The 56,593-nt window shown below is 65.7% G+C and carries 51 protein-coding genes and 3 tRNA genes (1 of these 54 cut by a window edge); 34 read left to right on the forward strand and 20 right to left on the reverse strand.

The features are described from left to right. On the forward strand, window positions 1-140 hold a 140-nt coding region (locus CKY51_RS00455; protein ID WP_211904839.1), incomplete at its 5' end, for a 2-C-methyl-D-erythritol 2,4-cyclodiphosphate synthase. Between the two features lie 101 nt (window positions 141-241). Then, window positions 242-1,336: a tRNA pseudouridine(13) synthase TruD gene (gene truD, locus CKY51_RS00460; RefSeq protein ID WP_022972955.1), complete on the forward strand. Its 1,095-nt coding sequence runs from the start codon at window positions 242-244 to the stop codon at window positions 1,334-1,336. Window positions 1,337-1,485: 149 nt separating this feature from the next. Here truD and CKY51_RS00465 read toward each other — a convergent pair whose 3' ends face one another. Then, window positions 1,486-2,025: a Smr/MutS family protein gene (locus tag CKY51_RS00465; protein WP_022972954.1), complete on the reverse strand. Its 540-nt coding sequence runs from the start codon at window positions 2,023-2,025 to the stop codon at window positions 1,486-1,488. Window positions 2,026-2,125: 100 nt separating this feature from the next. Here CKY51_RS00465 and surE point away from each other — a divergent pair, with 100 nt between their 5' ends. From surE to CKY51_RS00485, 4 genes are read left to right on the forward strand one after another with little or no spacing between them, the layout of a single operon-like run. Beyond that, entirely contained in the window at window positions 2,126-2,905 is a 780-nt protein-coding gene (gene surE / locus CKY51_RS00470) for a 5'/3'-nucleotidase SurE (protein ID WP_022972953.1), read from the forward strand. Next, window positions 2,902-3,579, forward strand: a complete 678-nt coding sequence (locus tag CKY51_RS00475) for a protein-L-isoaspartate(D-aspartate) O-methyltransferase (protein WP_022972952.1) — start codon at window positions 2,902-2,904, stop codon at window positions 3,577-3,579. Before surE ends, CKY51_RS00475 begins: the two co-directional genes overlap by 4 nt. Window positions 3,580-3,596: 17 nt before the next feature. After that, a complete protein-coding gene (locus tag CKY51_RS00480) occupies window positions 3,597-4,211 on the forward strand; it encodes a YqaA family protein (RefSeq protein ID WP_022972951.1) in 615 nt (204 codons plus the stop codon). Then, on the forward strand, window positions 4,208-4,981 hold the full coding sequence (locus CKY51_RS00485) for a peptidoglycan DD-metalloendopeptidase family protein (protein ID WP_031340079.1): 774 nt from the start codon (window positions 4,208-4,210) through the stop codon (window positions 4,979-4,981). The genes CKY51_RS00480 and CKY51_RS00485 overlap by 4 nt, the downstream gene beginning before the upstream one ends. 308 nt (window positions 4,982-5,289) lie before the next feature. Here CKY51_RS00485 and CKY51_RS00490 read toward each other — a convergent pair whose 3' ends face one another. Together CKY51_RS00490 and yhbY are read right to left on the reverse strand one after the other, a co-directional pair. After that, window positions 5,290-5,664, reverse strand: a complete 375-nt coding sequence (locus CKY51_RS00490) for an Mth938-like domain-containing protein (RefSeq protein ID WP_022972949.1) — start codon at window positions 5,662-5,664, stop codon at window positions 5,290-5,292. 19 nt (window positions 5,665-5,683) lie between these two features. Beyond that, the gene (yhbY, locus tag CKY51_RS00495) at window positions 5,684-5,989 is read right to left on the reverse strand and encodes a ribosome assembly RNA-binding protein YhbY (RefSeq protein ID WP_022972948.1); all 306 of its coding nucleotides are present in this window, start codon (window positions 5,987-5,989) and stop codon (window positions 5,684-5,686) included. A gap of 64 nt (window positions 5,990-6,053) precedes the next feature. Here yhbY and rlmE point away from each other — a divergent pair, with 64 nt between their 5' ends. The 16 genes from rlmE to CKY51_RS00575 all read left to right on the forward strand — a co-directional run bounded on the left by rlmE (window position 6,054) and on the right by CKY51_RS00575 (window position 24,400). Beyond that, window positions 6,054-6,686: a 23S rRNA (uridine(2552)-2'-O)-methyltransferase RlmE gene (rlmE, locus tag CKY51_RS00500; RefSeq protein WP_022972947.1), complete on the forward strand. Its 633-nt coding sequence runs from the start codon at window positions 6,054-6,056 to the stop codon at window positions 6,684-6,686. A gap of 58 nt (window positions 6,687-6,744) precedes the next feature. Then, window positions 6,745-8,685, forward strand: coding sequence for an ATP-dependent zinc metalloprotease FtsH (gene ftsH, locus CKY51_RS00505; RefSeq protein ID WP_170292280.1), 1,941 nt, complete (start codon window positions 6,745-6,747; stop codon window positions 8,683-8,685). 381 nt (window positions 8,686-9,066) lie between these two features. Next, window positions 9,067-9,969, forward strand: a complete 903-nt coding sequence (gene folP / locus CKY51_RS00510) for a dihydropteroate synthase (protein WP_022972945.1) — start codon at window positions 9,067-9,069, stop codon at window positions 9,967-9,969. Beyond that, window positions 9,969-10,952 (forward strand): tRNA (adenosine(37)-N6)-dimethylallyltransferase MiaA, encoded by a 984-nt coding sequence (miaA, locus tag CKY51_RS00515; protein ID WP_031340078.1) that lies wholly within the window; start codon window positions 9,969-9,971, stop codon window positions 10,950-10,952. Before folP ends, miaA begins: the two co-directional genes overlap by 1 nt. A gap of 84 nt (window positions 10,953-11,036) precedes the next feature. Next, window positions 11,037-11,315, forward strand: a complete 279-nt coding sequence (hfq, locus tag CKY51_RS00520) for an RNA chaperone Hfq (protein ID WP_022972943.1) — start codon at window positions 11,037-11,039, stop codon at window positions 11,313-11,315. 11 nt (window positions 11,316-11,326) lie between these two features. Beyond that, window positions 11,327-12,646 carry a ribosome rescue GTPase HflX gene (hflX, locus tag CKY51_RS00525; RefSeq protein WP_022972942.1) on the forward strand — a complete coding sequence of 440 codons (1,320 nt, stop codon included), beginning with the start codon at window positions 11,327-11,329 and terminating at the stop codon, window positions 12,644-12,646. Window positions 12,647-12,837: 191 nt separating this feature from the next. Continuing rightward, window positions 12,838-13,332 (forward strand): CinA family protein, encoded by a 495-nt coding sequence (locus tag CKY51_RS00530; RefSeq protein ID WP_022972941.1) that lies wholly within the window; start codon window positions 12,838-12,840, stop codon window positions 13,330-13,332. A 61-nt stretch (window positions 13,333-13,393) separates the two neighbouring features. Next, complete coding sequence (locus CKY51_RS00535) at window positions 13,394-13,828, forward strand: hypothetical protein (RefSeq protein WP_022972940.1); 435 nt, start codon at window positions 13,394-13,396, stop codon at window positions 13,826-13,828. Continuing rightward, on the forward strand, window positions 13,828-15,504 hold the full coding sequence (gene ubiB, locus CKY51_RS00540) for a 2-polyprenylphenol 6-hydroxylase (RefSeq protein ID WP_022972939.1): 1,677 nt from the start codon (window positions 13,828-13,830) through the stop codon (window positions 15,502-15,504). The genes CKY51_RS00535 and ubiB overlap by 1 nt, the downstream gene beginning before the upstream one ends. 60 nt (window positions 15,505-15,564) lie before the next feature. Then, window positions 15,565-16,206 (forward strand): transcriptional repressor LexA, encoded by a 642-nt coding sequence (gene lexA / locus CKY51_RS00545; RefSeq protein ID WP_022972938.1) that lies wholly within the window; start codon window positions 15,565-15,567, stop codon window positions 16,204-16,206. Between the two features lie 172 nt (window positions 16,207-16,378). After that, on the forward strand, window positions 16,379-17,410 hold the full coding sequence (recA, locus tag CKY51_RS00550) for a recombinase RecA (protein WP_152248729.1): 1,032 nt from the start codon (window positions 16,379-16,381) through the stop codon (window positions 17,408-17,410). 121 nt (window positions 17,411-17,531) lie between these two features. Continuing rightward, window positions 17,532-18,020: a recombination regulator RecX gene (gene recX, locus CKY51_RS00555; protein WP_022972936.1), complete on the forward strand. Its 489-nt coding sequence runs from the start codon at window positions 17,532-17,534 to the stop codon at window positions 18,018-18,020. A gap of 123 nt (window positions 18,021-18,143) precedes the next feature. Then, entirely contained in the window at window positions 18,144-20,795 is a 2,652-nt protein-coding gene (gene alaS / locus CKY51_RS00560; RefSeq protein ID WP_152248730.1) for an alanine--tRNA ligase, read from the forward strand. Between the two features lie 139 nt (window positions 20,796-20,934). Further along, window positions 20,935-21,147, forward strand: a complete 213-nt coding sequence (gene csrA / locus CKY51_RS00565) for a carbon storage regulator CsrA (protein WP_152248731.1) — start codon at window positions 20,935-20,937, stop codon at window positions 21,145-21,147. Window positions 21,148-21,231: 84 nt separating this feature from the next. Then, window positions 21,232-21,324, forward strand: a tRNA-Ser gene (locus tag CKY51_RS00570). 1,114 nt (window positions 21,325-22,438) lie between these two features. Next, window positions 22,439-24,400, forward strand: coding sequence for a methyl-accepting chemotaxis protein (locus CKY51_RS00575; RefSeq protein ID WP_211904841.1), 1,962 nt, complete (start codon window positions 22,439-22,441; stop codon window positions 24,398-24,400). Between the two features lie 201 nt (window positions 24,401-24,601). Here the strand turns inward: CKY51_RS00575 and CKY51_RS00580 are convergent, their stop codons facing one another. Beyond that, the gene (locus CKY51_RS00580) at window positions 24,602-25,303 is read right to left on the reverse strand and encodes a pirin family protein (protein WP_031340069.1); all 702 of its coding nucleotides are present in this window, start codon (window positions 25,301-25,303) and stop codon (window positions 24,602-24,604) included. A gap of 132 nt (window positions 25,304-25,435) precedes the next feature. On the opposite strand from CKY51_RS00580, the gene CKY51_RS00585 reads away from it, so the two are divergent. Beyond that, window positions 25,436-26,377: a LysR substrate-binding domain-containing protein gene (locus tag CKY51_RS00585; protein WP_022972932.1), complete on the forward strand. Its 942-nt coding sequence runs from the start codon at window positions 25,436-25,438 to the stop codon at window positions 26,375-26,377. Window positions 26,378-26,421: 44 nt separating this feature from the next. Continuing rightward, window positions 26,422-27,414: a DedA family protein/thiosulfate sulfurtransferase GlpE gene (locus CKY51_RS00590; protein WP_022972931.1), complete on the forward strand. Its 993-nt coding sequence runs from the start codon at window positions 26,422-26,424 to the stop codon at window positions 27,412-27,414. A 65-nt stretch (window positions 27,415-27,479) separates the two neighbouring features. Here CKY51_RS00590 and CKY51_RS00595 read toward each other — a convergent pair. From CKY51_RS00595 to CKY51_RS00640, 10 genes are all read right to left on the reverse strand, one after another. Beyond that, window positions 27,480-27,556 (reverse strand) — tRNA-Arg (locus tag CKY51_RS00595). Window positions 27,557-27,649: 93 nt separating this feature from the next. Beyond that, window positions 27,650-27,726, reverse strand: a tRNA-Arg gene (locus tag CKY51_RS00600). A gap of 40 nt (window positions 27,727-27,766) precedes the next feature. Then, window positions 27,767-28,645: an alpha/beta hydrolase family protein gene (locus tag CKY51_RS00605; RefSeq protein ID WP_022972930.1), complete on the reverse strand. Its 879-nt coding sequence runs from the start codon at window positions 28,643-28,645 to the stop codon at window positions 27,767-27,769. Next, the gene (gene thiD / locus CKY51_RS00610; protein WP_022972929.1) at window positions 28,642-29,451 is read right to left on the reverse strand and encodes a bifunctional hydroxymethylpyrimidine kinase/phosphomethylpyrimidine kinase; all 810 of its coding nucleotides are present in this window, start codon (window positions 29,449-29,451) and stop codon (window positions 28,642-28,644) included. Before thiD ends, CKY51_RS00605 begins: the two co-directional genes overlap by 4 nt. Window positions 29,452-29,487: 36 nt before the next feature. Continuing rightward, on the reverse strand, window positions 29,488-30,153 hold the full coding sequence (locus CKY51_RS00615; protein WP_425479890.1) for a YoaK family protein: 666 nt from the start codon (window positions 30,151-30,153) through the stop codon (window positions 29,488-29,490). A 153-nt stretch (window positions 30,154-30,306) separates the two neighbouring features. After that, window positions 30,307-30,789 (reverse strand): hypothetical protein, encoded by a 483-nt coding sequence (locus tag CKY51_RS00620; protein WP_022972927.1) that lies wholly within the window; start codon window positions 30,787-30,789, stop codon window positions 30,307-30,309. Next, window positions 30,789-32,186 (reverse strand): PhoH family protein, encoded by a 1,398-nt coding sequence (locus CKY51_RS00625; RefSeq protein WP_152248734.1) that lies wholly within the window; start codon window positions 32,184-32,186, stop codon window positions 30,789-30,791. The genes CKY51_RS00620 and CKY51_RS00625 overlap by 1 nt, the downstream gene beginning before the upstream one ends. A gap of 82 nt (window positions 32,187-32,268) precedes the next feature. After that, on the reverse strand, window positions 32,269-32,751 hold the full coding sequence (locus tag CKY51_RS00630; RefSeq protein WP_152248735.1) for a peroxiredoxin: 483 nt from the start codon (window positions 32,749-32,751) through the stop codon (window positions 32,269-32,271). 34 nt (window positions 32,752-32,785) lie between these two features. Further along, entirely contained in the window at window positions 32,786-33,136 is a 351-nt protein-coding gene (locus tag CKY51_RS00635) for a ribonuclease E inhibitor RraB (protein WP_031340068.1), read from the reverse strand. A 13-nt stretch (window positions 33,137-33,149) separates the two neighbouring features. Beyond that, on the reverse strand, window positions 33,150-33,776 hold the full coding sequence (locus CKY51_RS00640) for a glycine cleavage system transcriptional repressor (protein ID WP_152248737.1): 627 nt from the start codon (window positions 33,774-33,776) through the stop codon (window positions 33,150-33,152). 92 nt (window positions 33,777-33,868) lie between these two features. Here CKY51_RS00640 and dapA point away from each other — a divergent pair, with 92 nt between their 5' ends. Next, window positions 33,869-34,777 carry a 4-hydroxy-tetrahydrodipicolinate synthase gene (gene dapA, locus CKY51_RS00645; RefSeq protein ID WP_022972921.1) on the forward strand — a complete coding sequence of 303 codons (909 nt, stop codon included), beginning with the start codon at window positions 33,869-33,871 and terminating at the stop codon, window positions 34,775-34,777. A 16-nt stretch (window positions 34,778-34,793) separates the two neighbouring features. Then, window positions 34,794-35,309 (forward strand): hypothetical protein, encoded by a 516-nt coding sequence (locus CKY51_RS00650; RefSeq protein WP_031340065.1) that lies wholly within the window; start codon window positions 34,794-34,796, stop codon window positions 35,307-35,309. An 88-nt stretch (window positions 35,310-35,397) separates the two neighbouring features. On the opposite strand, the gene fdxA is transcribed toward CKY51_RS00650, so the two are convergent. The 5 genes from fdxA to CKY51_RS00675 all read right to left on the reverse strand — a co-directional run bounded on the left by fdxA (window position 35,398) and on the right by CKY51_RS00675 (window position 39,371). Beyond that, entirely contained in the window at window positions 35,398-35,721 is a 324-nt protein-coding gene (fdxA, locus tag CKY51_RS00655) for a ferredoxin FdxA (RefSeq protein ID WP_022972919.1), read from the reverse strand. Window positions 35,722-35,807: 86 nt separating this feature from the next. Continuing rightward, window positions 35,808-36,686, reverse strand: a complete 879-nt coding sequence (locus tag CKY51_RS00660; RefSeq protein WP_022972918.1) for a 2-dehydro-3-deoxygalactonokinase — start codon at window positions 36,684-36,686, stop codon at window positions 35,808-35,810. Continuing rightward, complete coding sequence (locus CKY51_RS00665; RefSeq protein ID WP_022972917.1) at window positions 36,683-37,594, reverse strand: SMP-30/gluconolactonase/LRE family protein; 912 nt, start codon at window positions 37,592-37,594, stop codon at window positions 36,683-36,685. Before CKY51_RS00665 ends, CKY51_RS00660 begins: the two co-directional genes overlap by 4 nt. Then, window positions 37,588-38,736, reverse strand: coding sequence for a galactonate dehydratase (dgoD, locus tag CKY51_RS00670; protein WP_152248738.1), 1,149 nt, complete (start codon window positions 38,734-38,736; stop codon window positions 37,588-37,590). The genes CKY51_RS00665 and dgoD overlap by 7 nt, the downstream gene beginning before the upstream one ends. Next, window positions 38,733-39,371, reverse strand: coding sequence for a 2-dehydro-3-deoxy-6-phosphogalactonate aldolase (locus tag CKY51_RS00675; RefSeq protein ID WP_022972914.1), 639 nt, complete (start codon window positions 39,369-39,371; stop codon window positions 38,733-38,735). The genes dgoD and CKY51_RS00675 overlap by 4 nt, the downstream gene beginning before the upstream one ends. A 333-nt stretch (window positions 39,372-39,704) precedes the next feature. On the opposite strand from CKY51_RS00675, the gene CKY51_RS00680 reads away from it, so the two are divergent. Next, window positions 39,705-40,676 carry a LysR family transcriptional regulator gene (locus CKY51_RS00680; protein ID WP_031340063.1) on the forward strand — a complete coding sequence of 324 codons (972 nt, stop codon included), beginning with the start codon at window positions 39,705-39,707 and terminating at the stop codon, window positions 40,674-40,676. A 271-nt stretch (window positions 40,677-40,947) separates the two neighbouring features. Next, window positions 40,948-43,893, forward strand: coding sequence for a TonB-dependent receptor (locus tag CKY51_RS00685; RefSeq protein ID WP_152248739.1), 2,946 nt, complete (start codon window positions 40,948-40,950; stop codon window positions 43,891-43,893). A gap of 99 nt (window positions 43,894-43,992) precedes the next feature. Here the strand turns inward: CKY51_RS00685 and CKY51_RS22555 are convergent, their stop codons facing one another. Continuing rightward, window positions 43,993-44,241: a hypothetical protein gene (locus CKY51_RS22555; protein WP_211904836.1), complete on the reverse strand. Its 249-nt coding sequence runs from the start codon at window positions 44,239-44,241 to the stop codon at window positions 43,993-43,995. Window positions 44,242-44,614: 373 nt separating this feature from the next. Between CKY51_RS22555 and CKY51_RS00690 the strand changes: the two genes are divergently transcribed. The 6 genes from CKY51_RS00690 to CKY51_RS00715 all read left to right on the forward strand — a co-directional run. After that, entirely contained in the window at window positions 44,615-47,353 is a 2,739-nt protein-coding gene (locus tag CKY51_RS00690; RefSeq protein ID WP_152248740.1) for a TonB-dependent receptor, read from the forward strand. Window positions 47,354-47,460: 107 nt separating this feature from the next. After that, a complete protein-coding gene (locus tag CKY51_RS00695; protein WP_022972911.1) occupies window positions 47,461-49,722 on the forward strand; it encodes a beta propeller repeat protein in 2,262 nt (753 codons plus the stop codon). A 106-nt stretch (window positions 49,723-49,828) separates the two neighbouring features. Continuing rightward, a complete protein-coding gene (locus tag CKY51_RS00700; protein WP_022972910.1) occupies window positions 49,829-51,745 on the forward strand; it encodes a sialate O-acetylesterase in 1,917 nt (638 codons plus the stop codon). Between the two features lie 17 nt (window positions 51,746-51,762). Further along, the gene (locus CKY51_RS00705; RefSeq protein ID WP_052172272.1) at window positions 51,763-53,502 is read left to right on the forward strand and encodes a DUF5597 domain-containing protein; all 1,740 of its coding nucleotides are present in this window, start codon (window positions 51,763-51,765) and stop codon (window positions 53,500-53,502) included. A gap of 58 nt (window positions 53,503-53,560) precedes the next feature. Beyond that, a complete protein-coding gene (locus CKY51_RS00710; RefSeq protein ID WP_152248741.1) occupies window positions 53,561-56,461 on the forward strand; it encodes a TIM-barrel domain-containing protein in 2,901 nt (966 codons plus the stop codon). A gap of 88 nt (window positions 56,462-56,549) precedes the next feature. Then, on the forward strand, window positions 56,550-56,593 hold the 5' portion of the coding sequence (locus CKY51_RS00715) for a glycoside hydrolase family 95 protein (protein WP_022972906.1). The gene runs 2,329 nt beyond the window's last position; the window shows 44 of its 2,373 coding nt (coding positions 1-44); its start codon is at window positions 56,550-56,552; its stop codon lies off the right edge, out of view.

A 56,593-nucleotide genomic window follows, 5' to 3' on the forward strand; every position in this document is an offset into this window, starting at 1 on the left:
CGCGCATCGCCGACGTGCTGGCGATCGAGCTCGATGCCGTCAGTGTCAAGGCGACCACCAGCGAACAACTCGGCTTCACCGGCCGCAGCGAGGGGATCGCCGCCCAGGCGGCCGTGCTGCTGGGCCGGATCGCGCCCTGAAATTTATCGCTGCGGGCCGCATGGCGCCGCAGCGTTCTGTGCCGACTGACCATGCCGGTCAGGCGTCAATGTCCGGATCGAAGGCCCAAGTGAGTTCCCGCATGCATGATGCTTCCTCCCTGCCGCGCGCGCACGGCGCTGCGGTGCTGACCGCGCACATGCGCAGCGTGCCGGATGATTTTCAGGTCGACGAACTGCCGGCCTTTGCGGCCTCCGGCGAGGGCGAGCACCTGCTGTTGAGCGTGCGCAAGCGCGGACAGAACACCGCCTATGTGGCCAAGCGGATCGCGCAATGGGCCGGCATTCCCGAGATGGGCGTCGGCTATGCCGGCCTGAAGGATCGCCATGCAGTGACCACCCAGCGCTTCAGTGTGCATCTGCCGCGCCGCGTCGCCCCCGATCTCGCCGCGCTCGACGATGCCAACGTGCAAGTGGTCGAACACCATTGGCATAACCGCAAGTTGCAACGCGGCGCCTTGCAGGGGAATCGCTTCGTGCTTACGTTGCGGCAGGTGCAGGGCGAGCGCGCGGCCATCGAGCAGCGGCTGCAGGCGATCGCTGCGCGCGGACTTCCCAACTGGTTTGGCGAGCAGCGCTTCGGTCGCGACGGCGGCAATGTGGCCACCGCCTTGGCGATGTTCGGGCATGTCGAACAGGCGGACGGCAGCCTGACGTCGGCGCCGAAGCGGCGTCTGCGCAACGACCAGCGCGCCTTGATGCTGTCGGCCGCGCGGTCGGCATTGTTCAACCGCGTGCTGTCCGCGCGCGTGGCGCAGGCGTGCTGGGATACGCCGCTGGAAGGCGAAGCGTGGATGTTGGATGGCTCGCGCAGCGTATTCGGCCCCGAGCCCTGGACCGATGTATTGGCCGAGCGACTGGCCCGTTTCGATATCCATCCCAGTGGGCCGTTGTGGGGCGCAGGCGCCTTGCGTTCCAGCGGTGAGGCGGCGGCACTGGAACAGCAGGCCTTGTCCGACGCGCAATCGCAGGCCTTGCGTGCGGGGTTGGAAGCCGCCGGCTTGAAGCAGGAGCGGCGCGCATTACGGTTGCGCCCGCTCGAGCTGCAGTTTCAATGGCGCGACGCGCAGACCCTGGAGGTGGCCTTTGCGCTGCCGCCGGGCTGCTACGCCACCGCGCTGTTGTGGGAGCTGGGCGATGTGAGCGACGTCAGCCAGGCCGATTCCGCGACGCACTGATCACGTATCGATCGCCGAGCGGCAACCCAGCCGCTCGCTTCGGCAGCGATGTGCGCTACCGCCGCACATCGGCGTTTGGCGACGCAAGCATGAGCCTGCCGTCGCAGTGAGTCACGGTCGGCCGTCTGTTGCCATCGCCGCGCCGCTGCTCAGCGCCGCGCCAGCAGCACCAGCAAGGCGCCGGTGCCGCCCTGTGTCGGGGGTGCCGAATGAAAGGCGAGTACGTCGTTGCGTTGGCGCAACAGGCGATCCACCAGATTCTTCAGTACCGGCGCGCCGTTGTCCGATTGCAGCCCCTTGCCATGGATGATGCGCACGCAGCCATGCTCGTGCGCATGCGCTTCGGCCAGGAACTGCCGCAGCAAGGCTTCCGCCTGTGCGGCCGTGGCGCCATGCAGGTCCAGCTCGTCCTGCACCGAGAACTGCCCGCGCTTGAGGCGCTGGAACAGTCGCGCCGGCAAGCTGTCGCGTCGATAGCTGGCGGTGTCGCCGGCCTCCAGCGGTGCGCTGCTGCGAAGCAATCGGGCGAATTCGCCTTGCGCCTCCGCCTCGTCGCGCTCGGCCATGCGCGCGCGCGGCTTGGGGCGCGGCGGCGTATTGGCCGGCGGCGCGACCGGGCGGAGCGGGGTGACCTCGCCGATCGCGGCGCGAAACAGCGCGGCATCGTCTTCGTCTTCGGGGTGCGACATGCTGCCAGCGTAGCGCGCCCGGTCGCAGGTGCAAGCGAAGATCGAGCGGGAAGGGGGCGGGCGCATCCGGTATCATGGTCCGGCTTTTCCGAGGAGTCCCATGCGCGTACTGGTTAGCAACGACGATGGCGTCGACGCCCCCGGCATCCAGATCCTGGCCGAGGCGCTGCGCCAGGCCGGTCATGAGGTGATGGTGGTCGCGCCCGATCGCGATCGCTCTGGCGCCAGCAATTCGCTGACGCTGGATGTGCCCATTCGTACCCGCCGGATCGATGCCCAGACCTGTGCGGTCGCCGGCACCCCGACCGACTGCGTGCATCTGGCCTTGACCGGCATGCTCGACTACGACCCCGATATCGTGGTGTCGGGCATCAACAACAGCGCCAATCTCGGCGATGACGTGATCTATTCCGGCACCGTGTCGGCGGCGATGGAAGGTCGCTTCCTCGGTCTGCCGGCGGTCGCAGTGTCGCTGGTCACGCACAACCACCAGGCACACAATTACGAGACCGCCGCGCGCGCAGCGGTGGAGATCGTGGCGCGGCTGAAGGCCGATCCGTTGCCGGCCGACACCATTCTCAACGTCAACGTGCCGGACCTGGCTTGGTCGGACATGCGCGGTTTCGAGGTCACCCGGCTCGGCAACCGCCATCGCTCCGAGCCCTGTGTCCCGCAGAGCGACCCGCGTGGGCGCACCGTGTACTGGATCGGCCCGGCCGGGCCGGAGCAGGACGCGGGGCCGGGCACCGATTTCCATGCGGTGCGGACCGGGTATATCTCGATCACGCCGATCCATGTCGATCTGACCCGTTACCAGGCGCTGGAGACGGTGGCCGGCTGGGTCGGCGGCCTCACCGCCGCGCTGGACGGCCCGGCATGACCCCACGGCTGCGCCTGCAACCGGAAGCGGTCGGCATCGGCATGACCTCGCAACGGGTACGCGACCGTCTGGTCGAACGGCTGCGCGAGGCGGGTATCCAGGACGAGGCCACGCTCAACGCCGTGCGCACCGTGCCGCGTCACTTGTTCATCGATGAGGCGCTGGCCTCGCGCGCCTACGAAGACACCGCGCTGCCGATCGGTCATGGGCAGACCATCTCCCAACCGTGGGTCGTGGCACGCATGACCGAAGCGGTGCTGCAGGTGATGCCGAGCAAGGTGCTGGAAGTGGGCACCGGCTCCGGTTACCAGGGCGCGATCCTGGCCGCGCTCGGTCTGGAGGTTTACACCGTCGAGCGCATCGGCGACCTCTTGCGACAGGCGCGCAAGCGCTTCCGCCAACTCGGTATGAATGTCCGCAGCAAGCACGACGATGGCCGTATCGGCTGGCCCGAACATGGGCCGTACGACGCCATCGTCGTCACTGCCGCTGCGCCGGCGCTGGTGGATGCGCTGATCGACCAGCTTGCCGTTGGCGGTCGCCTGGTGGCGCCGGTCGGTGGTGCGTCCGCGCAGTCGTTGGTGCAGCTGACGCGCGCGGACGACGGCAGCATCGCGCAACAGATTCTGGCCCCGGTCACGTTCGTCCCGCTGTTGTCGGGCATGCTGGATTAATCCATGAGAATTTCTCGATGAAACTATTCGGGCCGTTGTACGACGTGGCCATTCGTTGGTCTCGCCACCGCCGCGCGCCAGCGCTGTTGACCGGCCTCAGCTTCATCGAAGGCTTCATCTTCCCGGTACCGCCGGAAGTGATGCTGGCGCCGATGTCGCTGGCCGCGCCGAAGCGCGCGCTGTGGTTCGCGACCTTGAGTCTGTCGGGTTCGCTGGCCGGTGCGCTGGTCGGCTATCTGCTGGGCCACTTCGCGTTCGCCGCGATGCAGCCGTTGATCGACTGGCTGGGCTGGGGGCCGCGCATCGACGAGCAGGTGCAGCACCTGCGGCAAGTCGTCGCCGAATCGCCGTGGAAGGCATTCTGGCTGCTGGTGATCGTGGGCTTTACCCCGATCCCATTGAAGATCTTCACCTGGGCGTCGGGCGTGGTCGGCGTGCCGATCCTGCCGTTCGTCGCCAGCATGCTGGTCGGGCGGGGCAAGCGGGTGTTTCTGGTGGCCGGCGCGATCCGTCTGGGCGGAGCGCGCGCTGAGGCAGCGTTGCATCGCTGGATCGAGCCGCTCGGCTGGGTGGCGACCGCGGTACTGGTCGGTGGGGCCGGTTGGTTGGCGTGGAGGGCGATGAACGGATGAGTAGGACGCAGATGATGTCGGCACGGACAATGACGGTGATGCTGGCGCTGGCAACGGTGCTGACGGCGTGCAGCAGCGCGACGGTGGTACGTTCGCCGACGGGAGGTTCCAGCGCGGGCGCACGTCCGGCCACGGCGCGGCCATCGGTGCCGCGTCCCGGCGCCACGGTGACGGTGCAACGCGGCGACACGCTCTATGCGATCTCGCGGCGGACCAACATCAGCGCCGCCGACCTGGCGGCCTGGAACGGCCTGTCCTCGCCCAACACCATTTATCCCGGGCAGACCTTGAAACTGTATCCCGCTGGCGCAGGCAGCCGGCCCGCCAATAGCGCACCGGTGGCAGGTAGCCCGGTGCCGGCGCGGCCACCGGCACCGACCACGGCGCCTCCCAGCAGCGGCTTCACCTGGCGCTGGCCGGCCGATGGCGTGGTCGTGGGCACGTTCGTCAGCGGCGAGACCACCAAGCAGGGTGTGGATATCGCCGGCGCCAGTGGACAAGCGGTGCGCGCCGCTGCCGACGGCGTGGTGGTGTATTCCGGCGCAGGCCTGGTCGGCTACGGCGAACTGATCATCATCAAGCACAACGATCAATGGTTGTCGGCCTATGGCCACAACCGCAAACGCCTGGTCAACGAGGGCCAGAACGTGAAGGCGGGGCAGCAGATCGCCGAAATGGGCCGCAGCGGCGCCGCGCGCGACATGCTGCATTTCGAGATCCGCTACAACGGCAAGCCGGTGGATCCGTTGCTGTATTTGCCGAAGAAGTGAGGGGGACCCGGGACCCGGGACCCGGAACCCGCAAAAGCCAGCTTCGGTAGCCTTGTTGCGACGTGATGTATTCGATGTTCGAGGGTGCTTCGTCGAGGTGATCGAACGCTTGCCGCGCAGGCTGCGATCTCTGCGGGCGTGCGCGCCGAGCTGCCGCAAGCGTCATGAACGCCGGGCTGTGCGGCCGAACAGCCGCTGGTTACGCCGGTCGCATCTGCCTGTTCGCCTTACCTGGGTGGCAGTTGACACTTAAGAAGCCTGCGAGATGGATGCTTCGCGGGTCCCGGGTCCCGGGTCCCGATCCTTCTTCATCCCGCCAAAATCATCGCCAGCGCCACCCGCCGGCCTTCGCTGGCCAGCACGTTGTAGGTACGTGCGGCGGCGGCATTGCTCATCGCTTCCAGGCCGATGCCGCGGGTCAGGCAGGCCGCCAGCACCTCGGTCGGGGGAAATCCCTGCTGTTCGCCGGTCCCGAGCAGGACCACGGCCGGCTGCAGCTGCAGCACCGCGTCCATATGCGTGGGTTGCAACTGGTCCAGGCCGGCGACCGGCCACTGCTCGACCAGAGTGTCGGGCATCAGGATGAAGCTCTGTTGCAGGATTTGCTCGTTCACCTTGGCATGGCGGCCATCGGCGGCGCGTAGGGCATAGGCGTAGTCGGGGTGTTCCTGGCTCAGGGGCATGGCGGACTCGGTAGGACGGTCAGCTGCGCGGCAGCACGATCTGGCGCTTGTCTTTGCTGGGGCGATAGAGAATGGCGACATGGCCGATGCGCTGCACCAGCGCGCTGCCGGTGTGGGCAGTGATCTCGGCGATCAGGGCATCGCGGGTCTCGCGATCTTCTGCGGCCACCTTCACCTTGACCAGCTCATGCCGCTCCAGCACCTCCTCCAGTTCGGCCAAAAAGGCGGGAGTGACCCCCTTGCCGCCGGTCTGCAGCAGTGCCTTGAGGTCGTGGGCCTGGCCGCGCAGGAAACGGGTCTGAGCGGGGGTAAGAGCGATGGACATGCAGGATCGACAGGAAGCAAAGGGCGTTCAGGGTATCATGACGGCCCGTTTGGACCCTTCCGTCATGCCCTCCCGCAGCAAAAGCAGCCAGCGTTGGCTCAAGGAACATTTCGCCGATCCCTACGTCAAGAAAGCGCAGGCCGAGGGCATGCGGTCGCGTGCGGCCTACAAGCTGGAAGAGCTGCTGGAGCGCGACCGGCTGCTCAAACCGGACATGGTGGTGGTCGATCTGGGGGCCGCGCCCGGCGGCTGGTCGCAGCAGGTCCGCAAGTCGATGGGCGAGCGTGGCCGGGTGCTGGCGCTGGACATCCTGGACATGCCGCCGCTGGCGGGGGTGGAGTTCCTTCACGGCGACTTCAGGGAGCAAGACGTCCTATCGCAACTGGAGGCCATGCTGGGGGATGTGCCGGTAGACCTTGTCCTGTCGGATATGGCCCCCAATAAGAGTGGCATGGACGCGGTCGACCAACCGCGGATGATGCACCTGGCCGAGCTGGCCATGGAGTTCGCCGACAACCACCTGAAGCCGGGCGGGGCGTTCCTGATCAAGCTCTTCCAGGGCGTCGGATTCGACGATTACATTCGCGAGCTTCGCCGCCGCTATGACAAGGTGACGATCCGCAAGCCGGCGGCCTCGCGCAAGCGGTCGCCGGAAGTTTATGCGCTCGGTCAGGGCAAGCGTGCCCAGATCAAGTAAGCTGCCAACGACCACCGCATCACGCATCGAAGAGTAGAGGGCACCGGAGCCAATGAGGATGAACGACTTGACCAAGAATTTGCTGTTATGGGTAGTCGTCGCGGTGGTGCTGATGGTGGTCTTCCAGAGCTTCTCGCCGCGGATGGCCGGCGGCGCCGGCACCGATTCGATCACCTATACCCAGTTTCTGAAGGAAGTGGACGCCGGCCGCGTGAAGTCGGTGGACTACACCGATGAAACCGGTCTGTCGGTCAATGCGATCCGCTTCAAGCGTGCCGACGGCACCGAGGGCACGGTCTACGGCCCGCGTGACGACAAGCTGGTCGACGTGCTCTACAGCAAGAACATCGAAATGACGCGGCAGAAGCCGGCCACCGGCCCGGGTTTCTGGTCGCTGGTGCTGAATTTCCTGCCGGTCATCCTGATCATCGGCTTCTGGCTGTTCATCATGCGCCAGATGCAGGGTGGCGGTGGCGGTGCCAAGGGGGCGATGAGCTTCGGCAAGTCGCGCGCCAAGTTGCAGGGTGAGGACCAGGTCAAGGTCACGTTCGCCGACGTTGCTGGTTGCGACGAGGCCAAGGAAGAAGTCGGCGAGCTGGTCGACTTCCTGCGCGACCCCACCAAGTTCACCAAGCTCGGCGGCAAGATCCCGCGCGGCGTGTTGATGGTCGGCCCGCCGGGCACCGGCAAGACGCTGTTGGCCAAGGCCATTGCCGGCGAGGCCAAGGTGCCGTTCTTCTCGATCTCCGGTTCGGATTTCGTCGAGATGTTCGTCGGCGTCGGTGCCAGCCGCGTGCGCGACATGTTCGAGCAGGCCAAGAAGCATGCGCCGTGCATCATCTTCATCGACGAGATCGATGCGGTCGGCCGTCATCGCGGTGCTGGCTTGGGCGGCGGTCACGACGAGCGCGAGCAGACCTTGAACCAGCTGCTGGTCGAGATGGACGGCTTCGAAGGGGGCGAGGGCGTGATCGTCATCGCCGCGACCAACCGTCCGGACGTGCTGGATCCTGCGCTGCTGCGCCCGGGTCGCTTCGACCGTCAGGTGGTGGTGGGGCTGCCGGACGTGAAGGGTCGCGAGCAGATCCTGCGCGTGCACATGCGCAAGCTGCCGCTGGCCGACGATGTCGAGCCGCTGGTGATTGCGCGCGGCACCCCGGGGTTCTCCGGTGCCGACCTGGCCAACCTCTGCAATGAGGCGGCGCTATTCGCCGCGCGCGGCAACGAGAAGGAGGTCCGGATGGACCACTTCGATCGTGCCCGCGACAAGATCCTGATGGGTGCCGAGCGTCGCTCGATGGCCATGAGCGAGGACGAGAAGACCTTGACCGCCTATCACGAGGCCGGTCATGCCATCGTTGGTCGCCTGGTGCCCGAGCACGACCCGGTCTACAAGGTCACCATCATTCCGCGCGGCCGCGCGCTGGGTGTGACGATGTACCTGCCCGAGGGCGACAAGTACTCGATGAACCGAGTGGCGATCGAATCGCAGCTGTGCTCGCTGTACGGCGGGCGTGTAGCCGAGGAGCTGATCTTCGGCGGCGACAAGGTCACCACCGGTGCCTCCAACGACATCGAGCGGGCAACCAAGATGGCCCGCAACATGGTGACCAAGTGGGGCTTGTCCGACGAGTTGGGGCCGGTGGCCTATGGCGAGGAAGAGGACGAGGTGTTCCTCGGTCGTTCGGTGACCCAGCACAAGAACGTCTCCGACGAGACCGCGCGCAAGATCGACGAGGTCGTGCGCTCGATCCTCGACAAGGCCTACAGCAAGACCAAGACCATCCTGACCGACAATCTCGACAAGCTGCACACGATGTCGCAGCTGCTGTTGCAGTACGAGACCATCGATGCGCCGCAGATCGACGCCATCATGGAAGGCCGCGAGCCGCCGCCGCCGGCTGGTTGGGGCAAGTCGGGCAAGGATGGCGGCAACAACAATGACAAGGGCAGTCCACGTCCGCTGCCGCCGATCGCCGGTCCGGCCGAACAGCTGTAAGCGGCTGGCGCGTCCGATCGCTACCGAGGCCAGGGCGCAATCCCTGGCCTCGGTGCTTTTGGAAGGCGGCATCGCCGTAGATCGGTCTGCCCCTGGCGGTGCATGCGATCGGTGCGGTGCGCGCGCCACTTGTAGCGCTCTGAACGGCTGTCGCAGGTCCTCGGCGATAGCCTGCCGGAACTCAGGTCGAGACTTGCAATACGCAACTGCGCGCCGACCACTCGCTGGTTGCACGCGGGCGGGCTGCGTGACAATGACGGCCGAGATGGTCGCTGCCTTGGCGGTGGCCAGCGCTGTTGGCCAAGGCGGTGGTCGATGGTCCACCGCGCGTCGCACTGGCTTGCTGGCGTGTATCGCCCCACCACTACGAGGAGTTTCCCGATGTTCGACACCGCGCCCCGCCTGGACTGCGCCGGCCGCTGGCTACGCCTGGATGGCCCGCAGGTCATGGGCATTCTCAACGTGACCCCGGATTCGTTTTCCGACGGCGGTCATCACGCCAGCGTCGAGGCGGCGGTGGCCCATGGTCTGCGTCTGGTGGACGAAGGCGCCGCGGTGCTGGATGTCGGAGGCGAATCGACCCGCCCAGGCGCAGCGCCGGTGCCCGTGGACGAGGAACTGCGCCGGGTGGTGCCGGTGATCGAAGCGCTGGCGGCGCGCACACAGGTGCCGATCAGCGTGGACACCTTCAAACCGGAGGTCATGCGTGCCGCAGTCGCTGCCGGGGCCGGCATGATCAACGACGTGCACGCGCTGCGCGTCCCCGGTGCGCTGGCCGCCGCGGCCGAGCTGGGCGTGCCGGTGGTGCTGATGCACGGCGGTGGCAGCCCGCAGGCGACACAGGCCGAGCCGCAGTACGACGATGTGGTTGCCGAGGTGCACCGCTTCCTGGCCGAACGCATCTTCGCCGCCGAAATGGCCGGTATCGACAAGCGCCGCCTGCTGCTGGATCCGGGCTTCGGTTTCGACAAGAACACTGCGCACAACCTGACCTTGTTGGCGCACTTGCAACGACTGCAGGAGTTCGGGCTGCCGGTGCTGGCCGGGCTGTCACGCAAGCGTACGATCGGCGAGCTGACCGGGCATGCCGAACCGGTCGCGCGCGTGCATGGCTCGGTGGCCGCGCACCTGATCGCCGCCCAGCACGGCGCCCAACTGCTGCGGGTGCACGACGTGGCCGCGACCGTCGATGCCTTGAAGGTGTGGACCGCCGTGGCGGCGATTCCGGTCCCGCGCACGAGCACCGCGGCCGCGCCGGCGATTCGCTGGCCGGACGAGGACTGATGGCAGCCGACCGCCGGCCATTGGCGCTCGCCCTGATGGGCCCCACCGCCAGCGGCAAGACCGCGTTGGCGCTGGAGGTGGCGCAGCGGTGGAATGGCGAGATCGTCAGCGTCGATTCGGCGCTGGTCTACCGTGGGCTGAACATCGGCGCGGCCAAGCCGGACGCGGCCATGCGCGCCGCAGTGCCGCATCATCTGATCGATCTGCGCGATCCCTGGCAGGTGTATTCGGCCGCCGAGTTCGCCCATGACGCCCGCCAGGCCATCGCCCAGATCGTCGCCCGCGGCAAGCTGCCGATCCTGGCGGGCGGCACCGGCCTGTATTTCCGGGCGTTGCTGGATGGGCTTGCCCAGCTGCCAGAGGCAGACGTGGAGGTCCGTCGCCAGATCGCCGACGAGGCCGCCCAGCACGGTTGGACGGCCTTGCATGCGCAGCTGGCACAGATCGATCCGGTCGCCGCGGCGCGGATTCACGCGACCGATCCGCAGCGCATCCAGCGTGCGCTGGAGGTCTACCGGATCAGTGGCAAGCCCATCAGTCACTGGCAGGCCCAGCCCGGCGGTCCGCGACTGCCACTACGGGTCCTCAAGCTGGTGCTGGCTCCGCGCGAGCGATCGGTGCTGCATGCACGCATTGCTGCGCGGCTGGATGCCATGCTGACCGACGGGCTGCTGGAAGAAGTGCAGCGGCTAAGGGCGCTGCCGCAGATGCAGGCGGTGGCGGCGCCGTTGGACCTGCCGGCGGTGCGGGCGGTCGGTTACCGCCAGGCCTGGGAGTACCTGGACGGTGCCGCCAGCCTGGATGGCTTCCGCGACAAGGCCGTGCAGGCCACCCGGCAACTGGCCAAGCGGCAGCTGACCTGGTTGCGCGGCGAACTGGACGCCCGCTGGTTCGACCCGGAGCATGATCGGTATCAACTGGAACAGGCACTTGTCGCCTTCCTCGCTGATCGGCCCGCTGCACTGCCGCCATCAGGCGTGTAACATCGCTTATCCGGGGCCAGCTGCGGGGATGGCAGCGGTCAGCGGATCGATAAAAACAATAATGAGATCAGGAGGCGTATTTCGATGGCCAAGGGGCAATCTTTGCAGGACCCGTTCCTCAACGCGTTGCGGCGCGAGCGAGTGCCGGTGTCCGTCTATCTGGTGAACGGCATCAAGCTGCAGGGGACGATCGAATCCTTCGATCAGTTCGTGGTCTTGTTGCGCAACACGGTCAGCCAGATGGTCTACAAGCATGCGATCTCCACCGTGGTCCCGGCGCGCAACGTGCGGGTGGGTCCTGGCGGCGGTTACGTGCAATCCAACGAGAACAACCAGGCGGATGATGACGACGTCGAGCAGTAATGGAGTGATGCGTGTTTGACCGTTCGCGCAAGGGCGAACACGCGCTGTTGATCCAGACCCACGCCGGTGGGCCTGCGGAAGAGGATGTGCTGGAAGAGTTCGCCGACCTCGCCAAGTCGGCGGGCGCCACCATTGCCGCGACATTGACCGCGCGCATCGACAAGCCTAGCCCATCGACGCTGATCGGCAGCGGCAAGCTGGAAGAGGTCAAGGCCGCCGCCGATGCCACTGGCGCGGACCTGGTGCTGGTCAACCACACCTTGTCGCCTGGCCAGGAACGCAACTTGGAGCGCTACCTGGAGCGGCGAGTCATCGACCGCACCGGACTGATCCTGGATATCTTCGCGCAACGTGCGCGCAGCCACGAAGGCAAGCTGCAGGTCGAGTTGGCGCAGTTGCGCCACATGGCCACGCGCCTGGTGCGTGGCTGGACCCACCTTGAGCGTCAGCGCGGCGGTTCGATCGGCCTGCGGGGTCCTGGCGAAACCCAGTTGGAAACCGATCGTCGCTTGCTGCAGAAGCGGGTCGAGCAACTGCAGAAGCGATTGGAGAAGGTCGAGGTGCAGCGCAGCCAGATGCGGCGGGCTCGCATGCGCAGCGAATTGCCGCGCATCGCTCTGGTCGGCTACACCAATGCCGGCAAGTCGACGCTGTTCAATGCGCTCACCGGTGCGGAGGCCTATGCCGCCGACCAGTTGTTCGCCACCCTCGATCCGACCGTGCGACGCATTGCCCTGCCAGGCGGCAGCGCGGTGCTCGCCGATACGGTCGGCTTCGTACGCGATCTGCCGCACGAGCTGGTTGCGGCATTCCGTTCCACCTTGTCCGAAGCGCGCGATGCCGACCTGTTGCTGCATGTGGTCGATGCCGCCGATCCGCTGCGCGAGGAGCGCATCCAGCAGGTCGACGATGTGTTGCAGGCGGTCGGTGCCGGCGAGCTGCCGCAGTTGCTGGTGTTCAACAAGATCGACCGGATCGAGGGCGCCGAAGTGCGCCACGACGCGCAGGATGGCATTCCCGACCAGGCGCGGCGCGAGCGGGTGTGGATCTCCGCACGCGACGGCCGCGGCCTGGAAGAACTGCAGCGTGCGCTCGGCAAGCGACTGGATCTACGCCACATCACCGGCGCATTGCGATTGCCGCCATCGTCGGGGCGGTTACGCTCCAAGCTGCACCAGTTGGAAGTGGTCCGCCACGAGCAGTCCGACGAAGAGGGATGGCTGCTGGAGGTGGACTTGCCGTTGGTGGAAGCCGAGCGGCTGGCCGCCAGCGCAGATGGGGCGCCACTGCGTGCCTTGCTGCCGTCGCGTCTTGAGGAGTGGGAGTCCTAGTCCTGAGCGATCCGCAGGGCACGCCCTGTGCCTGCATCCTCGCTGCGCTCGGGACCATCGTCTGCGCGCGCCTCTCTTGCTTGTCCGGTCTGAACCGAGGCCATGCCGCCGATTGCGATTGGCGGCATGGCCGCAGACAGCGGCAATGAATTGGGCTACAACGCGGGTTGCTCCCGATCGCCCCACGCCCCATGTCCCTTGCCACCGATTCCGAACTCCAGCAGCTGGCCGAAACGCTGGGACAGCAATTGCTGGCCGCGCGCGAGCGCCTGGTCACCGCCGAGAGCTGCACCGGCGGTTGGATCGCCAAGGCGGTGACCGATGTCGCCGGTTCTTCGCACTGGTTCGATTGCGGCATGGCGGCGTATAGCTACGAGGCCAAGCAGGCGCTATTGGGCGTGCGCCCGCAAACTCTGGAGGTCCATGGTGCGGTCAGCCGCGAAACGGTGATCGAAATGGTGTCCGGTGCGTTGGTGCATTCCGGCGCCAGTATCGGCGTCGCGGTAACCGGTATCGCCGGGCCAGGCGGTGGGAGCGAAGGCAAGCCGGTCGGTACGGTGTGGATCGGCTGGAAGCGACGCGGTGGCTATGCGACGGCACAGGTGTTTCAGTTTGCTGGTGACCGTGACGCGGTGCGCCGTCAAACCGTGGCGGCCGCCTTGCGTGGTTTGAGCGCGCAGTTCTAGCGTCGCCTGGCGCGGCGATTGCTGCATCGGGCGGCAGGCGCAGCGGCATCGATGCAGACGCATGCGCCCTGCGATCGCGCGCAAGCTCCAGGGCAGGAAGAATGGCAAGCCATGGCGGGCGCTGCGATGCGCGCCGGCGCTGAAGATACATTTCAAGCAGGTGCCGATGGTGGCCTGGCGCGACAGCGGCGCGAGGATCGGCTACAAACAAATTCCCCGAGACGAGTCGTACGCGATGTTGCAGTTCATGCCGTTCCTTTCCAGGTGTTTCAGCGGTCGCTGCCGTACGCCCCGCCTGCTGGCGGCTACGCCCGCTGGCGCTGGAGGTCGGGTGCGTGGGCCACGGCTGGCGTCTGTCTCGATGGCATTGCGGTTGGATCGCGGGCAGCAGGCGAACCTGTTGGCGCTGGTCGGCGCCCATTGGCTACGGCCGCTGGCGCGGGCGTGCGCGGTCAGGTCACGCGGCAATCGCAGCCAGCGCGGGAGTGCGTGCTGATGTGGGAGGCGTTGGGTACGGTCCGCGATCTCGGTCGCCTGCAGGAAGTGGCGGCAGTGCTGATTCGCTATGGCTTTGGCGATCTGGTGCGCCGGATCGGCCTGGCCGATGTGCTGGAGCGGGCAGGGCGGCTGCTGCATTGGAATAACGCCGATGGGCGCTTGCGCCTGTCCGCTGCGATGCGCGTACGGCGCGCGTTGGAGGAACTCGGCCCCACCTTCGTCAAGCTGGGTCAGGTGCTGGCGACGCGGGTCGATCTGCTGCCGCCGGATTGGATCGAGGAACTGAGCGAGTTGCAGAACTCCGTGCCGGCCTTGCCGTTCGCGCAGATCCGTCCGCAACTGGTGGCCGCGCTGGGCATGGAGCCGGAACAGGTATTTGCCACGCTCGACGAGCAGCCATTGGCGGCCGCCTCGCTGGCGCAGACGCACCGTGCCTGGTTGGCCGATGGCCGGCCGGTGGTGTTGAAGATTCGCCGGCCCGGGATCGGCGACACCATCGATGCGGATCTGCGCCTGCTGGCGCGGCTGGCCGAGATCGTCGAAGCGCGTGCGCCGGATCTCAAACGCTACCGACCGGCCGAGGTGGTCCAACAGTTCACCCTCTCGCTGCGGCGCGAGCTCGATTTCGCCGCCGAATGCCGCAATGCCGAGCGGATCGCGGCCAACTTCGCCGGCGATCCGCGCGTCTTGGTGCCGGGTGTGCATTGGCAATGGACCTGCGAATCGCTCAACGTGCAGGACTTCGTCGACGGCATCCCTGGTCGTGATCTGGCTGCGGTCGATGCCGCCGGACTCGATCGCAAGCAGTTGGCGCGCACCGGTGCCGGTATCGTGTTGAAGATGATGCTGGAGGATGGTTGTTTCCATGCCGATCCGCATCCGGGCAATGTTTTCTATCTGCGCGACGGCCGCATCGCAGTGATCGACTTCGGCATGGTCGGGCGCATCGCCGAGCAGCGGAGGCTGCAGGTCGCGCAATTGCTGCATGGCATGGTCAGCTGCGATGCGGAAGCGGTGATCGACGTGCTGCTGGACTGGGCCGGCACGCGCCTGGATATCGACGAGCTACGCCTGCAGCAGGACATCGGCGCCTTCGTCGACGAATACCGCGGAGTGGCGCTGAAGGAGTTGCGCATCGGCGCGATGCTCGCCGATGTCACCGCCATCCTGCGCGACCATGGCCTCACCTTGCCATCGGATCTGGCCTTGATGATCAAGGCGTTCCTGACCCTGGAAGGCATGGGCCGCCAGCTCGATCCGGATTTCGACATGGCCAGCGAGGCGCGTCCTTATCTGGAGCGCGTGGTATTGCAGCGCTACGCGCCTGGCGCAGTACTGCGGCGCGGCCGACGGACGCTGACCAACGCCATCGATCTGCTCGGCGATCTGCCGCGTGATCTCAAGCGCCTGCTGCAGGCCGCACGCCGCGGCAGCTTGCAGTTGCACGTGGAGACGCGTGCCTTGCGCGAGTTCGGCGAGCAGGTCGATCGCGCCGCCAATCGCCTGACGATGGGGATCGTGACCGCAGCCTTGGTGATCGGCTCGTCGATCGTGATGAATAGCGTCGGCGGTATCTCCAGCCGCTGGCTGTTGGCGATGGGCGTCAGCGGCTTCATCGGCGCGGCCCTGTGCGGCTTCTGGATCCTGTTCTCGATCTGGCGCAGCAGGCGCTAGCTGGACCCGCGAAGCGGGGGAGGCTTGCATGGTCACGCGTTAGTAGTAATACTACTAACCATGGACCTGACCGACACCCAGCACGCCATTCTGGCCATGATCGCCGAGCGCATCGACGCCGACGGTGTGCCGCCTTCACAGACCGAGATCGCGCGCGCCTTTGGTTTCAAGGGCGTGCGTGCGGCGCAGTACCACCTGGAAGCGCTGGAGCAGGCCGGGGCGATCCGCCGCGTGCCGGGCCAGGCGCGCGGCATCCGGCTGGCCGGCCCGGTCGCTGGTGACAGGGCTGCCGAAGCGGCGCCGGCCATCGCCGACGACGTGCTGCGGCTGCCAATCCTGGGGCGCGTGGCCGCTGGCCTGCCGATCGGCGCGGACTTGGGGTCTGACGACTTCGTTGTGCTCGATCGAGTGTTCTTCTCGCCTTCGCCAGACTACCTGCTGAAGGTGCAGGGCGATTCGATGCGCGACGAGGGCATCTTCAATGGCGACCTGATCGGCGTGCATCGCACGCGCGATGCGCGCTCCGGGCAGATCGTGGTGGCACGGATCGACGAGGAGATCACCGTCAAGCTGCTGAAGATCGGCAAGGACCGGATCCGCTTGCTGCCACGCAATCCCGACTACGCGCCGATCGAGGTCCAGCCGGATCAGGATTTCGCCATCGAAGGCCTGTATTGCGGCCTGTTGCGGCCGAATCGGTGAGGCATGCGCCGATCGCCGGACGTGCCGTTTCCCGAGCCGTCCCCACGGAACATCCCGCTGCCGCCGTCCCTGCCGCCTGCTTATCGTGAGGGTGTCGCCGACAGTCTCAGCCTGTGCGATACACCGCCGCTACATTAGCCCCATACCGAATCACTGACGAGGACACCCCAAGATGGACGAGAACAAGAAGCGCGCGCTTTCCGCTGCCCTGAGCCAGATCGAGAAGCAATTCGGCAAGGGCTCGGTGATGCGCATGGGCGACCGGGTCATCGAGGCCGTGGAAGTCATTCCGACCGGCTCGCTGATGCTGGACATCGCCCTGGGCATCGGCGGCCTGCCGAAGGGACGTGTGGTCGAGATCTATGGGCCGGAGTCCTCGGGCAAGACCACCCTGACCTTGCAGGCCATTGCCGAATGCCAGAAGAAGGGCGGCACGGCGGCCTTCATCGACGCCGAGCACGCGCTGGATCCGATCTATGCCGCCAAGCTGGGCGTCAACGTCGACGACCTGCTGTTGTCGCAGCCGGATACCGGCGAGCAGGCGTTGGAAATCGCCGACATGCTGGTGCGCTCGGGGTCGGTGGACATCGTGGTGGTCGACTCGGTCGCCGCGCTGACGCCCAAGGCGGAAATCGAAGGCGAGATGGGCGATCAGTTGCCCGGTCTGCAGGCGCGTCTGATGAGCCAGGCGCTGCGCAAGCTGACCGGCAACATCAAGCGCTCCAACACGCTGGTAATCTTCATCAACCAGTTGCGTATGAAAATCGGTGTGATGATGCCGGGCCAGAGCCCGGAAACCACCACCGGCGGTAATGCGCTGAAGTTCTACGCTTCGGTGCGTCTGGATATCCGCCGGATCGGCGCGATCAAGAAGGGCGACGAAATCATCGGCAATCAGACCAAGGTCAAGGTGGTCAAGAACAAGCTTGCGCCTCCGTTCAAGCAGATTGTCACCGAGATCCTCTATGGCGAGGGCATCAGCCGCGAAGGCGAGCTGATCGACATGGGTGTGGAGGCCAAATTGGTGGACAAGGCTGGCGCCTGGTACAGCTACGGAGATGAGCGCATCGGCCAAGGCAAGGACAATGCCCGCGGTTACCTGCGCGACAACCCGCAGGTCGCGGCCAAGCTCGAGGCTGAGCTGCGCGAGAAGTTCCAGCCGGCCGAAGCTGCGCGCGAGGCGGACGACGGCGACGACGAGTGAGTTTTCCCTATCGCGGGGACGGCGGGGTCAGTGCCGTCGCTCCTCGCGGTAGTTCTATGCAGGCCAGGAGGGCAGGCGCCAAGGAGGGCGCATTGATCGACCCAAGTGGGGAGACGCCACGATGAACGAGCAGGATCCCGCTCCCAAGCGGGGGCGCCGGTTCAAGGAGCAGACTCCAGTCCAGCGGGCGCTGGGGCTGCTGGTGCGACGCGAGCACTCACGCAAGGAGTTGCGTCGCAAGCTGCAATCCCGCGGCATCGCGGCAGAGGCCGCCGACGAGGCGATTACGCGTCTGGCCGAGGCTGGCTGGCAGGACGACGCGCGCTTTGCCGCATCGGTCGTGCATGGGCGTGCGCAGTCCGGCTACGGGCCTTTGCATGTGCGCGCCGAATTGGCCATGCACGGATTGGATAACGAAGCCATTGGGGTCGCAATGGACGGCTACGAAGGCGACTGGACCGAGAATGCGCGGGCCTTGGTGCGCCGCCGCTTCGGTGATGATGGTCCGGTGGACCTGGCGCAGCGGCGCAAGGCCGCCGATCTGCTCGCTCGGCGCGGTTTTGACGGCGGCAGCATCCGGGCGGCGACGCGGCTGGATCTGGACGACTAGCGGCTGGGGGAGTGAGGACTGGGCGTGCAAGGCCTGCTACTCTTGGTTGTTTCAGGTTGTTCCGATCGTCAGCGCCCACATCTTCATGGGGTGACCGGGACTCCGCCCGCCCAATGCCAGCCCATGAACGCACCCGCCAAATTCACCACTTCCCAGATCCGTCGTGACTTCCTAGCCTTCTTCGAAGGCAAGGGACACACCATCGTGCCATCCGCGCCGCTGGTGCCCGGCAACGACCCGACCCTGCTGTTCACCAACTCCGGCATGGTCCAGTTCAAGGACGTGTTTCTGGGAGCGGAAAAGCGCAGCTACGTGCGCGCAGCAGATGTGCAGCGCTGCCTGCGCGCGGGCGGCAAGCACAACGATCTGGATTCGGTGGGCTATACCGCGCGCCACCACACCTTCTTCGAGATGCTCGGCAACTGGTCGTTCGGCGATTACTTCAAGAAGGACGCCATCGCCTGGGCTTGGGAATTGTTGACCCAGGTCTGGAAGCTGCCTGCCGAGCGTTTGCTGGTCACCGTCTATCACACCGATGACGAGGCCTATGCGTTGTGGCGCGACATGATCGGCGTGCCGGAGGCGCGCATCGTGCGCATCGGCGACAACAAGGGCGCGCCATATGCGTCTGACAACTTCTGGCAGATGGCCGATACCGGCCCCTGCGGACCTTGCACCGAGATCTTCTATGACCACGGCGCGCATATCGCCGGTGGTCCGCCAGGATCGCCCGACGAAGATGGCGACCGCTTCATCGAGATCTGGAATCTGGTCTTCATGCAGTTCGACCGTCAGGCCGACGGCAGCCTGATGCCATTGCCGGCTCCATGCGTCGACACCGGCATGGGGCTGGAGCGACTGGCTGCGATCCTGCAGCACGTCCACACCAATTACGAGATCGACCTGTTCCAGGCGCTGATCCGCAAGGCCTCCGAGTTGACCGGTGTTGCCGACCTGGAGAACAAGTCGCTGCGGGTGATCGCCGACCACATTCGTGCCTGCTCCTTCCTGATTGTCGATGGCGTGCTGCCGTCCAACGAGGGGCGTGGCTATGTCTTGCGTCGCATCATCCGCCGTGCGCTGCGTCATGGCTGGATGCTGGGCGTGCGCCAGCCCTTCTTCAGCAAGCTGCTGCCGACCCTGGTCGAGCAGATGGGCGAGGCGTATCCAGAGCTGAGCGTGGCTCGCGAGACGGTGGCGCGCGCGCTATTGGCCGAAGAAGAGCGTTTCGCCGAAACGCTCGATGCCGGCATGAAGATCTTCGAGGACGTGGCCGCCAAGGCCGACGCTGGCGTCATCGCCGGTGAGGACGCCTTCCGGCTCTACGACACTTACGGCTTTCCGCTCGACCTGACCCAGGACATCGCACGCGAGCGCAATCTGCGCGTTGACGAGCAGGGCTTCGACGTGGCGATGGAAGAGCAGCGTCGCCGCGCCCGTGAGGCGGGCAAGTTCGGCGGTGGCGTGGCGCTGCCGGCCGATCTGGTCGCCACCATGGCGCCGACCCAGTTCCTGGGCTACGAGGCACACGATGCCGATGCCCTGAAGGTCGTCGCCTTGCTCAAGAACGGGCGCCCGGTCGAGCGTGCCGAGGCAGGCGATGAGGTCATCGTCTTCACCGATCGCACGCCGTTCTACGCCGAATCCGGCGGACAAGTGGGCGACAGCGGGCAGCTATCGGCTGAGGGCGTGTTGATCGAGATCGGCGACACGCAGAAGTTCGCCGGTCAGTTCCATGGTCATGTCGGGCGAATCGTGCAGGGCGAGCTGAGCTTGGGTGTCGTGTTGTCGGGCGGCATCGACGTACAGCGTCGCGGCCGGACCATCCTGAATCATTCGGCGACGCACTTGCTGCATGCCGCGTTGCGCGAAGTCCTGGGAACGCATGTGCAACAGAAGGGCTCGTTGGTCGCGCCGGACCGGCTGCGCTTCGACTTCTCACACTTCCAGCCGATTTCGGCCGACGAACTGGCAGTGATCGAGCGCAAGGTCAACGCCGAAGTGCGTGCCAATCACGATGTCGAAATCCATCACATGGGCATGCAGGAAGCGCTGGATTTCGGCGCGATGGCGCTGTTCGGCGAGAAGTACGGCGAGCGCGTGCGCGTGTTGAAGATGGGTGGTTATTCCACTGAGCTCTGCGGCGGCACGCATGTGCGCCGCACAGGCGACATCGGTTTGTTCAAGATTACCGCAGAGGGCGGAGTGTCCTCTGGAGTGCGCCGGATCGAGGCAGTCACCGGACAAGGCGCCCTCGACTACGTCGCCGACGAAGAGCGTCGTTTGCATGAGGCCGCAGCGCTGTTGGGCGGAAACGCCGGCGAGGTGGTGGACAAGGTGCGTGCCCTGGGCGAGCGGCAAAAGCGGCTCGAGCGCGAGCTGGAGTCGCTCAAGGCCAAGTTGGCGTCCGGTGCGACCGCCGATCTGGGTGCCTCAGCCGTCGATGTGCAGGGAGTCAAGGTCGTGGCCGTGCGGCTGGAGGGCTTTGATGCCAAGGCCCTGCGCGATGCCATGGATCGCCTCAAGCAGCAGCTGGGCGATTCGGTGGTCGTGCTGGCCGGTGCCGCGGACGGCAAGGTTGCATTGGTCGCGGGCGTGAACGGCAGCCCAACTGGCAAGGTCAAGGCTGGGGAACTGCTGGGCCATGTTGCTGGTCAGATTGGAGGCAAGGGCGGCGGCCGTCCGGATCTCGCCCAGGGTGGTGGCGAGGACGGGCCCGCCCTTGCTACTGCGCTTGCCGGTGTCGTCTCCTGGGTCAAGCAACACTTGGGCTGAACACTTGTCCTGCCAAGCCTTGCTGGCTGGCAGGATGTACCGCTAACATTTCTCGTCTATTCCCTTACGTAGGGCGCGTCTCAGTCTAGGGGGCCGTCAATGCTGGTGGGGACTCCACCAGTTCCAGGAGATTTTGAAAATGTTGATCCTCACTCGCCGGGTAGGCGAAACCCTGATGATCGGCGACTTGGTCACCGTCACCGTGCTGGGCGTCAAGGGTAATCAGGTGCGTATCGGTATCACCGCACCGAAGGATGTCGCCGTCCATCGCGAAGAGATCTATCAGCGTATCCAGCGTGGCGATGAGCCGGTGGCTTCGGGTGCGCAGCACGGCGACAATTCTTCGAATTGATTCGCTTAAAGGGTTTACGTTAGCCCCTCTTACCCGGTATTCTTCGCGGCCTGCCACGAAACACCGCGGCAGGATGCAACAACTGGAGTGATGCCCGAGCGGCTGAAGGGGCTCCCCTGCTAAGGGAGTATAGGGTCAAAAGCTCTATCGAGGGTTCGAATCCCTCTCACTCCGCCAGATGTCAAAACGCCCGCAAATCCATGATTTGCGGGCGTTTTTTTGTCTAAGGACGATCCGGATGGACGGTGAGCCGAGGGCCAAGGTCACGCCGGCGCCTTGCACGCGTCTGTCCGATGCCAGGTCTGCGGTGCCAGGTCCAAGTTGGCTTCGCTGCCCAGCGCCCGCGCGCATCACCCTTGTCTCGCGGTGCGCAGGCAATGGCGTGTTGGAGCCGCCATGGCTGCTGGCGCCTCCTCTCTGCCTGCCAGTGCATTGCCGATGCCGGCGGCGAGAGTGCGAGTGCATGAGTGATCGGGGATCGCCAGAGCATGGGGGGTGCACCGGCGTCGAACCGTGTCCGAAGTCTAGACGTCGCTGCCAGTCAATGACCCAACGATTTCGCCAGTCATTGAGAGTGCGATCGCGCGGCGCTGGGTAGTCCCAAGATCGCGTCGATCGCCGACTAGGTCGCTTTCGCTTGACCTTCGTCATGCGCGGTGTGCTGCAGAGCCACTGAAAACTTTGCGCTAGCGCTCGCTTTTGCTCGCGGTCCCAGGCTCTGCTCGCTTGCCGCTGATGCGCAGAGAAGATGGCCAATGTCGTCGTGATCGTAGAGCCATCGTCGCTATAGCGGGCTCAAGCTAGTACTGCAACGTACGAGGTGTGGTTGTTGCACGATCGAGGCGTCGGCTTGCAGCCGTGTTCAGTTGGCGCGTGGCGTTGCTGGTCTTCGTGCAAGGCGATGTTGGCGGAATTGAGCTTGCAGGGCACCTGGTTGGTCCAGCTCCAATCGCGCGCTCGGACCCGAGATCGCTGGTGCGGGCTGGGGATGACTGCTGGCAGCGTCGACGCCTGGGCTGTGCCGCATGCCGAGGCGGTCTGGTTAACGCCGGTTGTACATGGCATCCGCTGCGTCTCACACACCGCGTACGCGTACGCGACGTCTGTGCGCGGGGTCGCTCGTGCCGTATGCGCTGCGGCGTGCTGAATGGATGTCTCCGAACGATCCCGGGCAGGTGGCGCAAGCGGGCGGCACCAGTGTGGCGGCCGTCAAGTTTGGCCACCGCTGGCCGCTAGAGGAGGCATCTTGTAATGGATTTTCACCATGCGTCGGCTACCGCTGTTCGGACGCCTGTTTTCTTCCCGGAAGCGCGGGCTGCAACATAAGGCCGACGCGGTGGATCGCGTGATGGCGGTGATCGAATTCGATCTGGATGGCCGCATCCTGGCGGTGAACCAGAATTTCCTGTCGTTGATGGGCTACCGGCTCGAGGAGGTGCTCGGTCAGCATCACCGCATGTTCGTTGCCACCAGTGACCGCGAGAGCGAAAGCTATCGCCAGTTTTGGGACGCGTTGCGGCGTGGCGACTTCAACGCCGGCCGTTTCTGTCGCGTGGCCAAGGGGGGGCGGGAAGTGTGGATCAATGCCTCTTACAACCCCTTGTTGGACCGTTCCGGTAATGCCTATCGGGTGGTCAAGTACGCAACCGACATCACCGAGCAGGTGCGTCAGACCGCGGATTTCGAAGGGCGGATCGACGCGATCGACAAGGTGATGGCGGTGATCGAGTTCACCCTGGACGGTACCGTGATGGAGGCCAACGCGAACTTCCTGCAGGCGATGGGCTACCAGCGCGATGAGATCGTCGGCCAGCACCATCGCATGTTCGTCGACGCGCAGACGCGCCAGTCCGAGGCGTACCGGCAGTTCTGGGACAAGCTCGGTCGCGGTGCCTTTGATTCCGGCCGCTACCGTCGCCTGGGCAAGGATGGGCGCGAAGTCTGGATCCAGGCCTCCTACAACCCGGTACTCGATGAGCTGGGGCGCCCCTACAAGGTGGTCAAGTACGCCACCGACGTGACCCGGCAGGTGCTTGCGTCGGCCGATGCCGACGGGCGCATCCAGGCCATCGACAAAGTGATGGGGGTGATCGAATTCGATCTCGATGGCCATGTGCTGTCGGCCAACGACAACTTCCTCGCCATCATGGGCTATCGCGCCGATGAGGCCATCGGCAAGCATCACCGCACCTTCGTCGATACCGCCTATGCGGCCTCGGAGGACTACCGGCGTTTTTGGGCGAAGCTGGCGCGTGGGCAGTTCGACGCCGGTCGCTATCGCCGTTTGCGCAAGGACGGCAGCGCGGTGTGGATCCAGGCGTCCTACAACCCGATCCTCGATGTCTCTGGGCGTCCCTACAAGGTGGTCAAGTACGCCACCGACGTCACCGAGCAGGTGCGCTCTGCCGAGCGCATGCGCGACCTGGTCCGCCAGACCATGGGCATCGCGCAGAACGTGCAGCGTGAGGCACGGCATATTTCCGCCAGCAATCAGGAGCTGGTCAGCCGGGCGTCCAATCAGTCCAGGGCGGTGCAGGCGACCTCGGCAACCATCGATCAGTTGGCAGAGACGGTGCGTGCCAATTCGGACAGCGCAGGTTCGGCGCAGCGGATGGCACAAACGTCGGCATCGGTCGCGCAAAAGGGCGCCGATGTGATTGCCGAGGTGGTCAAGACCACCGACGGGATTCGTTCGGCCACCGACCGGATCGGTCAGATCATCGAAGTGATCGATGGCATCGCATTCCAGACCAATATCCTGGCGCTCAACGCCGCTGTCGAAGCGGCGCGTGCCGGCGAGCAGGGGCGTGGCTTCGCAGTGGTGGCCACCGAGGTGCGCAGCCTGGCGCAGCGCTGCAGCGTTTCTGCGCGCGAGATCCGCGGATTGATCCTCAACGCAACCGATCAGGTGGGCGATGGTTCGCGTCTGGCCGAGCAGGCTGGCATGGTGATGCGCGACATGGTGGCGTCGGTGTTGCAGGTGACGGCCACGGTCGAGCAGATCGCGCTTGCCAGCCAGGCGCAAGCCAGTGACCTGTCCTCGGCCAACACCGCACTGCATTCGATCGGTGTGCAGGCGCAAGAACAGGCCGGCATGGTGGATGATCTGGCGCGTTCGGCGCAGGTGCTCGAGGCCGATGCCGATGCCTTGTTCGCCCTGGTCAATGGTGGTGGCTCGTCGGCGGCACCGGTGCAGGAGGAGGTCGGTGCTGCGACGCGTGCACGAGCAGCGACGGAGCCCGTGCGGGCCTAAGGTCGGGCGGCGCCACGTCGCTTGAGGGCAGTGCGATCGTGTGAGGGCAGTGAGGGCTCTTCACGGTCGCGGCAACGGCCCGTCGTACTGCCCAACAGGACGCGCACGTGCGCTCGGAAACCGATTGCAGCCCGCCACCCGCGCCTTCCTGGCACGGGCACGCAGACTGCGGGCGCTGCGTAGCAGCGCCTGGCTTGCGTCTTACTTCGGCAGGTCGAAAACCAGCACCTCGGCCTCGTTCGCATCGGCCAGCACGATCTCGGCCTCATCGACCAGTTGCACGGCGTCGCCGGCCGACACCCGCTGTCCATTGATGCTCAAGCTGCCGCGGGCGACGTGTACGTAGCCCAGGCGTCCGCTGGCCAGCGGGTGTTGCAAGCGAATCTGGCCATCGAGGATCGAGGCATAGACGCGCGCGTCCTGATGGATCTTCAGTGCGCCACCGGCACCCTCGGGCGCGGCGATTAGCCGCAGCTGATTGTGCTTGCTCGCCGCGTCGAAGTGCTGTTCCTCGTAGCTGGGCGTCACGCCGCTGCGGTCGGGCATGATCCAGATCTGCAGGAAATGCACCGGCTCGCTGGCGGAGTGGTTGAATTCGCTATGGGTGACGCCGCTGCCGGCGCTCATCCGCTGCACATCGCCGTAGTGCAGCACCGAGCCGGTGCCCATGCTGTCCTTGTGCTCCAGCGCGCCGCCGAGCACGTAGGAGATGATCTCCATGTCGCGGTGGCCGTGGGTGCCGAAGCCTTCGCCGGGCTGCACGATGTCTTCATTGATCACCCGCAGCGGCCCGATTCCCATATGGCGCGGATCCTGGTAGCCGGCAAAGGAGAAGGTGTGCCGGGAAGACAGCCAGCCGTGCTCGGCGCGGCCGCGGGTATCGCTCTTGCGAATGGTCAGCATGGTGTTCTCCAGTGAGGTTCGAATATTTCGTGGGGTGAAATCGCGCCACAGCGCTTGATTGGTAGTCTCCTCGCCTGCAATGGAGAAAAAAAGCGAGTAGATTTGCGCATTACCATCGAATAATTCGAATCAATGAAGCTGAGTCTGGATGCCCTGCAGATTCTCGACGCGATCGATCGTCGCGGCTCCTTCGCCAATGCCGCCAAGGTGCTGCACAAGGTGCCGTCGACGGTCTCTTACACGGTGGCGCGACTGGAGCAGGATCTGGGGGTGCAACTGTTCGAGCGCGCCGGACCGAAGGCGACGCCGACCGAGGCGGGGCGGGAGCTGCTGCGGGAAGGGCGGCATCTGCTGCGCGCCGCGCAGGAGCTGGAGCTGCGGGTACGCCGGGTGGCCTCCGGCTGGGAGGCGGACTTCGCCATCGGCTTGGACGCCGTGCTGCCGCCAGCGCTGCTGCAGCCGCAGTTGCTGGCGTTCTATGCGGTGGCCGACAGCACCCGGCTGCGGGTGGTGAGCGAATCGCTGTCCGGGAGCTGGGAGGCGCTGCTGGATCGGCGCGTGGACGTGGTGGTTGCGGCGGGCGAGGGCCCGAGTGGTGGCGGCTATGTCGCCGAACCGATCGGTACCCTGAGCTTCGTCTTTGCGGTGGCGCCCGAGCACCCACTGGCGCAACGTGGAGGACCTGCTGCCGAGCTGGTGGGGCATCGTGCGGTCGCCGTGGCCGATTCGGCGCGGCGTCTGTTGCCGCGCACGGTCGGCTTGCTAAGCGGGCGCGACGTCCTGACCGTGCCGGACATGTACAGCAAGCTGGTGCTGCAATTGGCGGGCGCCGGCTTCGGCTTTCTGCCCGAGCCGTACGCGCGCGGCGCTGTGGAGGCCGGTCGCTTGCAGGTGGTGCCAGTGGACAGCCCCAAGCCCGATGAGACGTTCTATCTGGCCTGGCGTCCGGGCGAGGAGGGCGAGGCATTGGCGTGGTGGCGACAGGCATTGCGCGCACCTGGCCTGTTCGATGCATGGTTGGCGCAGCTGGCCGCAACGTATCGTTCTGTCGGCGCCCGGCATCCAGACGCGTGAGCGACGGAGGATAATGCGCGCTCGTCGTCGCGTGGAGCGGTCGCATGCAGGCCTTGGTCGAACAGTACGGACTGGCATTGGTATTCGCCAACGTGCTGGCGCTGTCGTTGGGGCTGCCGGTGCCGGCACTGCCGACGCTGGTGTTGGTCGGTGCCGGCTATGCGTTGCACGGCGGAGCTGATGCCTGGTGGGCAGCGACAATCGCGCTGCTGGTGTCGTTGTTGGCCAGTGTGTGCGGCGACCTGGTGTGGTATCTGGCTGGTCGTCGCTATGGAACGCGCACCTTGCAGTCGCTGTGTCGACTGTCGTTGTCGCGCGATTCGTGCATGAAGCAGACCGAGCGTTTCTTCTCTCGCTGGGGCGTGCGTGTGTTGGCAGTGGCCAAGTTTGTGCCGGGGCTGTCGATGGTGTCGGTGCCGATGGCTGGCGCGATGCAGGTGCGGCCGCTGGCCTTCCTGCGTTACGACGTGCTGGGCGCAGCGCTATGGGCGGCGGTCGGGCTCGGCCTGGGGGCAATGTTCGCGGAGCAGGTGCAGGACGTGCTGGAGCTGCTGTCCGATCTCGGGGCCGGTGCCCTGCTGGTCGTGATCGCAGGCCTGGCCGCCTATGTCGGTTGGCGCTGGTGGCGGCGCTACAGCCTGTTGCGCACCCTCGAGCAGGCGCGCGTGGATGTCGACGAGCTGGTTCCGCTGCTGCAGGCCGAGCCGCGGTCGCGTCCGACGCTGCTGGACATTCGTGCGCCGGGCTATCGCCAGTTGCAGCCGTATGTGATTCCCGGTGCGGTGTTTGCCGACGAGCGCGATCTGTCGCAGATCCTGGCGACGGTGCCGCGCGATCGTCCAGTGGTGATCTATTGCGCCTGTCCGGGCGAGGTGTCGGCGGCGTGGTTGGCCTCACGCATGCGGCGTGCAGGCTATCGCGATGTGCGGCCGTTGCGCGGTGGCCTGGATGCTTGGCAACAGGCTGGACATCCGTTGCAGTCGTTGCAGCCGGTGGCGGTCGTGGTCCCGGTCGACGCGGCCAATCTGGCGCACTGAGCAGTTGCGACGTCACGACGTTGCGGCAAAAAAAAAACGACCAGCGAGCTGGTCGTTTTCGACAATGGTGCGCCCGGAGAGATTCGAACTCCCGACCGCCTGGTTCGTAGCCAGGTACTCTATCCAACTGAGCTACGGGCGCATGTCTGTTGTCGTACTGCCGATCCGTGCATGATGCAGTGGACCGATACCGCTGAAAAACTGCGCGTTCTGCAGCTTTTCGTTGTTCTGAAGATGGTGCGCCCGGAGAGATTCGAACTCCCGACCGCCTGGTTCGTAGCCAGGTACTCTATCCAACTGAGCTACGGGCGCCTCGTCAGGAGCGGAATTATGCGCACGGCCACTGCGGGCGTCAATCCTTTTGTGAAGATTGTCCCGCGGCCTGTGTCGGCGTCTTCGCATCGCATAAGGCCTCCGCTACCGCGTCCGGTCGTCGCATCCACGCGAAATGATCGCTTGGCACGCCCAATTGTTCGGCTTGCAGCGTCACGCTGCGGTAGCTGGCGCTCGGCATCTTGGCCGCCAGGGCCTGCATGGGCGGTACCGGCGCGTAGGGGTCCTGGGCAAGCAGCACTGCGTTGATCGGGGCCGTCAGTGTCGATAGCGCGGCCTCCAGATCCCATGTGCTGCCAGCGGCCCGATAGCGATTGCTGCGCCCGACCTGTGCCCAGTCGGCGACGAGGCCGCGCGCCTCGGTCCCGCCAAATCCCAGGCGACGGCCATGCAGCACGCCTTGTACGCGCGCCAACCATGGCAGCAGCCGATAGACCAGCGGTAGTGCCAGCCGCAGCGGCAGCGGAAAGTTGCGCCAATAGGGCGAGCCGCTGGCCACCAGCCAGAGGCCTGCGACGTCGCGCGGCTGCAGGGCCGCATGGCAACAGGCCAGTTGTCCACCCAGGCTGTGGCCGCCGAGCAGCAGCGGCAACTGCGGTGCGTGCGCACGCCGCAATGCGTCGCTGACCGGCAGGTCGGTGCCGAGCAGCGTCTGGTAGCCCCAATCCTGTTGCCGCGATGGCCGCAGCGTGCTGCTGCCATGACCGCGCCATTCGTGCAGGTAGACGGCGATGCCGCGGCTGGCCAGCGCCTCGGCCAGCGGCAGATAGTGGCGTGCAGCCACGCCCAGCGCCGGCAGCCACAAGAGATTGGCGTGTGCATGCGCTGGTCGGCGATACAGCAGTTCCCAACGATGGCCATCGGATGCAGCGGCCGGCAAGGCCTGGGTGGCACTCACGGTGCAGGCGCCGCGCCGACGTGATCCAGCAACACCACCTCGCTATGTGCGGGACGATGCCCCGGCTGCAGTGCGCGTGCGACGTAATCGATCGCGGCCTGGCAGGCATCGCGCAACGACAGGCCCTGGCAGAGCTGCGCGGCGATCGCGGCCGACAAGGTGCAGCCGGTGCCATGGGCATCGACCGGCAGGCGCGGATGCAGGAAGACATCCTGGGTGACGCCATCATCGAAGCGGTCGATCACGCGCGCGCCTTCCTGCAGATGGCCGCCCTTGAGCAGTACGGCGTTGGCACCCTGCGCGAGCAAGCGGGCCGTAGCATGCTCGGCGGTCTGCGCATCGATCACGGAGACGCCGGTCAGCAGCTCGGCTTCCGGAATATTCGGCGTGATCAGGGTCGCCAGCGGCAACAGACGCGTGCGCAAGGCATCCAGCGCGCTGTCTTCGAGCAGGCGCGCGCCGCTGGTGGCCACCATCACCGGATCGAGCACCACGAAGGGAGGGCGATGCCGCTCCAGCAGATCGGCCACGCAGTGGATGATCTCCGCATTGGCGAGCATGCCAAGTTTGACCGCCTGGATCTCGAAGTCGTCGAAGCACGCATCCACCTGCGCCTGCAGGAAGGCTACCGGCGGAATGTGCACGGCAGTGACCGCGCGGGTGTGCTGGGCGGTCAGCGCGGCGATTGCCGACAGGCCGTGCACGCGATGGGCGGCAAAGGTCTTGAGGTCGGCCTGGATGCCGGCGCCGCCGCCGGAGTCGGAGCCGGCGATGGTCAGGGCGGACAGCGTGCTAGGTGTGGTCATGCGCCGATTCTGCACCGGGACGTGGCCGCTGTGCGCTCAGCGCGCCTGCCTGCGGTGCCAGCGACGGCACAGCAGATAGCCGGCACCGCTCAGTCCGGTCACGCTGGCGGGCAGGTACAGGGTGTCGTACTGCCAGTACTGGAACAGCCAGGCGCCGGCGATGCTGCCGCCGAAAAAGCCGGAAACGATCAGGCCGCTGAGGAACAATCGACGGAACGGGAGCGGGTGGCCGCGCAGCCGCTGGCCCAGGCCGATGCCCAGGTCGGTGAACATGCCGCTCAAATGCGTGGTGCGCACCAGGGCGCCGCTATAGGTGGTGGTCATGGCGTTCTGCAGGCCGCAGGCGGCCGCCGCCATCAGGACGCCGCCGCTGGCGTGCTGCTTGAACAGCGCGATGGCTGCCAGCAACAGCAGCGTTTCGATCAATAGCGCGATGCCGTAGCGCGGTCCTAGCCGCAAGGCCTGCTCATGCAGGATCAGGCCGCTCAGGGTGGCGCCGGCGCAGAAGGCGATCAGCACGCCCCACAGGAACGCGATATCGGGCCAGCGCCATTGCGCCACTGCGGCGCCGAGCAGACTGGTCGTGCCGGTCAGGTGGCTGACCACCTGGTGTTCCGAGCCGAGATAGCCGACGACATTGACCATGCCGGCCACCGCCGACAGTGCCGGCGCACCGATCCAGGCCCAGCGTGGCAGCGGCATGCTCACCCTGGCTCAGGTCCGGCAGCGGTTGGCAGTGCGCGCGTGGCGCCCGCGTGCGCAGAGATCACGCCGCAGGACGGCGTTCGCTCCCATGGCGCCCCGCGTGCGCTCGCCGTCTGCAAGAGGCATGCGTAGACGCGGACGACGCGCGGGCTAGCGCGTGGCGTTGATGGCGATGTCCGAGAACGCACCGGTTTGTGGGTCGTACAGGGCGCCCCAGAATGCCGCGCCGCCATCGCAGACCTGCACCGCCTTGCGGGCCGGTTTGATCGGCGGATCGTTAGGCAGTTTGAAGGCATTGATATAGATCCTCGGCTCGCCGTGGATCAGCACGCCCACGTATTGCCGGTCGAAATCGCGTGGCTCGGCAATGGTCGGTGTGAGCGCATCCTGGCGGGACTCGAGCAGTTCGATCTGCGCCAGCGTCGGTGCCCAATAGCCGGTGACCTCGCCAGGATGAAGCGCGGGGCTGTCGCGCGAGCAGGTCTGCAACACCTGCTCGGCCACGCTCTGGCGGCTGATCACCCACGATTGCCCACTCTTGATGGCGGTCGGCACGCTGGCGGGTGGCCGGGTGGTGGCGCAGCCGGCCAATGCGAGCACGCCCAACACCACGGCTGCGCGCAGAGGCTGCATCACAGCACCTCCGAGGCGAAGTCGGCCAGGCGCGAGCGCTCGCCGCGACGCAGGGTGATGTGTGCGCTGTGCGGCCACGCCTTGAAGCGGTCGACCGCGTAGGTCAGGCCCGAGGTGGTTTCGGTCAGATAGGGCGTGTCGATCTGCTCGACGTTGCCCAGGCAGACGATCTTGGTGCCGGGGCCGGCACGGGTGATCAGCGTCTTCATCTGCTTGGGCGTGAGGTTCTGCGCCTCGTCCAGGATCAGGTAGCGCGACAGGAAGGTGCGGCCGCGCATGAAGTTCATCGAGCGGATCTTGATGCGGCTGGCCAGCAGGTCGTTGGTCGCCGCGCGGCCCCAGGCGCCGCCTTCCTGATTGTGCGTCAACACCTCCAGGTTGTCGGTGAGCGCGCCCATCCACGGCGTCATCTTCTCTTCCTCGGTGCCGGGCAGGAAGCCAATGTCTTCGCCGACGCTGACGGTGGCGCGGGTCATGATGATCTCGCGGTAGCGCTGCTGGTCCATCGTCTGTGCCAGCCCGGCGGCCAACGCGAGCAGGGTCTTGCCGGTCCCGGCAGTGCCGAGCAGGGTGACGAAATCGATCTCCGGATCCATCAGCGCGTTGAGCGCGAAGTTCTGCTCGCGGTTGCGTGCGGCGATGCCCCACACCGCGTGCTGGCCGCTGCGGAAGTCGTCGACCAGGCACAGCGTCGCCTTGCCGCCGCCGACCTTGGCCACGCGCAGTTCGACGTCGTCTTCGCCCGGCAGATACAGGTATTGGTTCGGGTACCAATCCTCGTCATCGGCCAGGACGATCTCGTAGTGCGTGCGCCCGCGCTCGTTCCAGCTGCGCAGATCCTGGTTGTGCTTCTGCCAGAAGTCTTCCGGCAGTTCGATCGCGCCAGTGAACAGCAGGCTGAAGTCGTCCAGCGCGCGGTCGTTCTGGTAGTCCTCGGCCGTCAGCCCGCTGATCGAGGCCTTGATGCGCAGGTTGATGTCCTTGGACACCAGGATGACCGGGACGTCCTGGTGTTCTTCGCGCAGCGCCAGCACCGCCGCCAGGATCTTGTTGTCCGGGAGGACGGCACCGAAGGTGCGGCCGGGATCGACCGGCTTCAGCTGGAAGTACAACCGGCCGATGCCGGCCTGGCCCTTGAGCTGGATGCCTTGCGGATGGCTGAGCAGGATGCCGGCCTGGATCTGCTCGGCGTTGGTGTTCTCCAGCAGTTCGTCCAGGAAGCGGCTGACCTGACGTGCGTTGCGACTGACTTCGGAGGTGCCCTTCTTGGCGTTGTCCAGCTCCTCGATCACCTGCATCGGCAGGAATACATCGTGCTCCTCGAACTTGAACAGCGCGGTGGGATCGTGCATCAGCACGTTGGTGTCCAGCACGTAGATGCGCTTGCCTCGGGTCATTGGGTCTTCCAGGTGATGGAGCAGGGGCGCGCCATCACGCCTGCGCCGCAGGGTGATGGAGAACGCTGGGATGCGCGGGGGATCACTGCTGGGCGTGCGCCTTCACAGCGGCCAGGACGGCGTCGGCGTGGCCGGCCACCTTGACCTTGCGCCAGGACTGCACGACCTGGCCCGCGGGCGACAGCAGGAAGGTGCTGCGCTCGATGCCGAGCACCTGCTTGCCGTACATGTTCTTTTCCTTGATCACGTCGAAGGCGTGGCACAGGGCTTCGTCGCCATCGCTGATCAGCGGGAACGCAAAGCCCTGCTTTGCGCAGAAGTTGTCGTGCGATTTCACCGAATCGCGCGAGACGCCCAGCACCTCGGCGCCGAGCGCGCGGAACTGCGGCAACAGCGCGTTGAAGTCCAGCCCTTCGGTGGTGCAGCCGGGCGTGCTGTCCTTGGGATAGAAGTACAGCACCAGCCACTTGCCAGCGAAGTCGCGCAGGCTGGCGGAGCGTCCGCCGGACAATGCCAGCGGCAGGTCGAGGGTGGTGGCGGGAAGATCCAGGGTCGCGTCGGTCATCGTTACTGGCTCCAGGGATGGTGGGGCGGCCGGCTCAGGCCGGTCCGACGTCCATTCCATCATAGGCGGCGACGTGGAAGCGCGCGGCCAGCGCATCGAGCTCCGCGTTGCGCTGCTGCAGCGACTCCAGCGTATGTCGCTCGACCTTGTCCACATGCAGGAAATAGGCGTTCTCGTCGTCGCCATCGTCCTCATCGCGTTCGCCGAGGAAGATGTCGATCACCCGATAGCCGTCGCTGCCCAGCTGTTCGGCCAGGCGCTGCAGCGGGGCTTGCGCCGGATCGGTGAAGAAGTATTCCCAGCGCAGCGGACCGTCGAGGTTCCAGTCGGACTCGGCGCGGATATGCGCGAACATTTCTTTCAATGCCGACATCGCGATGGCCATCGGGAACCCCGTTTCAGAACTTCATCGGATCCATGATCGCGTCGAGATTGAGGTGATCACAGAATTCCAGGAAATCGTCGCGCAAGGCGGCGATGTGCATGTTGGCCGGCACGCCGATGGTTACCTGCGCCGAGAACATCTCCGCCCCGGTCTGCATGGCGCGGTAGCGCGTGCTCTGCAGGTTCTCGATGGTGATGCCCTGGCGGTCGAAGAAGTCGGCCAGCTGGAACAGGATGCCCGGCTTGTCGGCGGCGATGACCTCGACGATGTACGGCAGCAGGTTGGATTGGGTCTGCTTGGGGCCGGTGCGATACCACACCAGCTTCAGTCCCTCCTCGCGCTCGAGCCGGGTCAGCATGGCTTCCAGCTTGGCGACCGAATCCCAGGAGCCGGTCGCCAGCGCGGTCACCGAGACGTCGCGTCCCACCGTGGCCAGCCGCGCATCCACGAGATTGCAGCCGCTATCGGCGATGCGGCGGGTGACAGGCAAGAGGGGAGACTCCGGATGCGTCGTGTAGGCGTTGATCAGGAGGTGGTTTTCGGTCGGCGAAGGCCGGGGTGTAGAGTCGGTCAAAGGGGCGTCCGGCATTGCATCTGGCTGAATGGCCGCCCGGGCAGGCGCCCCGGCGGTGACCAGCATACTTGCCCGTGCTTTCGCGCCGCAAGTAACATGCGAACGGCCACAACCCGCGCCTGCGCGGGCCTTTCCTGTCACGTAAGAGCAACAGAATCTTGTCCCTTTCCGGCATCATCACCGCGCTGGCGACCCCGTTCGATCCCGATGGCGCACTCGACCTGGATGCCTGGCAGCGGTTGCTGGAGCAGCAGTTGCAGGGCGGCGTCCAGGGCGTGGTGGTCGCCGGTTCCACCGGCGAAGCGGCGGCCTTGAGCGACGACGAGTACGACACGCTGCTGCGTGCGGCCGTCGCACAGGTCGGCGGGCGCGTGCCCGTGCTGGCTGGCACCGGCCTGTCGGGAACCGCCAAGACCATCGCCCAGACCCGCCGCGCCGCCGCGCTGGGAGCGCAGTACGCATTGGTGGTCACGCCGCCGTACGTGCGGCCGACCCAGGCCGGGCTGGTGGCGCACTTCCAGGCGGTGGCCGATCAAGGCGGCCTGCCGGTGGTGCTCTACAACGTGCCGGGGCGTACCGGGTGCGATCTGCTGCCGGAGACGGTGGCCGGATTGGTGGAGCATCCCAACATCGTCGGCATCAAGGAAGCCCGAAGCGAGCCGGAGCGCGTCGCGGCGCTGGTGGCGCTGCGTCGGCCCGATTTCGCCGTGCTCAGCGGCGACGACGGCAGTGCCGCCCAGGCCATGCTGTCCGGCGCCGACGGACTGATTTCGGTGGCGTCCAACGTGCTGCCCTCGGCCTATCGTCGGCTGTGCGATCTGGCCCGCGATGGTCAGCGCGATGCCGCGCTGGCCTGGGATGCGCGCCTGAGCGAGTACCACCGTTTTTGCGGCATCGAGTCCAATCCGATTCCAGTCAAGGCGCTGCTGCAGCGCGCCGGTATTGGCCATGGACTGCGGTTGCCGTTGCTGACTCTTTCCGCGGGCCATCAGCCCGCGGCCGACCGCCTTGCCGCCGACGCGATCGCGTTGGAAGCGCTTTCCAGCCGCGAAATGCTCGCGGCCTGACCCAGGAGATCTATCGATGCGTCATTCCGTTTCCTCCCGCCGCGTGCTGTCGCTCGCGTTGCTGGCGACCGCTGCTGTCGCCGCCACGAGCGGTTGCAGCTGGTTCAAGAAGGGCGCGCGCGGCGACTATGCGCTGTCGCCGGAGGCGCGTCCGCTGGAAGTGCCGCCGGATCTCAACCTGCCCGATACCTCCGGTGGGATGAAGGTGCCGACGCTGGCGTCCAGCGTCCAGTCGGGTGCCGCTGCGCCGTCGGCCAGCGCCAATAGCGGTTTCACCGTGCCGGGCGAGCGCGATGCGGTGTTCGCCAAGGTGGGCGCCGCGCTGGCCGATATTCCCGGCCTGACCATCGCCAGCAAGGCGCAGATGCTGGGCTCCTACGACGTCAGCTACGAGGGTGCCAGCTTCCTGGTGCGGGTGGTCAAGACCGACGCCGGCGTCTATGTGTCGGCGGTCGATCCGCGTGGCATGCCGGCCACCGCGGCGGCGCCAGTGGCGCTGATCAGCACGCTGAAGGGCAAGCTGGGCGGCTGAGCCGCGCTGCGGACGCGTCACTCGTCAGACGGCAAAACGGGCGCTCCAGGCGCCCGTTTTGCGTTGTGCCGCTGGCCGAAGCACCGGCTCAGCGCTGCAGCAGTGGCAGCTTGTCCGGCTTGCCATCCCAATCGGCGGCGTCGGCCATCGGCTCCTGACGCACCGTGAGGACCGGCCAGACCTTGGACAGCTCGGCGTTCAGAGCGACGAAGCCTTCCTGGCCGGCCGGCACGTCGTCCTCCGGATAGATCGCGTTGGCCGGGCATTCCGGCTCGCAAAGGGTGCAATCGATGCACTCGTCCGGATCGATGACCAGGAAGTTCGGTCCGGCGTGGAAGCAATCCACGGGACAAACCTCGACGCAGTCGGTGTATTTGCACTTGATGCAGTTTTCGGTGACAACAAAAGGCATGGCGACATCCGGCGGTTAGCCGCGCAATTCTAAAACAAGTCGCGGTGAAGCCGCGTACGTGCCTGGCAGGCGGCGCGGCAGCGGTGTCAGGCCAGCCCGCGCTGGCGCGCCAGCGCGTACAGGCCACTGGCGGTCAGCTCCTCGGCATGCAGCTGCGCCGGCACGCCCAACTGCTCCAGCGCCAGCGCGTAACGCTGGGTCAGCGCCGGGCCTCCCACCAGGTGCACGCGGCCGCCCGTCATCGCGTGGCTGCGCAGCTCGTCGCCGATCAACAGGCCCGACAGGTAGGAGGGCAGCGCCTCGGCGCGCAGTTGCTCGAACAAGCCGAGTGTGCGGGCGCCAAACAGGTGGTGGCCAAGGCCGCCGGGCGCGGCGCTGCGCGCAACGCCGCGCAGGAACGCAGCGGCGTCCAGCTGGCCGTCATCGTCGGCCATCAGCTTGCCGAGCAGGCTGTGTTGGCGCAGCACTGCATACAGTTCGCCGGTCATCACCGTGGCGAAGTCGTCCAGGCGGCCATCGTGCAGGCGTGCCCATTTGCTGTGGGTGCCGGGCAGGCAGACGGTATGCACGCCCGCACCCAGCTCGTCCAGCAAGCCGACCAGTTGGGTCTCTTCGCCGCGCATGACGTCAGGGACCTGCGCCTGTGGGTCGGTGCAGATGCCCGGCACGAACCACAGCGTGCGTCCGGGCAGCAGGTCGTCGTAGCACTGCATCGCCTGCGCTAGGCCGGCACTGTCGACCGGGCAGGGCAGGTAGGGCTGCTCGACCCAGCCGTTGCGACTGCCGATCATCCCCGCCAACAGCAACGGACCGTCCCAGCCGTCGATCAGCGTGGCCAGGACCTCGGCAAAGCGTCCCTGGCTGGCCAGGATGCCGCCGCTGCCGCGTCGCTGCTCGCGTACGCGGCCGCCAGCGTCCAACAGATAGCCGCGCAGGCTGCTGGTGCCCCAATCGATCGCAATCACGTGCTGGCGATCCGGCTCTCCGGCAGCCCGGCGACCGGCAGGTCGCAGACGTACAGCCCGCCGGCCTGCGGCGTGCCTGCCAGCTCCTCGGTGCTATGGTCCAGCCGCGAGCTGATGACATGCAGCCGTTGCAGGTCTGCGCCGCCGAAGGCGCTGCAGGTGGGATGCTTGACCGGCATGCGCACGCGACGCTCCACGCTGCCGTCCGGCCGATAGCGCACCACCTGCCAGGCACGCCATTGCGCGTTCCACAGGTGGCCTTCGCGGTCGATGATGGAGCCATCCGGCTCGGCGTCGGCATGGTCGAGGGTCGTGAAGACGCGGGTATTGGCGGTCTGCGCAGTGTCCGGATCGTAGTCGCAGCACAGGATCTGCGGGCGCACCGAGTCGCAGTAATAGAGCGTGCGGCCGTCGGCGCTGAAGCAGATCGAATTGGGGATCGACACGCCGGGCAGCGGCAGGCGGCGTAGCCCATGCCGCAGCGAGAACTGGTAGAACGCACCACGCGCGGCCTTGTCCTCGTGCTCGTCCATGGTGCCGAACACGAAGTTGCCGTGGCGATCGGCCCGCCCATCGTTGCTGCGGGTGTGCGGGTTGTCGATTTCCAGTTCGGCCAGCTGCTGCAACGGCAGCGCGTCGTCCTCGGCGTGCTCGGGGTCGGCCAGACAGACCGACTTGGCCAGCACGATCAGCACCCGGCCATCGTCCAGCAGGCCGATGCAGCCAGGACGGTCAGGCAGGCTCCAGTAGCGCGTTTGCGCGCTTTGCGGCGCGTGCCGCCACAGGCGCTTTTCGCTGATGTCGACCCAGTACAGCACCTGCTGCCGGTCGCACCAGAGCACGCCTTCGCCATGAGTGCAGCGGCTGTCTACCGTCAGCGTGGCGGTATGTTCGGCTGCGCTCACCATTCTGCGATGCTGCCATCGGCGTGGCGCCACACCGGGTTGCGCCAATCCGGCGGATTTTCATTTGCGCGCTTGAGCATGTCTTCGTCGATCTCCACGCCGAGCCCGGGCTTGGGCAGTGCGGCGATACTGCCATCGATGCAGTGAAAATCGTCTTTGTTGACCACGTAGTCGAGCAGGTCGGCACCTTCGTTGTAGTGGATGCCGATGCTCTGTTCCTGCAGCACCGCGTTGTGCGAGACGAAGTCCACGTGCAGGCAGGCCGCCAATGCGATCGGGCCGAGCGGGCAGTGCGGCGCGAAGCCGACATCGTAGGCTTCGGCCATCGCGGCGATCTTGACGCATTCGGTGATGCCACCGGCATGCGACAGGTCCGGCTGTACCATTTGGATGCCGCCGTTGCAGAGCACGTTCTTGAATTCGAAGCGCGAGAACATGCGCTCGCCGGCGGCCAGCGGGATCGAGGTGCTGGCGGCCAGGCGCGGGTAGTACTCGGCCTGTTCGGCCAGCACCGGTTCTTCGACGAACAGCGGCTTGAACGGCTCCAGTTCGCGCAGCAGCGCCTTGGCCATCGGCGCACCGACCCGGCCGTGGAAGTCGATGCCGAAATCGATGCTGGTGCCGAACGCCTCGCGGATCTCGGCGACCTTGACCACCGCCGCATCGACCGCGCGGGCGCTGTCGATCAGCTTCATCTCCTCGGTGCCGTTGAACTTGAAGGTATCGAAGCCGAGTGCGCGGTAGTCCTTGATTTGCTGGATGATCGCACCTGGGCGATCACCACCGACCCAGCGATAGGTCTTCATGCGGTCGCGCACCAGGCCGCCCAGCAATTCGTAGACCGGCACGCCCAGCGCCTTGCCCTTGATGTCCCAGAGCGCCTGGTCGATGCCGGCGATGGCGCTCATCAGGATCGCGCCGCCACGGTAAAAACCGGCGCGATACAGGGTCTGCCACAGGTCGTTGATGCGCGCCGGATCCTTGCCGACCACATAGCCAGCCAGCTCGTGCACGGCGGCCTCCACGCTGCGCGCGCGGCCTTCGATGACCGGCTCGCCCCAGCCGGTGACGCCCTCGTCGGTCTCGACCTTGAGGAACAACCAGCGCGGCGCCGCGTGGTAGGTGGTGAGGCGGGTGATCTTCATCCGTGCAGTTCCTGGTAGGCCTGCACGAAGGCGCGTGCATGCGTCTGGGTGGTGTCGAGGGATTGGCCAGGCTTGTACAACTCGCCGCCGATGCCGGCGCCGGCCGCGCCCTGCGTCAGGAAGCCGGCCAGGGTCTGCGGACTGACGCCGCCGACCACGTAGACCGGGACGTGGGACGGCAGGACCGAGCGCAGCGCGCGCACATGCGCGGCACCGTAGGTGGCAGCCGGAAACAACTTCAGGATGGCCGCGCCGGCATCGATGGCATCGAAGGCCTCGCTGGCGGTGGCGAACCCGGCCACCACCTGCAGCCTGCGCGATACCGCATGGCGGATCAGCGACGGCCGGGTGTTGGGGGTGACGATGAAGCGCGCACCGATGTCGACCAAGGTATCGACGTCCTCATTGCGCAGCACGGTGCCGGCACCGATCCAGGCGTGCTGGCCGAAGCGCTGCTGCGCCAGCGCGATGCTCTCGGCCCAACGCGGCGAGTTGAGCGGGATCTCGATCGCATCGAAGCCGGCGTCGATCAGGGCGCCGACATGGTCGAGCGTCTCTTCGGGCGTGATGCCACGCAGAATGGCGATCAGCGGCAGGGCGAACGACGGTGCGGCGATGGGGGAAGCTGAGCTCATGCGTGACTCGTGAGGATGCGGAGGCGGTTGCCAGCGTGGGGGATGCTGACGCAGGACGGGAACAACACGCGAGGCGACCGGTCGGCGCCGGCTGCGCGCGCAGCGAAGCGGCCGCCGCGAGGCCTGCAAGATGACGTCATCGCTGCTTCCTCCACAGTCAGGGCGCGCGTGTTGCCGCCACGCGCAGGACGGACCACGTCTGTTCTGCCGCGCCCGGGAGGTAGGGGCTCCTGCTGCGGCGGTCGTTAGCCTCGCGCGACGAGATATGTGCGGCAAATGAAATTTTCGGCATATTCTATTCCTCCGACGAATACGCTTCCGCGACCGTACCTTATGGCTCATTCCGGCACCCCCTGGTTCAACGCAGCGCGCCTCAAGACGCGCCAGCTGCTGCTGTTGCTACACCTGCACGAACAGCGCTCGGTCCTGCGCGCCGCCGAGGCGGCCAGCATGACCCAGCCCGCCGCGTCCAAGCTGCTGGCCGAGATGGAGGACATGCTGGGGGTCAAGTTGTTCGAACGTCATGCCCGAGGCGTGGAGCCCACCTGGTACGGCCATGTGCTGATCCGCCGCGCACGCGCGGCGATGTCGGAGATCGGCCGTGCGCAGGAAGAGATCGCCGCACTGCGTTCTGGCCGGATGGGGCAGGCCTCGATCGGCACGGTGGTCAATCCCGGCACCAATCTGGTCCCGCAGGCCATCGCCGAGGTCAAGCGCGAGTTCCCCGACATCCTGGTGCGGGTCGAGATGGACTACAGCCGTCCGTTGGTGACCAAGTTGCTCGACGGCCAGTTGGACATCGTGATCGGCCGCATCCTCGGTCCGGAAGGGGTGGGGGAACTGGAATTCGAACCGCTGGCCGACGAGCCGCACTCGGTGATCGCCCGCGCCGGCCACCCGCTGGCCAGCCGCACCGGGTTGCAGCACGCCGATCTGGTGCGTTACGGCTGGATCCTGCCGCCAGCCGACAGCGTGCTGCGCGCCCGGCTGGATTCGATGTTCATGGAGCACGGCGTGCAAACGCCGACCAACGCTATCGAGACTTCTTCGCTGCCGGTGACGTCGACCTTGCTGCGAGGCAGCGACATGTTGACGGCCTTGCCGGTCGAGTCGGTGGCGCCGCTGATCCAGGCCAAGCTGCTGACCGTGCTGCCGATCGCCCTGGGCGTGCGGATGGAATCGTTCGGCATCATCCGGCGGCGCGACTATGTCCTGCCACCGGGCGCCGAGCGCATCCTGCAGGCGCTACGGACGACGGCGCGGCGGTTGTATCCGGCCCAGCGGCAGCCGGAATCCCTTTTATAAGCAGGCGCTTCTCTTCGTATTCCGCCAAGGAATACGGGGTTGTGAAAATTTCATTGGCTGGCGCCGGGCCGCCGTCCTATATGTGTGCGGCTGATCGCAGGCTGTAGCGCACGTGAAGTCGGGCAGGTGATCGACGGCGTCTTGCACGGCAAGGGCCGTCATTAGCGGGAGGACGTGCCGCCGGCCCTGTGCCGACGGCCGTCATGCGTACGTGGGCCGCATCCGGCACCGCGACAACTAGTAGTCGTCTTGCGTCCTGGGAGGGATTCAGATGTACAAGTATTCCAGCCATGCCCTGGCAGGTTCGGGCGTGCGTGCTCGTCGTGCGCCGTATTTTGCGTTGACCATCATGGCCGCCAGCATCGGCGCGCTGTTGGCCGCCCCCCTCTACGCCCAGCAGACCGACGCGGCGCAACAGCCGGCGGCGCGTCCGGCAGCCGGCAGCAGCGCAGCGGTCGACCTGGATGCGGTGGAAGTGCGCGGCGTGCGCGCTAGCCTGATCAAGTCGCAGGTGATCAAGCGCGATGCCGAGCAGATCGTCGATTCGGTCAGCGCCGAGGATATCGGTGCGCTACCGGACCGCAGTGTCACCGAAACCCTGCAGCGGGTCAGCGGCGTGACCATCGATCACTTCATGGCGCGCAACGACCCGGATCACTTCTCCGCCGAGGGCAGTGGCGTGATGATCCGTGGTATGACCCAGGTGCGCGGCGAACTCAATGGACGCGACAGCTTCAGCGCCGCTAGTGGCCGTGGTCTGAGCTTCGAGGATGTGCCGGCCGAGCTGATGGCGGGGGTGGACGTCTACAAGAACCCGTCGGCCGAGATCATCGAAGGCGGTCTGGGCGGCACGGTCAACCTGCGCACGCGCATGCCGTTCGACCAGCCTGGCCGGGTCATCGGCGTGACCGCTGACGTGAACTATGGTGATTTCAGCAAGACCTACAAGCCATCGGGCTCGTTTCTCTTCAGCGATCGCTGGAATACCGGCCTCGGCGAGATGGGCTTGATGGTGGATGTGGCGCATTCGGAACTGGCCACCCGCAGCGATGGCATCCAGGTCGAGCCGTTCGTGCGTCGCACCGATGCGGCGCTGCTGGACGGCACCAGCTTCGACAAGGTCTACGTGCCGGGCGGCGTCAACTGGCGGCAGCTCGATTTCGAGCGCAAGCGCAATGGCGTAGCGGGCGCGTTCCAGTGGCGGCCTAGCGACGACACCGAGATCTACGTGCAGTACATGCGCTCCAGTTATGACATGAACTGGCAGGAGCGCGCGGCGTTCTTCAACGACGACACCAACGCCATCGGGCCGGCGCCGGGGACACGGTTTACCTACGATGCCGACGGCCGCTTCGTCAGTGGCTCGCCGGCATCCAGTTCCTGGCGCGGCAACGTCACCGGCAACGATGGCGTGCGCTTCTACACCAACAACCGCTACGCGCAGCAGAGCACGACCACCTCGGATTTGTCCGGCGGCTTTACCCACAAGCTCACCAGCAACCTCACCGTGCGCGGCGATATGCAGCTGGTGCGCTCGGAAAGCGATGCGCTGGACTTCACGCTGTTCGATTCGATCTACCTGCCGGGTCTGACCTTCGATCTGAGCGGCACATATCCATCGGTCGGGATTGCCGACAGCAGCTACACCAGCAACCCCTCCAATTATTTCTGGAGTGCGGCCATGGACCATCTGGCGAAGAATCGCGGCCGCGAACTGGCCACGCGCTTCGACCTGGAATATGCATTCGACGACAGTGCCTGGCTGCGCACCTTCCGTGCCGGCATCCGCGCCACCGACCGCACCCAGATCAACAAGAATTCCGGTTACAACTGGGGCGTGATCAGCGATAACTGGGCGCAGATTCCCGGTACCGCCAATGGGACCGGCCTGGCCGATCTGGCCACCTACATGACTGGCACCTCGCAGCTGTATTCGTATTCCAATCTGTTCCGCGGCAAGATCGATGTGCCCAACAGCCTGTACTTTCCGAGCACTGCTGCGGTCAAGGACTACGCCGGCACCTCGAAGATGATCGAGCAGATTGTGGCGCTGCGCGGGTCGGGCTGGGCGCCGGACAAGTACCAGTTACAGGACATCAATCGGCAGTTCGAACGGACCCAGGCGGCCTACGCGGTGATGTATTTCGCCAACGACGAGGCGCTTGGCGTGCCGGTGGACGGCAATATCGGTGTGCGTGTCGTGCAGACCAAGACCGAGGCCAATGGCTATGGTCAGTTCCCCGACCTGTCGGGCAGTGCCGGATCGGAAGAACTCCGCCAGCAGTACACCGGACAGTACTTCCCCAACGATGCCAAGGGCAGCTATACCAACGTGCTGCCAAGCTTCAACATGCGCTTCAAGTTCACCGATGCGCTGCAGTGGCGTATTGCCGCGTCCAAGGCGATGGCGCGACCGGACTACACCCAGTTGCAACCGTATCTGCTGCTTGCAGCGACGACCGAGTCCAACGGCAGCGTCTCCAGGTGGACCGGCACCGCCGGCAATCCGAATCTGAAGCCGATGACGGCCAATCAGTACGACACCGCGCTGGAGTGGTACTTCGATACCAGCGACATGATGTACCTGACGCTGTTCTACAAGAGCGTCAAGGATTACTTCTCCAACCAGACGGTCACCGAAAACTACGGTGGTCAGAACTGGCTGGTGACACGTCCGTACAACATGGACAAGGGACGTATTCGCGGTTTTGAATACGGCTACACCCAATTCTTCGATTCCTTGCCGGGCTGGATGAGCGGGTTCGGCGTCAATGCCAACTTCACCTTCGTCGACAGCAGCGGCGGAGTGAACACGGCCACCGACCCGTATACGCAGACCACGGTCACCGGGGTGAGCCTGCCGTTGGAGGGGCTGTCGCGGCGCAGCTACAACCTGGCAGGCATCTACGAGAAGGGTCCGCTGTCGCTCCGCCTTGCCTACAACTGGCGTTCGCGCTACCTGCTGACCGCCAGCGATGTATCGACCAAGTTGCCGACCTGGGCGGACGACTACGGTCAGCTGGATGCATCGGCGTTCTATCGTTTCAATCCGCACGTGCAGCTCGGCGTCCAGGCCAATAACCTGACCGACACGGTGACCAAGGTGTTGATGGGGCCGACATCGTATACGGGCGGCGAGGTCGACTACCATCTGTACACCCGCAGCTGGTTCCTCAACGACCGTCGTTACTCGCTGGTGCTGCGCATGAACTGGTAAGTGCACGCGCTCCTGCGTGGCTGCAAGCGACGTTGGGGCATCTAGCGACATCAGATCGATCGGCGGGCCTGGCTTTGAATGCCAGGCCCGCTTTTTTTATCAGCTCACCATCTTGTAGTTGCGCTGTGTCATTGCGATATCGCCATCGCCCTGTTCGCTGTGCGGCGAACTGCATGCGGCGATGGGGGCGCATATCGTTGGGGCAGGAAATATATTTCTTTGGTGTAACCGGCGCTGTTTCAACTTCTCGTCGGCATGTGGCGCGGCGTATAGCGTCCCGCCAATCAATCGTTCGACCGATGCAGTTGATGGGGCGTTTGCTGCAGCCCAGGCGAGGTCGACAAGCATCGTGGTTGTGCATGCGGCTGACCCCGTCGATTCGCTGAGCGTGCGCATGCATCTGTATAGCTGCGCCGAAGATGCAGAAAAGTTGTCTGGTCGAGGTCGTTTTATGCGAACTTATACTGCTGGCTGGAGTGCCAAATACGCGGGCATTTCCCGTGTTGTTATAGGTTTAGCGAATAGCTTTCCAGGAATATTTCATTGGTGTGGCATCGTAGCCGCGCCCTATGCTCCGGCCGCAGTTACACGGTTCGCCCATCAGGGCATCCAGGCAGCGATCGCTCCAACTCTTGCAGAGCGAATTCGCGCAACAACGACGGGCAGGGCATCCGCACCTGGCCGCTAAAACGACAGAACATGCGTCCTGGGAGGGAGCTCCATGTCAGTGCAACACAGCCACGTTCCGGCGAGCCGGACTGTGGGTCCGCGTTCGATGCGTGATGTCCGCCATTCGGTCATGGCGATCAGTATCGCCACCTTGGTGAGCGCGCAGGCGTACGCGCAGGAAGCGAGCCCGACGGGTGCCCCGACATCGGACGCGACCACGCAGCAGCTGGATACGGTGCAGGTGACTGGTACGCGCAGCAGCGTGACCAAGGCGCAATTGGTCAAGCAGAACGCCGAGCAGATCGTCGATTCGATCGTTGCCGAAGATATCGGCAAGCTGCCCGACAACAACGTGGCCGAAGCGCTGCAACGCATCTCCGGTATCCAGATCTCGCGAAATTACGGCGAGGGCAGCACGATCGCGATCCGCGGCCTGACCCAGGTGCGTACCGAGCTCAACGGGCGCGATATCTTCACCGCCAATGACGGCCGTGGACTGAGCTTCGAGGATGTGTCTGCCGAGCTGCTGGGCGGCGTCAATGTGTACAAGAATCCGTCCGCCGACATGATCGAAGGCGGGCTTGGCGGCACGGTCGATCTGCGGACGCGTCTGCCGTTCGACTACGAAGGTCGCAAGATCGCCGGCAGCGTGCAGTACAACTATTACGACCTGGCCGACGATGGCAAGCCGGCGTTTTCCGGCTTGTTCAGCGATCGCTGGCAGACCGGCATCGGCGAAATCGGCCTGCTGGTGAACTACTCGCAGCAGACCAGCCCGTTTCGTCAGGACACCATCTCCATCGAACCGTGGTATGGGCAGACCGCGAACATTCCTGGCTACGAGGGCCAGCAGGTCTTCGTTCCGCATGGCGCCGGCAAGAACACCACGATCGGCGAGCGCAAGCGCAAGACCGGCGCAGTCGCCCTGCAGTGGCGTCCGAACGACGATCTGGAGGTCTACGCCCAGGTGCTGCGCTCGGACTACGACTTCAGCTGGCACGACTATTCGTTCTTCGCGCTGACCGGCCAGAACCCCATCCAGGGCGTGCCCGGTATCCAGGTCAACAGCCGCAATGAATTCGTCAATGGCTCGTTCCAGGGTGTGCCGACCGAGTCCAACACCAGCCTGACCACGCGCAAGTCCGTGACCACCGATTACGCGATCGGTGCGAAGTGGACGGTCACGCCGATGATGACGCTGAGCACCGACTTCCAGTATGTCGATGCCACCACCAAGGGGGAGCGCTACATCCTGGCGACCGGACAGGCCACCAGCCCGTTCTTCAACGTGGACTTCCGCGGCAGCCTGCCGCGGCTGTCGGTCACCGACGCCAGCGGCGCCGAGGGCTACCTGGCCGACGTCGGCAACTACGACGGTTGGCGTTACCAGGTCGACAACATGGACGACAACAAGGGCACCGAATTCGCCTGGCGTGCGGATATGGACCTGGCATTCGACAGCGACTTCGTGCGCAGCTTCAAGGCAGGCGTGCGCTATACCGATCGCGATGCGGAGAACCGCGGCAATATCTGGCGCTTCAACTGCATCAACGATTGCAATGGCGCGCCCTTCGCGAACTATCCGGGCATCGGGGTGATGACCAACCCGATCACCGATTTCTTCCGCGGCGACGGCTATGCCTTCGGTCCGACGCTGACGGCCTCGGACGCGGCGGTGGCCAACTATCAGCAGACCATTGCAGCGTTGGGCTTTGCCCCGCTGACCTTTGCGCCGAACAACGTCAACCTGCAGAACGAAAAGACCTACGCCGCCTACGGCGTGCTGCGCTTCGGCGTGGATGGCGACATTCCGTTCGACGGCAACATCGGCATGCGTGTGGTACGCACCGAGCTGTCCTCGCAGGGGGTGCGTACCGGCACTGCGACCGAAGGTGGTGGCCTGATTCCGATCAGTGCCGACCAGAGTTATACCGACATGCTGCCCAGCCTCAACCTGCGCTGGCTGCTCACCGATCAGCTGCAATGGCGCTTTGCCGCCTCGCGCGGCATCTCTCGGCCGTCGTTCGACCGGCTCAACCCCAACCTGAGCCTGAGCGCCGACAGCAGCAGCGGCAGCGTCACCCGCACGGGACGCGGCGGCAATCCCGATCTAGAGCCGATCAAGGCCGATCAGTTCGATACCTCCCTGGAGTGGTACTACGGCCAGGGCTCGATGGTCTACGGCACCTTGTTCTACAAGAAGGTCAAGGGGTTCATCGCCGAGGCGGTGTTCAACGAGCAGTACCTGGACGAGAACGGCGCGCCGGTGAACTGGCAGATCACCCGTCCGGTCAATGGCGACGAAGGCCAGATCCGCGGCGTCGAAGTGGGCTATACCCAGTTCTTCGATTTCCTGCCGGGATGGCTGAGCGGCTTCGGTCTACAGACCAACTACACCTACGTGGATAGCGAAGCGCCGAGTCCGACCGCCACCGATACCAACGGCCAGGCGCTGACGGTGCCGCTGGAAGGCTTGTCGAAGAACAGCTACAACGCGATCCTCAGCTACGAGACCCCGCGTTTCCAGGGCCGCGTCGCCTACAACTGGCGCAGCGATTGGCTGGTGACCACCGCCGGCAACGGCACCGGCAACCTGCCCGTGTACAACAAGGGCTTTGGTCAGTTGGATGCGTCGTTGCGCTTCAACATCAATGACATCTGGTCGATCTCGCTGGATGGCGTGAACCTGCTCGATACGCGCCGTGAGAGCTATCTGGGTGTGGAGTCGCGGTACCGCGACTTCGTGATCAACGATCGTCGGTATGGCCTGACCTTGCGGGCCAACCTGTAGAACGCGCCGTAGGAAGTGCGTCGCTGGTCCGGCGTGTTGTGCAGGCAGCACGTCGGGCCGGTGTTTTTTTACCGACGCTACGGCGTCGGTCGCTAGGAGAGCCGGGAATGATCAATGCGATCGATCCGCTGACCGAGCGTCGTCTCGCACTGCCGCGTGCATACGTGGCCGGTGTCGGCTTGCTGCTGGTGATGCTGTGGTCGCTGCTGGCCGACCTGCAGGCAGCCGAGCGCGACACCGACGCACCCTATCGCTGGCGGAGCGTTGCCATCGGCGGTGGTGGTTTCGTGACCGGTGTGCTGTTCCATCCGGCGCAGCGCGGCCTGGCCTATGCGCGTACCGACGTCGGTGGTGCTTATCGCTGGGACGATGGTGATCAGCGCTGGGTAGCCCTGACCGATTGGCTGGGCGCCGACGATTGGAACCTGATGGGTATCGATGCCTTTGCGGTCGATCCGCAGGATCCACAGGCGCTGTATCTTGCCGCCGGCACCTATATGCATGCGCGTGCGGGCAATGCGGCATTGCTGCGCTCGCATGATCGCGGACGCAGCTTCGAGCGAACGCCCTTGCCGTTCAAGCTGGGCGGCAACCAGCTTGGTCGCGCCAACGGCGAGCGCTTGGCGGTCGATCCGCACGATGGTCGCGTGTTGTTGCTGGGCTCGCGCGATGCCGGGCTGTGGCGTAGCGAGGACCGTGGGGTTCATTGGTCGCGTGTGGAGAGCTTTCCTGACGCGGCGCTGGCCGCTGCCACTGCCCGCAACCACGTCGGCAGCGAGCAGGCCATCGGGATCGCGTTCGTGGTGTTCGACCCGGCCAGCGGCCGCGCCGGCACTGCGACGCCACGCATCTATGTCGGCGTCTCCACTGCGGCCACCAGCATGTATGTGTCCGAAGATGGCGGACGCAGTTGGACAGCCGTGAAAGGGCAACCCCAGGGGCTGCGACCCAGCCACATGGCTGGCGGCGCGGATGGCCATTGGTATCTGAGTTATGGCGATCAGCCCGGTCCGGACCTGATGGCGGGTGGGGCGCTGTGGAAATACAGCCCGGCCCAGGCGCGCTGGCAGGAGATCAGCCCACTGTCGCAGCCGAGCACGGGCGACGGCTTTGGCTGGGGCGCGGTGGCGGTGGATCCACGTGATCCCCAGGTCATCCTCGCCAGCACCTTCCGTCGATACAACCCCCGCGACGAGCTGTTCCTGAGTCGCGATGGCGGCCGCAGCTGGACCGCGTTGCTGGCCGACGCCCGCTTCGATCACAGCAGCGCGCCGTGGACCGCGCAGGCCACGCCGCACTGGATGGGAGCGCTGGCGATCGACCCGTTCGACGACAATCATGCCTTGTTCGTGACCGGCTATGGCATCTGGGCCTCGCGCAATCTGCACACCTTCGCCGCACCGCAGCAGCCGTTGCAGTGGTGGTTCCAGGACCGTGGCCTGGAGGAAACCGTGCCACTGGATCTGCTCAGCCCGATGCAGGGCGCGCATCTGCTCAGCGCACTCGGCGACATCGATGGTTTCCGCCACGACGATCTGGAGCGCGCGCAGTGGCAGTTCGCCGGTCCGCGGCTGACCAATGGCGAAAGCATCGATGCGGCCGGTCAGGCGCCGCAGTGGATGGTGCGCAGCGGCACCGTGCGCGATCGCCGCAATCAGCAGATCCGTGCGCTCTACTCGCGTGATGGCGGACGGCAATGGCAGGCATTCGCCAGCGAGCCGCCAGCCGGGCAGGGTGCCGGCACGATTGCCATTGGTGCCGACGGCAAGGCAGTGGTGTGGACGCCGCGCGACGGCGGCGCATGGCGGAGCACGGATGTCGGCAAGCATTGGCAGCGCGTGGACGGCCTGCCCGACACGGCGGTGGCGGTGGCCGATCGCGTCGATGCGCGACGCTGGTATGCGGTCGATGTCGCAAGCGGTCGCTTGTACGTCAGCCACGATGGCGCGATCCGTTTTCGCGATACCGGCGAGCACGTGGGACAGCCAGCGCGCGACGAGCGCGCGCGGCCGCAGTTGCGGCCGGACCCCTGGCGCGCCGGGGTGGTCTATCTGGCCAGCCCATCGCGCGGGGTGATGCGCTGGCAGGACGAGCGGTTGCAGGTGCTTTCGCAGTTGCAGGAGGCGCGTTCGCTGGGCGTGGGTGCGCCGATGCGCGCGAATGCGCCCCCGACCTTGTATCTGGCAGGGCGCGTGGACGGCATCGACGGGGTCTTCCGCTCCGACGACGAGGGCGCGCACTGGTTGCGTATCAACGACGATGCACACCGCTTTGGGCGGCCGTACAGTGTCACCGGTGATCCGCGGATTCGCGGTCGCGTCTACTTCGCCACCGGCGGGCGTGGCATCTTCTATGGCGACCCACGATGACGCTGCGCGGCAGCACGAGCGCCGTCGGCAGGGGCACGGTGGACGGCACCGCCTGCCGTCGCGCAGCCTTCCCCGTGTATGCGGGACCCGTTCTGGAGATCTTGGCATGAGCGTTATCCGCATCCCCTCTGTCTGCCTGCTGGCGCTGGCGCTGACCAGCCCCGTGGTCTGCGCGCAACCGACCCTGCCACTGTTGTTTGCCGATGGCGCCGTGCTGCAGCGCGATCAGCCGATGCCGGTCTGGGGTTGGGCGACACCGAACGCCGCGATCAGCGTGCGTTTCGATGGCCACCAGGCCAGCGCCAAGGCCGATGCGCAGGGCCGCTGGCAGGTTCGCCTGCCGGCTCACGCCGCCGGCGGACCTTATGTGCTTGAGGTGCGCGGCGATGGTGGCGCGCTGCAGGTGCGCGATGTGTTGGTGGGCGATGTCTGGCTGGCCAGCGGGCAATCGAATATGGAGTGGCCGCTGGCACAGGCCAGCGATGGTCCGCAGACGGTGGCGGCGGCCAAGGATGCGCACCTGCGGCATTTCAAGGTGCCCAAGTCGTGGTCGGTGCAGCCGGAAGCACGCCTGGCCGGCGGCAGCTGGCAGGCGGCCACCCCGGCAACGGCTGGCGAGTTCACTGCAGTGGGCTACTACTTCGCGCAGGAACTGCGGGCCAGCGCCAAGGTGCCGATCGGCATCATCAACAGCACATGGGGCGGGAGTGCGATCGAAGCGTGGATGGATGCCGCCTCGCTGGGCATGGATCCCGCGCAGAACCAGGGCGCCATCGCAGCGATCCAGCAGCGCGACGCCACCGTGCTGGCCGCGACTGGCCAGCGTATCGCGCGTTGGCCCAAGGTCGAGGGCGAGATGCCGCAATGGCGGCAACCGGACTTCGACGACCGCGACTGGGACAGCATTCCGGTGACAAAGCAGTGGGAGGCCAGCGGCTACGATGGCATGGACGGCATCGCCTGGTATCGGGTGACGTTTCGCCTGAGCGCTGCCGAGGCCAAGGCGGGTATCACGCTGGGGGTCGGTCAGATCGATGATTCGGACATCACCTATGTCAATGGCCAGCAGGTGGGTGCGACCGAGAAGCAATGGAATCTGCCGCGCGTCTATAGCGTGCCTGCCGCCGCGCTGCATGCCGGCGTCAATCAGATCGCGATCAGGGTGGACGATCTCAGTGGCGGCGGTGGACTGCATGGTCCGGACGCACAGCGTTTCGTGCAGACCGCCGATGGCAGCCGGCGGCCGCTGGAGGGCTGGAAGTTCCGTCCTGCCGCAGTGCGGGTGTCGGCCAGCGACAACAAGAACCAGTTGCCGACCCTGCTGTACAACCAGATGATCCATCCCTTGCAGCCGTTCCCGGTCAAGGGCGTGATCTGGTACCAGGGCGAGAGCAATGCCACCGAGGCGGGCGCGGTGAAGTACCGCGAGCAGTTCGCGGCGATGATCCAACAATGGCGCGCCGAACGCGGTGCCCCGGCGCTGCCGTTCCTGTGGGTGCAGCTGGCCAACTTCCAGGCCGGCAACGACGCTGGCGACCTGAGTCCGTGGGCGCTTTTGCGCGAGTCGCAGTCCAAGACGCTGGCGCTGCCGGCGACCGCGCAGGCGGTGATCATCGACATCGGCAACCCGACCGACATTCACCCGACCAACAAACGCGATGTCGGCCACCGCCTGGCGCTGGCCGCACGCCATGTGGCCTACGGCGAAACGCTGGTGTACAGCGCGCCGGTGTTCACCCGTGCGCAGTTCGCCGATGGCCAGGCGACGTTGTCGTTCGACCTGCAGGGCGATGCGTTGCAGGTGCGTGGCGGTGGCGATGTCCATGGCTTTCGCATCGCCGGCGCCGACCGGCAGTTCCATCCGGCACAGGCGCGCATCGCCGGCGATCGCGTGATCGTGCGCAGCGACGCGGTGGCCGCGCCGGTGGCGGTGCGCTACGGCTGGAGCGAGAACCCGGAGGACGCCAACCTGGTCAATCGCCAGCAGTTGCCGGTGTCCCCTTTCCGAACCGATACCTGGTGATACGGAGTCCGATGACCATGTCTGTCTGCTGCGCGCCGGTGCGCGCCTCCCTCTTGTTCCGGTGCGGTCGCGCGCCGTTGTTGCTCAGCGCGCTGGCCCTGGCGTTGGCCGGGTGCCAGTCCGGCAAGCCCGACGACACGCGCGCACCGGCTGCATCGACGCCGTCGTCGGCGCCCAGCGCAGCGGGTCAGACCGCTGCAACGCCGCCTGCGGCGACGCCGGCGCCGATGCCGCAATTCGTCAGCAGGGATGGCAAGCACGCGCTGATGGTCGATGGCGCGCCCTTCCTGATCCTCGGTGCCCAGGTCAACAACTCCAGCAATTATCCGGGCGTCATGGACAAGGTGTGGCCGGCGATGGAGTTCCTGCAACCCAATACGGTGCAGGTGCCCATCGCCTGGGAGCAGATCGAGCCGGAGGAAGGCAAGTTCGACTTTTCCTTCGTCGATACCTTGCTGGCGCAGGCGCGCGAGCACAAGGTGCGGCTGGTGCTGCTGTGGTTCGCCACCTGGAAGAACAACGGCCCGCAATACTCGCCGCACTGGGTCAAGACCGATAATCGGCGCTTTCCACGCGTGGTCACCCGCGAGGGCAAGTCGATCGGCTCGTTGTCACCGCACGCCCAGGCCACGCTGGATGCCGACCGCAAGGCCTTCGTGGCGTTGATGAAGCATCTCAAGCAGGCCGACCCGCAACGCACCGTGCTGATGATCCAGCCCGAGAACGAGCCGGGAACCTACGGCAGCGTGCGTGACTTCTCGCCGATGGCGCAGCAGCTGTTCGACGGCCCGGTTCCGGACGCGCTGCTCAAGCGCATGCATAAACAGCCGGGCAGTTGGGCGCAGGTGTTCGGCGCCGATGCCGACGAGATCTTTCACGCCTGGTCGATCGGCCGTTATATCGATCAAGTCGCCGAGGCCGGCAAGGCGGAGTATCCGTTGCCGATGTACGTCAACGCGGCGCTGCGCGGCCCGTTCAACCCTGGGCAGCCCGGCCAGTACGCCAGCGGCGGCCCGACCGACAACGTGCTGGACGTGTGGAAGGCGGCCGCACCGCATATCGACCTGTTGGCGCCGGACATCTACATGCCGGAGTACCGCACCTATACCACCGTGATGGACCGCTACGCGCGCGCGGACAATGCATTGTTCGTCGCCGAGACCGGCAACCGGCAAGAGTACGCACGCTACCTGTTTCCAGCCCTGGGGCATGACGGGATCGGCTGGTCGACCTTCGGCATCGACTACACCCACTATTCCAACTATCCGCTGGGTGCCAAGAAGGTCGACGAAGCCACGCTGGCGCCGTTCGCGCTCGGTTACCGCCTGGTCGGCATGGGCATGCGGCCGTTCGCCAAGGCCGCTGCGGAAGGCAAGCTGCATGGCGCGGCCGAAGAGCCGGGCCAGGCGGTGCAGGAACTCAAGCTCAACGACCGCTGGGGTGCCACCATCACCTATGGCGTGCCGCAGTTCTGGTTCAAGGGCGAGCCGCCAGGCAATCCGGAGCCTATCGGTGCGGCGCTGATCGCCGAGCTGGGGCCAGACGAATTCCTGGTCACCGGCTACCACGTGCGCGTGACCTTGCATCCTGCCAGCGAAGCCACCGCCAACATGATCTACGACCGTGTCGAAGAAGGCGTCTACGATGGCACGCAGTGGACGTTCCAGCGCAACTGGAACGGCGACCAGACCGACTATGGCGTCAATTTCTCCGACGCCCCGCAATTGCTCAAGATCCGCTTGGCCACGTTCCAGTAATCCGACCCATCCCTGCGCCGCGCCGTCGCGGTGGTGCTTCGTAACGCAAAGGACTCTTATGCCCAATCTCCGTCGTTCCATCGCAGACGCGCGCCGTCGTCATACGCCACTGGCGCACTGCCTGGCGCTGTCGTTGGCGCTGTTGGCCAATGCCGCCCATGCGCAGGAAGTGCGCAAGGCGGCCGATGGCTTGACCGTGGTGCCGAGCGCCAAGGGCGCCGCTCCAGTCCGCCTGCAGGTGGTCGATGCCGGCATCATCCGCGTCAGTGCCGATCCGGACGGCGATTTCGCGCGCACCCCCAGCCTGATGCGCGTGCCGGTCGAGGGCGACACGGCGTTCCAGTTGGCCGAGCAGGGCGATCACGTGCAGTTGAAGACCGGCAAGCTCACCGCCACGGTGTCCACGGTCGATGGCCATGTCAGTTTTGCCGATGCCCAGGGCAACCCGGTGCTGTCGGAAGTGGCCGGCGGCCGCAGCTTTACGCCGCTCAACGTGGAGGGCAAGCAGTACCTGAGCGTGCGCCAGCGCTTCCAGTCGCCCGATGACGAGGCCTTGTATGGCTTCGGCCAGCACCAGCAGGGCTGGATGAACCAGAAGGGCCGCAACGTCGAGCTGCAGCAGAACAACATCGACATGGCAGTGCCGTACCTGGTATCCAGCCGCCATTACGGCCTGCTGTGGGACAACAACTCGATCACCCGCCTGGGCGACCCACGCGGCCTGCAGCCGCTGCCCAAGACGCTGAAGCTGTACGACGCCAAGGGCAAGGCCGGCGCGCTGACCGCACGCTATGCGATCAACGGCAAGCAGATCCTCGAGCGTCGCGAGAGCGAGGTGAACTACCAGTACCTCAGCGATCTGCCCAAGTTCCCCAAGCAGGCGATCACCAAGGACAAGAACAGCCGCATGCAGGTCAGCTGGGAGGGCGAGATCGAAGCGCTGACCGGCGGCGAGCACACCTTCTCGCTGTATTCCAGCGAATACGCCAAACTCTATGTCGACGGCAAGCTGGTGATCGACCGTTGGCGGCAGAACTGGAACCCGTGGAATCACGAGTTCAAGCTGGATCTACAGCCGGGCCAACGCCACACCGTCAAGATCGAATGGGATCTGATCGACCCCAGCTATATCGCGCTGCTTCACCGCGACCCGCTGCCGACCAGCGAAGCGAATGACCTGTCGTTGTGGTCCGAAGCCGGCCAGATGATCGACTATTACGTTGTTGCGGCCGATTCCTACGACCAGGCGATCGCTGGCTATCGCGAGCTCACCGGCAAGTCGGTGATGCTGCCGAAGTGGGCCTACGGCTTCTGGCAGAGCCGCGAGCGCTACAAGAGCCAGGATGAATTGATCGCTGCGGTTGCCGAGTACCGCAAGCGCAAGTTGTCGCTCGACAATATCGTGCTGGACTGGTCGTACTGGCCGGAGGACGCCTGGGGCTCGCACGATTTCGACAAGCAGCATTTCCCCGATCCGGATGGCATGGTCAAGGCCGTGCACGACATGCACGCGCAGATCATGATCTCGGTCTGGCCCAAGTTCTATCCCACCACCGCCAACTACAAGGAGCTGGACGCGGCAGGCTTCATGTTCAAGCGCAATGTGGAGGTGGGCGAGCTGGACTGGATCGGCAAGGGCTACAAGAACTCGTTCTACGACCCATATTCGGGAAAAGCGCAGGCGATCTACTGGCGTCAGATCAACGAAAAGCTCAACAGCAAGGGCTTCGATGCCTGGTGGATGGACGCCGACGAACCGGACGTGCACTCGAACCTGGACATCGCTGAGCGCAAGGCGCGCACGACGCCGACCGCGCTGGGGCCGTCGACCGAGTTCTTCAATTCCTATCCGCTGCCGCATACCCACGGCGTCTACGTGGGCGATCGCGCCGCCGATGGCAAACGCGTGTTCATCCTTTCGCGCAAGGGCTATGCGGGTACCCAACGCAATGCCGTGGCGGTGTGGAGCGGCGACATCGTCTCGCGTTGGGACGACATGCGCGACCAGATCTCGGCCGGCGTCAACATGGCCTTGTCGGGCCTGCCCAACTGGACCTTCGACATCGGCGGCTTCGCGGTGGAGAAGCGCTATGAAGACCAGGACCCGGCGCATCTGCCCGAATGGCGCGAGCTCAACACCCGTTGGTTCCAGTTCGGCGCCTTCGTGCCGATTTTCCGCTCGCATGGCCAGTTCCCGTACCGCGAAATCTGGAACATCGCCCCGGAAGGCACACCGTTCTACGACAGCATGGTCTACTACAACCGGCTGCGTTACGCGCTGTTGCCTTACATCTACAGCCTGGCCGGCGACACCTACCAGCGCGATGGGGTGATCATGCGCGGCATGATGATGGACTTCCCGAATGATCCCAAGGTGCGCGACATCAACGACCAGTACCTGTTCGGTTCGGCGTTCCTGGTCGCGCCGGTGACGCGCTTCGGTGCGACCTCGCGGCAGGTCTATCTGCCGGCTGGTACCAGCTGGCTGGATTTCGCCACGGGCAAGCGCTACGACGGGGGCCAGACCATCGACGCGGCTGCGCCGATCGCACGCATGCCGCTGTTCGTGCGTGCCGGCTCCATCGTGCCGACCGGGCCAGTGCAGGAATATGTCGACCAACGGCCGAATGCGCCGCTCACCGTGGTGGTCTACACCGGTGCGGACGGGCAGTTCTCGCTGTACGAAGACGACGGCAAGGGCTACGGCTACGAGAAGGGCGAGTTCAGCCGCATTCCACTGAGCTGGGACCAGGCCAAGGGCGAATTGCGGATCGGCCAGCGCGAGGGCAGTTGGGCCGGCATGCCGGCCAAGCGCACCATCCAGGTGCGTTTCGTCGACGGGCCGCGCGACGACGCCGGTGCGCTGGAGCCGGGTACCGACGCCAGCATCCAGTACGACGGCAAGGCGGTCAGCGTGTTGCAGCGCAAGATTGCGTCGGGCAACGTGCGTCGTCGATGATCGCAGGCTGTCTTTGGTCGATGGGCAAGCAGATGCCGGAACGGCGCAAGCTAGGCGCGGGCTCCGGTCATGCGGCACGGCAGTGGCCATGCTGAGCCGGCGCCAATGGTGCAAGGCCGCCGGGGCCGCAGT

The sequence above is a fragment of the Xanthomonas maliensis genome, from assembly GCF_009192945.1.
In the GTDB taxonomy this organism is placed as follows: Bacteria; Pseudomonadota; Gammaproteobacteria; order Xanthomonadales; family Xanthomonadaceae; genus Xanthomonas; species Xanthomonas maliensis.

Excerpts from the sequence above, each read along its gene's own strand:
- truD (WP_022972955.1), top strand. The coding sequence starts at position 242 with ATGCATGATGCTTCCTCCCTGCCGCGCGCGCACGGCGCTGCGGTGCTG.
- CKY51_RS00465 (WP_022972954.1), bottom strand. The coding sequence starts at position 2,025 with ATGTCGCACCCCGAAGACGAAGACGATGCCGCGCTGTTTCGCGCCGCG.
- surE (WP_022972953.1), top strand. The coding sequence starts at position 2,126 with ATGCGCGTACTGGTTAGCAACGACGATGGCGTCGACGCCCCCGGCATC.
- CKY51_RS00475 (WP_022972952.1), top strand. The coding sequence starts at position 2,902 with ATGACCCCACGGCTGCGCCTGCAACCGGAAGCGGTCGGCATCGGCATG.
- CKY51_RS00480 (WP_022972951.1), top strand. The coding sequence starts at position 3,597 with ATGAAACTATTCGGGCCGTTGTACGACGTGGCCATTCGTTGGTCTCGC.
- CKY51_RS00485 (WP_031340079.1), top strand. The coding sequence starts at position 4,208 with ATGAGTAGGACGCAGATGATGTCGGCACGGACAATGACGGTGATGCTG.
- CKY51_RS00490 (WP_022972949.1), bottom strand. The coding sequence starts at position 5,664 with ATGCCCCTGAGCCAGGAACACCCCGACTACGCCTATGCCCTACGCGCC.
- yhbY (WP_022972948.1), bottom strand. The coding sequence starts at position 5,989 with ATGTCCATCGCTCTTACCCCCGCTCAGACCCGTTTCCTGCGCGGCCAG.
- rlmE (WP_022972947.1), top strand. The coding sequence starts at position 6,054 with ATGCCCTCCCGCAGCAAAAGCAGCCAGCGTTGGCTCAAGGAACATTTC.
- ftsH (WP_170292280.1), top strand. The coding sequence starts at position 6,745 with ATGAACGACTTGACCAAGAATTTGCTGTTATGGGTAGTCGTCGCGGTG.
- folP (WP_022972945.1), top strand. The coding sequence starts at position 9,067 with ATGTTCGACACCGCGCCCCGCCTGGACTGCGCCGGCCGCTGGCTACGC.
- miaA (WP_031340078.1), top strand. The coding sequence starts at position 9,969 with ATGGCAGCCGACCGCCGGCCATTGGCGCTCGCCCTGATGGGCCCCACC.
- hfq (WP_022972943.1), top strand. The coding sequence starts at position 11,037 with ATGGCCAAGGGGCAATCTTTGCAGGACCCGTTCCTCAACGCGTTGCGG.
- CKY51_RS00530 (WP_022972941.1), top strand. The coding sequence starts at position 12,838 with ATGTCCCTTGCCACCGATTCCGAACTCCAGCAGCTGGCCGAAACGCTG.
- CKY51_RS00535 (WP_022972940.1), top strand. The coding sequence starts at position 13,394 with ATGCGCCCTGCGATCGCGCGCAAGCTCCAGGGCAGGAAGAATGGCAAG.
- ubiB (WP_022972939.1), top strand. The coding sequence starts at position 13,828 with ATGTGGGAGGCGTTGGGTACGGTCCGCGATCTCGGTCGCCTGCAGGAA.
- lexA (WP_022972938.1), top strand. The coding sequence starts at position 15,565 with ATGGACCTGACCGACACCCAGCACGCCATTCTGGCCATGATCGCCGAG.
- recA (WP_152248729.1), top strand. The coding sequence starts at position 16,379 with ATGGACGAGAACAAGAAGCGCGCGCTTTCCGCTGCCCTGAGCCAGATC.
- recX (WP_022972936.1), top strand. The coding sequence starts at position 17,532 with ATGAACGAGCAGGATCCCGCTCCCAAGCGGGGGCGCCGGTTCAAGGAG.
- alaS (WP_152248730.1), top strand. The coding sequence starts at position 18,144 with ATGAACGCACCCGCCAAATTCACCACTTCCCAGATCCGTCGTGACTTC.
- csrA (WP_152248731.1), top strand. The coding sequence starts at position 20,935 with ATGTTGATCCTCACTCGCCGGGTAGGCGAAACCCTGATGATCGGCGAC.
- CKY51_RS00580 (WP_031340069.1), bottom strand. The coding sequence starts at position 25,303 with ATGCTGACCATTCGCAAGAGCGATACCCGCGGCCGCGCCGAGCACGGC.
- CKY51_RS00585 (WP_022972932.1), top strand. The coding sequence starts at position 25,436 with ATGAAGCTGAGTCTGGATGCCCTGCAGATTCTCGACGCGATCGATCGT.
- CKY51_RS00590 (WP_022972931.1), top strand. The coding sequence starts at position 26,422 with ATGCAGGCCTTGGTCGAACAGTACGGACTGGCATTGGTATTCGCCAAC.
- thiD (WP_022972929.1), bottom strand. The coding sequence starts at position 29,451 with ATGACCACACCTAGCACGCTGTCCGCCCTGACCATCGCCGGCTCCGAC.
- CKY51_RS00615 (WP_425479890.1), bottom strand. The coding sequence starts at position 30,153 with ATGCCGCTGCCACGCTGGGCCTGGATCGGTGCGCCGGCACTGTCGGCG.
- CKY51_RS00620 (WP_022972927.1), bottom strand. The coding sequence starts at position 30,789 with ATGCAGCCTCTGCGCGCAGCCGTGGTGTTGGGCGTGCTCGCATTGGCC.
- CKY51_RS00625 (WP_152248734.1), bottom strand. The coding sequence starts at position 32,186 with ATGACCCGAGGCAAGCGCATCTACGTGCTGGACACCAACGTGCTGATG.
- CKY51_RS00630 (WP_152248735.1), bottom strand. The coding sequence starts at position 32,751 with ATGACCGACGCGACCCTGGATCTTCCCGCCACCACCCTCGACCTGCCG.
- CKY51_RS00635 (WP_031340068.1), bottom strand. The coding sequence starts at position 33,136 with ATGGCCATCGCGATGTCGGCATTGAAAGAAATGTTCGCGCATATCCGC.
- CKY51_RS00640 (WP_152248737.1), bottom strand. The coding sequence starts at position 33,776 with ATGCTGGTCACCGCCGGGGCGCCTGCCCGGGCGGCCATTCAGCCAGAT.
- CKY51_RS00650 (WP_031340065.1), top strand. The coding sequence starts at position 34,794 with ATGCGTCATTCCGTTTCCTCCCGCCGCGTGCTGTCGCTCGCGTTGCTG.
- fdxA (WP_022972919.1), bottom strand. The coding sequence starts at position 35,721 with ATGCCTTTTGTTGTCACCGAAAACTGCATCAAGTGCAAATACACCGAC.
- CKY51_RS00665 (WP_022972917.1), bottom strand. The coding sequence starts at position 37,594 with ATGGTGAGCGCAGCCGAACATACCGCCACGCTGACGGTAGACAGCCGC.
- dgoD (WP_152248738.1), bottom strand. The coding sequence starts at position 38,736 with ATGAAGATCACCCGCCTCACCACCTACCACGCGGCGCCGCGCTGGTTG.
- CKY51_RS00675 (WP_022972914.1), bottom strand. The coding sequence starts at position 39,371 with ATGAGCTCAGCTTCCCCCATCGCCGCACCGTCGTTCGCCCTGCCGCTG.
- CKY51_RS00680 (WP_031340063.1), top strand. The coding sequence starts at position 39,705 with ATGGCTCATTCCGGCACCCCCTGGTTCAACGCAGCGCGCCTCAAGACG.
- CKY51_RS00685 (WP_152248739.1), top strand. The coding sequence starts at position 40,948 with ATGTACAAGTATTCCAGCCATGCCCTGGCAGGTTCGGGCGTGCGTGCT.
- CKY51_RS22555 (WP_211904836.1), bottom strand. The coding sequence starts at position 44,241 with ATGCTTGTCGACCTCGCCTGGGCTGCAGCAAACGCCCCATCAACTGCA.
- CKY51_RS00690 (WP_152248740.1), top strand. The coding sequence starts at position 44,615 with ATGTCAGTGCAACACAGCCACGTTCCGGCGAGCCGGACTGTGGGTCCG.
- CKY51_RS00695 (WP_022972911.1), top strand. The coding sequence starts at position 47,461 with ATGATCAATGCGATCGATCCGCTGACCGAGCGTCGTCTCGCACTGCCG.
- CKY51_RS00700 (WP_022972910.1), top strand. The coding sequence starts at position 49,829 with ATGAGCGTTATCCGCATCCCCTCTGTCTGCCTGCTGGCGCTGGCGCTG.
- CKY51_RS00705 (WP_052172272.1), top strand. The coding sequence starts at position 51,763 with ATGTCTGTCTGCTGCGCGCCGGTGCGCGCCTCCCTCTTGTTCCGGTGC.
- CKY51_RS00710 (WP_152248741.1), top strand. The coding sequence starts at position 53,561 with ATGCCCAATCTCCGTCGTTCCATCGCAGACGCGCGCCGTCGTCATACG.